This window comes from Enterobacter sp. PGRG2, assembly GCF_030291195.1.
In the GTDB taxonomy this organism is placed as follows: Bacteria; Pseudomonadota; Gammaproteobacteria; order Enterobacterales; family Enterobacteriaceae; genus Enterobacter_D.
Window position 1 is genome coordinate 2,929,947 of sequence record NZ_CP127837.1, and the last position, 42,608, is coordinate 2,972,554.

Consider the following 42,608-nt stretch of genomic DNA (forward strand, 5'->3'; position numbering starts at 1 on the left):
CAGCTCGATCCGGCTAAAATCGGTTACGTCAACGCGCACGGCACCTCGACGCCGGCCGGCGACAAAGCGGAAACTCAGGCCGTTAAATCGATCTTTGGCGAGTCAGCCCGTACCCTGATGGTCAGCTCGACTAAATCGATGACCGGACACCTGTTAGGTGCCGCAGGGGCAGTAGAGTCCATCTACTCCATCCTTGCGCTGCGCGATCAGGCGATCCCGCCAACCATCAACCTGGATAACCCGGATGAAGGTTGCGACCTGGATTACGTGCCACACACTGCGCGTCAGGTCTCTGGTCTTGAGTACACGCTGTGTAACTCCTTCGGCTTTGGTGGTACTAACGGCTCGTTGATCTTTAAACGCGTCTGATCCCCGTAGCCTGAAAAGGCCCGCTCTGCGGGCCTTTGTTATTTCCATTTCAGCTTTCTCCGCTTGTCCTTCTTCTTTCATCCTGCCAGACTGGCGTGCCATGCAAACAGGAGCCGCTATGTTCTTGATAAATGGACGTGAACAAGACTCGCTTGCCGCGAACGACCGCGCTATCCAGTTTGGCGACGGCTGCTTTACCACAGCCCGGATCCGCCAGGGTGAAGTCCAGCTATTACCGGCCCATATTCGTCGTCTGCGTGAAGCCTGTGAGCGGCTGATGCTGCCATTTACTGACTGGCAGGTACTGGAAGCCGAGATGCGCCATCTGGCGCACGGCCATCAACAGGGCGTACTGAAGGTTATGCTTACGCGCGGCGCGGGCGGACGCGGATATAGCGCTGCCGCCTGTCATGCGCCGACGCGCCTGCTGTCCGTGTCCCCCCTGCCTGCACACTATGATCGCTGGCGGGAGGAGGGCATCAGGCTCGCCTTAAGCCCGGTGCGTCTCGGGCGCAATCCTCATCTGGCGGGTATCAAACATCTCAACCGGCTGGAGCAGGTGTTGATCCGTACTCATCTTGAGCAGACGACCGCCGACGAAGCGCTGGTTCTTGACAGCGACGGGTTCATTACGGAATGCTGTGCCGCGAATCTGTTCTGGCGAAAAGGCAATGACGTCTTTACCCCGAATCTGGATCACGCAGGCGTGAACGGTATTATGCGCCAGCACTGTATTGCGCAGCTGGCGGCGTCACCCTTTCGTGTGGTGGAAGTCCATGCGGCAGAAGAAGCCCTGGCAGATGCCGACGAAGTGCTCATCTGTAATGCGTTAATGCCGGTTATTGCGGTTCGTGCATATGGCGAACGGACGTGGACGTCACGCACGCTGTATCAATTTTTAGCCCCACTTTGTGAGCATTCGATTTCGTCATGAAGAAACTGTTTCGGTTCGTGCTGATCCTCGCGGTGATCCTGGTTATCGCTGCGGGTGCGGGTCTGTGGAAAGTCCGCCAGATGGCGAACAGCCCGATCCTTGTAAAAGAAGAGACTATTTTCACTCTGAAAGCTGGCACGGGCCGCATCGCCCTTGGCGATCAGCTGCATGCTGAGAAGATCATTAATCGCCCGCGCGTCTTTCAGTGGTTGTTACGCGTGGAGCCGGATCTGTCGCACTTCAAGGCCGGGACCTATCGTCTGACGCCGAAAATGACCGTGCGCGACATGCTGTTGCTGCTGGAGAGCGGCAAAGAAGCGCAGTTCCCGCTGCGGCTGGTGGAAGGCATGCGCCTGAGCGATTATCTTCGCCAACTGCGTAACGCGCCCTATATCAAGCACACGCTGAAGGACGACAGTTATCAGACCGTCGCCGCCGCGCTGAAATTCGACAACCCGGAATGGGTGGAAGGCTGGTTCTGGCCGGACACCTGGATGTATACCGCCAATACCACGGATATCGCGCTGTTGAAGCGCGCGCATCAGAAAATGGTGACGGCAGTGGACAGCGCCTGGGAAGGGCGGATGGAAGGACTGCCTTACGCGGATAAAAATCAGCTGGTCACCATGGCGTCCATCATTGAAAAAGAGACGGCGGTCGCCAGCGAGCGGGACCGCGTCGCCTCGGTGTTTATCAACCGCCTGCGCATTGGCATGCGTCTGCAAACCGATCCGACGGTGATTTACGGCATGGGTGAAAAATATAACGGTAAGCTGTCGCGCAGCGATCTTGAGACGCCAACCGCGTACAATACCTACACCATCACCGGATTGCCGCCAGGCCCGATCGCCACGCCAGGCGAAGCCTCGCTGAAGGCCGCCGCGCATCCGGCTAAAACGCCGTATCTCTATTTTGTGGCTGACGGTAAGGGAGGGCATACCTTCAACACCAATCTCGCCAGCCATAACCGGTCAGTGCAGGACTATCTGAAAGTATTAAAGGAAAAAAATGGGCAGTAAATACATCGTTATTGAAGGTCTCGAAGGTGCAGGTAAAACCACGGCGCGCAACGTTGTGGTGGAAACCCTTGAACAGCTCGGCATCGGCGAGATGATCTTCACCCGCGAGCCGGGCGGCACCCAGCTGGCCGAAAAACTGCGCAGTCTGGTGCTGGACATTAAATCGGTCGGCGATGAGATCATTAACGATAAAGCCGAAGTGCTGATGTTTTACGCCGCCAGGGTGCAGCTGGTGGAAACGGTGATCAAACCGGCGCTGGAGCGCGGCTGCTGGGTGATCGGCGACCGTCACGATCTCTCCACCCAGGCCTATCAGGGCGGCGGACGGGGCATTGATAACGCGATGCTCGCCACGCTGCGTGACGCGGTGCTGGGGAGTTTCCGCCCGGATTTAACGCTGTATCTCGACGTCACGCCGGAAGTGGGCCTGAAACGCGCCCGCGCCCGCGGTGAACTGGATCGCATCGAGCAGGAGTCGCTGGATTTCTTTAACCGTACCCGTGCGCGCTACCTTGAGCTGGCGGCGCAGGACGCGAGCATCAAAACCATCGATGCGACTCAATCCCTTGAGGATGTGATCCGCGATATCCGCCACACCGTAACCAGCTGGGTGCGGGAGCAGGGCGCATGAAATGGTATCCATGGCTACGCCCGGACTTTGAGCAACTGATTGCCAGCTATCAGGCCGGACGCGGACACCATGCGTTACTGATCCACGCGCTGCCCGGCATGGGGGAGGATGCGCTGATCTACGCCATCACCCGCTATCTGATGTGTCAGCAACCGGTGGAGCACAAAAGCTGCGGCCAGTGTCGCGGCTGTCAGTTAATGCAGGCGGGCACCCATCCGGACTATTACGCCCTGACGCCGGAAAAAGGCAAAGCGTCGCTGGGTATTGATGCGGTGCGCGATGTCAGTGAAAAGCTCTATGAGCACGCCCGGCTGGGCGGCGCGAAAGTGGTGTGGATCAGTGACGCGGCGCTGCTCACCGATGCGGCCGCTAACGCCCTGCTGAAAACGCTCGAAGAGCCACCGGCGAACACCTGGTTTTTCCTCGCCTGCCGCGAACCTGCGCGACTGCTCGCCACCCTGCGCAGCCGCTGCCGTATTCATCATTTATCCCCGCCGTCAGAAAGCTACGCCAGCGCCTGGCTGGCGCGGGAAACCACCGCCAGCCCTGAGGCCAGCCTTGCGGCGCTGCGGTTATGCGGCGGTGCGCCGGGTGCGGCAGCGCAACTGTTACAGACTGACAGCGCCGCCCAGCGGCAGACGCTCTGTACCGCGGTAAATGCCGCGCTGGACAGCGCCGACTGGCTCTCTCTGCTGGGCGTGCTCAATCACGATCAGGTGGCGGAGCGCCTGCACTGGCTGGCCTCGCTGCTGATGGACGCGCTGAAAATGCAGCAGGGCGCGACCCTGCTGACCAACGTCGACGCACAGCCGTTAGTTCACCGTCTGGCGCAGCATCTGCCGACGGCGCGCCTGCAGGCGATCATCACGGCGGTATTTCAGTGTCGCGGGCAGTTGCTGGACGTCACCGGCATAAATCGCGAACTGCTGTTAACCGATCTACTCTTATGCTGGGAGCACTACCTGCAACCGGGCACCGTGCTTCCTGTATCCCACTTCTGAAAGAGATCTTATGTTTTTAGTTGACTCACATTGCCATCTTGATGGCCTGGATTATCAATCCCTGCATAAAGACGTTGATGATGTGCTGGCGAAAGCCGCCGCGCGCGACGTGAAATTTTGTCTGGCGGTCGCCACCACGCTGCCGGGTTACCGTGCCATGCGTGATCTGGTGGGCGAGCGCGATAACGTGGTCTTCTCCTGCGGCGTGCATCCGCTGAATCAGGACGAGGCTTATGAAGTGGAAACCCTGCGTCAGTGGGCGGCGGAAGAGGGCGTGGTGGCGATGGGCGAGACGGGTCTCGACTATTTCTACACCCCGGAAACCAAAGCGCAGCAGCAGGAATCTTTCCGTAACCACATCCGTATTGGCCGCGAGCTGAACAAGCCGGTGATCGTCCATACGCGCGATGCCCGCGAAGATACGCTGGCTATTCTGCGCGAAGAAAAGGTGACGGATTGCGGGGGTGTACTACACTGCTTCACTGAAGACAAAGAAACAGCCGGTAAATTGTTGGACATGGGCTTCTATATCTCATTTTCCGGGATTGTCACTTTCCGTAACGCGGAGCAGCTCAGAGATGCCGCGCGTTACATACCGCTCGACAGGCTGCTGGTGGAAACGGATTCGCCGTATCTGGCCCCGGCCCCCCATCGTGGTAAAGAAAACCAGCCTGCGATGACCCGCGATGTCGCGGAGTATATGGCGGTACTGAAAGGTGTTCCGGTTGAAGAACTGGCGCAACAAACGACACAAAACTTTGCCAGACTCTTCCATATCGACCCTGCCCGCCTGCAATTTTCCTGATCGCACAGTTTTTTTAAAGCTCGTAATTAATAGGCTTTGCGAGTAAAGTTCACCGCCTCAAACGGGGCGGTGACACTCTTTTTTGACACATTCAGACAAGACTTTTGTAAAATAGTGCAAGTTTTAAGAACGGTCCTGGCTGAAACGTGATAGCCGTCAAACAATATTGCGCTGATTTATTTTACTCTGCGTAATAAATAAAGGGCGCTTAGATGTCCCGTCCAGGGCGCGGTTCTCCCCCCGCGCCAATGCGTGAAAACGTAAAAAAAAGCACAAATACTCAGGAGCACTCTCAATTATGTTTAAGAATGCATTTGCTAACCTGCAGAAGGTCGGTAAATCACTGATGCTGCCAGTATCCGTACTGCCTATCGCAGGTATCCTGCTGGGCGTCGGTTCGGCAAACTTCAGCTGGCTGCCAGAAGTTGTTTCCCATGTCATGGCTGAAGCGGGCGGTTCCGTTTTTGCTAACATGCCGCTGATCTTCGCTATCGGTGTTGCGCTGGGCTTCACCAATAACGACGGCGTTTCTGCGCTGGCCTCTGTGGTCGCTTACGGCATCATGGTGAAAACCATGGCGGTGGTAGCGCCGCTGGTGCTGCATTTACCTGCTGAAGAAATCGCGGCTAAACACCTGGCGGATACCGGTGTTCTGGGCGGGATCATCTCCGGTGCGATAGCGGCCTACATGTTTAACCGCTTCTACCGTATCAAGCTCCCTGAATATCTGGGCTTCTTTGCGGGCAAGCGCTTCGTGCCGATCATCTCTGGTCTGGCTGCGATCGTGATGGGCATCGTGCTGTCCTTCATCTGGCCGCCAATCGGTACCGCTATTCAGACCTTCTCTCAGTGGGCTGCTTATCAGAACCCGGTCGTGGCGTTCGGTATCTATGGCTTCATTGAGCGCTGCCTGGTGCCGTTCGGTCTGCACCACATCTGGAACGTTCCTTTCCAGATGCAGATTGGTGAATACACCAACGCCGCAGGTCAGGTATTCCACGGTGACATTCCGCGCTACATGGCAGGCGACCCGACTGCGGGTAAACTGTCCGGCGGTTTCCTGTTCAAAATGTACGGTCTGCCGGCTGCGGCAATCGCGATCTGGCACTCAGCGAAACCTGAGAACCGCGCGAAAGTGGGCGGTATCATGATCTCCGCTGCGCTGACTTCGTTCCTGACCGGTATTACCGAGCCAATCGAATTCTCCTTCATGTTCGTGGCGCCGGTGCTGTACGCAATCCATGCGGTACTGGCTGGTCTGGCCTTCCCGATCTGTATCCTGCTGGGTATGCGTGACGGTACGTCCTTCTCCCATGGTCTGATTGACTTCGTGGTGCTGAGCGGCAACGGCAGCAACCTGTGGCTGTTCCCGGTTGTGGGTCTGTGCTACGCGGCGGTGTACTACACCGTGTTCCGTGTGCTGATTAAAGCGCTGGATCTGAAAACCCCGGGTCGTGAAGACGCAACCGAAGACGCAAAAGCGACCGGCACCAGCGAAATGGCTCCGGCTCTGGTATCGGCTTTCGGCGGTAAAGATAACATCACTAACCTGGATGCCTGCATTACACGTCTGCGTGTAAGCGTGGCTGACGTTGCTAAAGTGGATCAGGCTGGCCTGAAGAAACTGGGCGCGGCAGGTGTGGTGGTTGCAGGTTCCGGCGTTCAGGCAATTTTCGGTACGAAATCCGATAACCTGAAAACCGAGATGGATGAATACATCCGCAACCACTAAGAAATAGTCTGGGGAGACTGAGGGAGCCGAATGGCTCCCTTTTTTACGTCTGGTGAATGTGAAGCCGGGTGGCGCTTCGCTGACGCTGGCCTGGGGACTGGGATTGTGCCGGGTGGCGCTTCGCTTACGCCGGCCTACATACCGGGAACTGTGCCGGGTGGCGCTTCGCTTACACCGGCCTACATACCGGGACCGGCCTACATTTATGGGGTTTGGTTACTGTAGGCCCGGCAAGCTTGCGCCGCCGGGCAAGTCATTTACGCGGAGTATCAGAAGCTGTAGTTCGCGCTAACCGAGAAGTTACGCGGCTCGCCGAACACATAGGTGCGGCTGTTGACGTTGGTTTCGTAGGTCTTATCGAACAGGTTATCCAGATTCGCCTGCACCGAAAGCGCTTTGGTCACGTGATAACGGGCAAACAGATCCACCAGCGCGTAGCTGCCTTGTTCAGAGCGCAGCGTCCCGCTGGCAACAGGTACATCAGCCCAGGTGTGGTTCTGCCAGTTCACGCCACCGCCGACCGTCAGGTCCGGCAGCATCGGCAGGCGATAGCTGGTGAACATTTTCACCGACGTGCGCGGCAGATCAGAGTTTACCGCGACACCTTCGCTGTCTTCCGCCACATAACGCGTTGCGCCGAAGGACATCTGCCAGTTGTCCGTCAGTGCGCCGTTCACTTCAAATTCAACGCCGCGACTGACGGTACCATTCGCTTCACGATATGCGGTTTCCCCGTTGCTGCCGGGAACCACGCCGCCTGTGGACTGCGCCAGATGATCCTGCTCAATGCGGAATACCGCCAGCGAAGTCGTCAGGCGGCTGTTCATCCAGTCGGCTTTCACACCCGCTTCGTAGTTATTACCGGTGATCGGCGACAGGTATTTACCCTGACTATCACGTTGCGTCTGCGGCTGGAAAATCGAGGTATAGCTGGCATAGGTGGACCAGGTATCGTTGATGTCAAACACCACGCCCGCATACGGCGAAGTATTGTTCTTCTCCAGATCCTGGGTCAGGGTATGCAGCGTGTAATTGGTATAGCGCGCGCCCAGAATGAGGTGCAGCGGATCCGCCAGCGAAATGCGGGTCGCCATATACGCGGACTTCTGACGCACCGTATCTTCCTGCGCGAGGCTTAACGGCGACCAGTCGGTTTCCGGGAAGTTACCGGAATAATCGCTGTAGTTGCCTAACTGCGTATCGCCGATGTTTTCCCACGAGCTGTAATAGATATTGTGCTGTTTAGTGTAATTGGTGCCCACCATCAGCTCATGCTGACGACCAAAGAGTTCGTAATTGCCGTTAGCAAAAGTATCGATGGCATCCACTTTACGCTTGCCGGTGTTGTAGCCGGTGCCGCCAACAAAGGGATAGGACGCGCCATACGGGCTGACCATCAGGCCGGTGGTTTTATCAACCTGGCCGTCCAGATACAGCGCCTTGCTGTCGAGTTCAGTTTCGGTGTGCGTACCGTTTACCGTAAGCTGCCAGTTATCGCCCAGCTTTTGCTTCAGAGTGACAAAAGTACGCTGCGTTTCGGTATCGCTGTAGGCCCAGTCAGGCGCCGTACTGTCGCTGCGATCGGCCTTGATTTTGCTGCCGTCGGTATACCAGCGCGGCAGGCCGCCCCAGGTCTGATGGTCAGTGTTGTTTTCCTGATAATCGTAACCCACGGAGAACGCCGTGGCGTCAGTGAGATCGGCATCAAGCACGCCGTAGAAGAATTTTTTCTTCTGACCGTAATGATCCAGCCAGCTATCCTTATCCTGATAGCCCGCCACCATACGACCACGGATGTTACCGTTTTCGGTAAGCGGGGTGGAGAGATCCGCCACGTAACGTTGCTTGTTCCAGCTGCCGTACTCTGCGCTGACGTTGGTGGTGAATTCACGGCTGTCAGCGTGCTTACGCACCATATTAATCGCCGCAGAAGGGTTGCCGGAACCGGTCGTCAGACCATTCGCGCCGCGCACCACTTCAATACGCTCATACATAGCGGTATCCGACATCGCATCGCCCAGGTTCCAGCGGGATTCAAACAGCGTCGGAATGCCATCGACCATATAGTTGTCGATCAGAAAACCGCGGGAATAGAAGGTGCTGCGATCGGAATCCGCCACGCTCTCAGAAATACCGATGGTATTTTTCAGCACGTCACCCAGCGACTCCAGCTTCTGATCTTTCATCCGCTGTTCGCTGACCAGCGTCACCGACTGCGGAATATCACGCTGAACCAGCAGCATTTTGGTGCCGGAGGTGGTGGTTTTAACGCTGTAATCTTCACTTTCTGTGGCTGCCGTCGTGCCTGAGGACGAACCATCGACAACCAGCGTATCTTCCGGCGCTGCCGTGGTGGCCGCAAAGCCCGCCGCTGGCGTCAGTGCAAAAGCAATACAAACCGCCAGCAGTGACGGATGAGTGGCAGGCGGACGTTGTCCGTCCCTGGCGTGAACGGTGAAAGACATCATTAACCCTTCTGAGTGTTGGTCATAAAGCACCCCGTCAATACGTTGTCGGCGCGGTGCAGGATAGTTAATTATTCAGTTATGAAACGCGCATGGAAATGCAAATGCGAAATATACGCATTACAGTTCACCCTGTAAACAGATGTAATATTTATTAATGAAACCCGGTTTTACTCAGCACGATGAACAGGGGGATGACATAAGCTTTCGGCAGGGTAAGAAAATGAGGTTTATAGTTGAAACATCAGGAGATTGTCACTCATACTCTCTGGCAATATTATGCAGTCATAAAGAAGGAAGACGACATGGCAGAAGAAACTATTTTCAGTAAAATTATTCGTCGCGAAATTCCGTCGGATATTGTCTGGCAGGATGAGCTGGTCACCGCGTTCCGCGACATTTCCCCACAGGCTCCTGTACACATTTTGATTGTGCCGAATATTCTGATCCCGACCATCAACGACGCCACCGAAGCCCATGAGCAAGCGCTGGGCCGCATGATGACCGTCGCGGCGAAAATCGCAAAGCAGGAAGGCATTGCCGAGGACGGTTACCGCCTGATCATGAACTGCAATCGTCATGGCGGCCAGGAGGTCTATCATATTCACCTGCATCTGGTCGGGGGCCATGCCCTGGGTCCTATGCTGTCTCACAAAGGCCGCTAAGATGACCAAAGGGCGTACTGCCGTATTACTGGCGGCGATTTTACTTGCCGGATGCAGCGCAAAACCGGCGATCCCGGTCAGCGATGAGCAAACGCTGGTGATGGAGTCAACCGTCCTCGCGGCGGGGATCTCCGCCGAAAAACCGGAATTATCCCGCTCGGAAATTCAGTCTTCTGCGTCCTCAACTCTCTACAATGAAAGAAACGTGCCGGTAACGGTTAACTATCGTTTTTACTGGTATGACGCCAGAGGCCTTGAAATGCATCCGCTGGAAGCGCCGCGAACCGTCACTGTGCCTGCACACGCATCGGTGACGCTTTATGGCAGCGCCAACTATCTGGGCGCACATAAAGTGCGGCTCTATCTCTATTTATAAGGGGTGATTTGAATGAGAATGATGGGACGTTACGCCCTGCTTGCCACACTGGCATTGATCCTGACCGGCTGTCAGATTAATCAGGAACAACCCGCGCCGGTCGACCAGGCGACGCCGGTACCGGAACAACCGACCACGCCGCAGCAACCGCTGCCGACCGTGCCGTCAGTACCGACCATCCCGTCACAGCCAGGGCCGATTGAGCATCAGGACGAAACCGTGCAGCCGACGCCGCGCGTACGTCACTACGACTGGTCCGGCGCGATTTCGCCGATGGTCAGCAAAATGCTTCAGGCGAGCGGCGCGGCAGGCGGCAGCGTGCTGCTGGTGGACAGCGTCAATAACCGCACCAACGGCTCGCTGAATACCGGCGAAGGCACCGATGCGCTGCGCAATGCGCTGGCGAACAACGGCAAATTCACGCTGGTGTCCGCGCAGCAGCTGGGCGTCGCCAAACAGCAACTGGGGTTATCCCCGCAGGACAGCCTCGGCACCCGCAGCAAAGCCATCGGCATCGCCCGTAACGTTGGCGCGCAGTATGTACTCTATTCCAGCGCCAGCGGCAACGTTAACGCCCCAACCCTGCAAATGCAGCTGATGCTGGTACAGACTGGCGAGATCGTCTGGTCAGGTAAAGGCAGCGTTGCACAACAATAAACCTGAGCGTGACGCTATTCTGTCACGCTATTTTCCGCAGTTTACGCCCGCCGCAGATCAGACAACGTCCGGTCTGTCTGGCGGGAGTATCATTATTGAACGCGGGCAGCAGCGTCTGGTGCTCCGTTTCCGTCACGCGGCCACCCCCGCCGCGCCTTTTCTGCGTCAGTATCATGTCCTGAAACGTCTCCCTGTTTCGCTTGCGCCACAGCCGCTGCGTTACGGCGAAGGCTGGATGGCCGTCGATTTTCTGCGCGGTGAGGTAAAAACTGCGCTACCGGCTACCGATGCGCTGGCAGAGGTGTTGTATCATCTGCACCAGCAGCCCTGTTTTGGCTGGCGCATCACGCTGTTGCCGCTGCTTGAAGGCTACTGGCAACAGGCCGCGCCTGCACGACGCACGCCGTTCTGGTTGCGGCAGCTGAAAAGGCTGCGCAAACAGAGGGAGCCGCGCGTGCTGCGTCTGGCGCCGCTGCATATGGATGTCCACGCGGGCAATCTGGTGCACAGTGCGCAGGGGCTGCGTCTGATCGACTGGGAGTACGCGGGAGATGGCGATATTGCCCTTGAGCTGGCCTCGGTGTGGATGGATGACGCCGCGCGACAGGGGCTGGTGGAGGATTATGCCCGCCGTGCCAGCATCGATCCCATCATGTTACAGTGGCAGGTGCGGCGCTGGCGGCCCTGGGTGATGATGCTGATGGCAGGCTGGTACGAGTACCGCTGGCAACAGACGGGCGAACAACAATTTATAACGCTGGCCGATGAAATATGGCGCCAGTTGCAGACTAAAGGATAAGAGAGGTCAGTGTGGGTCCGGTAATGTTAGATGTTGAAGGCTATGAGCTGGATGCCGAAGAGCGCGAAATTCTGGCGCATCCGCTGGTGGGCGGTTTGATCCTGTTTACCCGCAATTATCACGATCCCGCCCAATTGCGCGAGCTGGTGCGCCAGATCCGCGAGGCGTCACATCACCGACTGGTGGTGGCGGTGGATCAGGAAGGCGGGCGCGTTCAGCGCTTCAAAGAGGGTTTCACCCGACTGCCCGCGGCACAGTCCTTCGCCGCGCTGCTGGGAACAACCGAGGGCGGCAGGCTGGCGGAAGAGGCTGGCTGGCTGATGGCAAGCGAGATGATCGCCATGGACATCGACATCAGCTTTGCGCCGGTGCTGGATGTGGGACATATCAGCGCGGCCATTGGCGAACGCTCTTACCATGCCGATCCGGCTACCGCGCTGGCAATGGCGACCCGTTTTATCGACGGTATGCACAGCGCCGGAATGAAAACCACCGGCAAGCATTTTCCGGGACATGGCGCGGTAAGCGCAGATTCCCACAAAGAGACGCCGCGCGATCCCCGTGATGAAGCGGAGATCCGCGCCAAAGACATGTCCGTTTTCCGCTCGCTGATTACGGATAACAAGCTTGACGCCATCATGCCGGCGCATGTGATTTACAGCGAGGCGGATCCGCGTCCGGCAAGCGGTTCACCCTACTGGCTGAAAACCGTGCTGCGCGGCGAGCTGGGCTTTAACGGCGTGATCTTCTCCGACGACCTGTCGATGGAAGGGGCGGCGATTATGGGCAGCTATGCGGAGCGCGGGCAGGCGTCGCTGGATGCCGGCTGCGATATAATCCTGGTTTGTAATAATCGTAAAGGCGCGGTCAGTGTTCTGGATAACCTGTCGCCGATCAAAGCAGAACGTGTTACAGAGTTGTATCATAAAGGTTCATTTACGCGTCAGGAATTGATGTCATCCGCGAAGTGGAAAACGGTCAGCGCCGCGCTGGAACAGCTGCACGAACGCTGGCAGGAACATAAAACGGCGCTTTAATCCATCGGTGCGTTGCAGTGTGGTGAGGGCACAATGATCATCTATTTACACGGTTTTGACTCGAACAGTCCGGGTAATCACGAGAAAGTGTTGCAGCTTCAGTTTATCGATCCGGATGTGCGGCTGCTGAGCTACAGCACCCGCCATCCGCGGCATGATATGCAGCACCTGCTGAAAGAAGTGGATAAAATGTTGCAGCTCAATGTCGATGAGCGTCCGCTGATCTGCGGCGTCGGGCTGGGCGGTTTCTGGGCCGAGCGTATCGGCTTTCTGTGCGATATCAGGCAGGTGATGTTTAACCCGAATCTGTGGCCGCAGGAGAATATGGAAGGCAAAATCGACCGTCCTGAAGAGTACGCCGATATTGCCACCAAATGCGTGACTAATTTTCGCGAAAAAAACCGCGACCGCTGTCTGGCGATCCTGTCCCGCCGGGACGAGGCGCTCGACAGCCAGCGTTCGGCGGCATTGCTGCAACCTTTTTACGAAATCGTCTGGGATGAAGAGCAGACGCATAAGTTTAAGAATATCTCCCCGCATTTGCAGCGCATCAAAGCCTTTAAAACCCTCGGTTAATCCGGCGTACATTCTTAAAAGTCAGCTTAATCGCTGACTTTTTTTTCCTTTACTGCGGATCGCGCTTATCTTTTAAGCAGCAAAACTTGATGTACATCAATTTTGGTATGACCAATGCACCGAACATGCTATTCTCGTTACCGGTAAGGCGTTTTCCTGCTGGTAACTTGTTGTTAAATAAAACTTATTTTTATAACTTTTACTTAACAATTGGTTAATAATTTTAAGGGGGTCACCTTGACTACACCATTGAAAAAGATCGTGATTGTGGGCGGGGGTGCAGGCGGCCTTGAGCTGGCCACTCAACTGGGCAAAAAGCTCGGACGCGGTAAAAAAGCGAAAATCACGCTCATCGACCGTAACCACAGCCACCTGTGGAAGCCGCTGCTGCACGAAGTGGCGACCGGCTCGCTGGATGAAGGCGTGGATGCGCTGAGTTACCTGGCGCACGCGCGTAACCATCACTTCCAGTTCCAGCTTGGCTCCGTGATGGACATCAATCGCGAAAGCAAAACCCTGACGCTGGCTGAACTGCGCGACGAGAAGGGCGATCTGCTGGTGCCGGAACGTAAAATCGCTTACGACACCCTGGTGATGGCGCTGGGCAGCACCTCCAATGATTTCAATACGCCGGGCGTGAAAGAGCACTGTATCTTCCTCGACAACCCGCACCAGGCCCGTCGTTTCCATCAGGAAATGCTTAACCTGTTCCTGAAATACTCCGCCAACCTCGGCGCCAGCGGCAAGGTCAACATCGCCATTGTCGGCGGTGGCGCGACCGGCGTTGAGCTGTCGGCAGAGCTGCATAATGCGGTGAAACAGCTGCACAGCTACGGTTACAAAGGGCTGAGCAACGAGGCGCTGAACGTGACGCTGGTGGAAGCGGGCGAGCGTATTCTGCCTGCGCTGCCGCCGCGTATTTCCAGCGCGGCGCACAACGAACTGACCAAAATGGGCGTACGCGTCCTGACGCAGACCATGGTCACCAGCGCCGACAGCGAAGGGCTGCACACCAAAGACGGCGAACATATCAAAGCCGATCTGATGGTGTGGGCGGCAGGGATCAAAGCGCCGGACTTTATGAAAGAGATCGGTGGGCTGGAAACCAACCGCATTAATCAGCTGGTGGTTGAGCAGACCTTGCAAACCACCCGCGACCCGGACATTTTCGCCATCGGCGACTGCGCCTCCTGCGCCCGTCCGGAAGGGGGCTTTGTGCCGCCGCGCGCTCAGGCCGCTCACCAGATGGCAACCTGCGCGCTGCACAACATTCTGGCGCAGATGAAGGGCAAGTCGCTGAAAGAGTATGTCTATAAAGATCATGGCTCGCTGGTGTCGCTGTCGAACTTCTCCACCGTCGGCAGTCTGATGGGTAACCTGATGCGCGGCTCGATGATGATTGAAGGCCGCATGGCGCGCTTTGTATACATCTCGCTGTACCGTATGCACCAGGTGGCGCTGCATGGCTATTTCAAAACCGGCCTGATGATGGTGGTCGGCAGTATTAACCGGGTGATCCGCCCGCGTCTGAAGCTGCACTGACAGACCATGCCCCGCTTCGCGGCGGGCGTTCAGCATATCCTTCTGCCCGACAGGGCTATGTGGTCAGACTTCTCTGAATCACCGCATTTCCCCGCACAATACCCCGCAAACTTCCTGAATTCTGATTGGCGTACGCTGCCTTTGATTGCAAAATTGTTACCAATAGCAAAAAAGGGAGATGATCCTGTGAATAAATCAATGTTAGCGGGTATAGGAATTGGTGTGGCCGCTGCTCTGGGTGTGGCAGCGGTTGCAGGCCTTGATGTCTTCAAAAGCGGCCCACAATATGCGCAGGTCGTCTCAGCCACACCAATCAAAGAAACGGTTAAAACGCCGCGTAAAGAGTGCCGTAACGTGACGGTAACGCATCGTCGCCCCGTGCAGGATGAAAATCGCCTGACAGGGTCGGTGCTGGGCGCTGTCGCAGGCGGCGTGATTGGTCACCAGTTTGGCGGCGGTCGCGGTAAAGATGTGGCCACTGTTGTCGGCGCGCTGGGCGGCGGCTATGCCGGTAATCAGATTCAGGGGTCACTACAGGATAATGACACCTACACCAGCACGCAGCAGCGTTGTAAAACCGTGTATGAAAAATCGGAAAAAATGCTCGGTTACGACGTCACCTACAAAATTGGTGACCAGCAGGGAAAAATTCGTATGGATAACGATCCCGGCACGCAAATTCCGCTGGATGGCAATGGCCAGCTGATCCTGAACAACAAAGCGTAAAAAAGAAGTTCTGCATTAATTGACTCCCCAATCGCTCAGGCTGGGGAGTCCTTTTTTATTTCTGCCTTATACCGCAGTATCGCGACTCTGCTTCACCAGCAGACCTGCCGTAATCAATACCGAGACGAAAGCGAAAAGCACTGAACTGCCGCACAACAACCACAGACTAAACAACAATGTAATTACTATTAGCACTTTGAGTAATGGTAATAGCAAAACCATTTCATTTTCCTTCTGCATGTGAACAGCCATAAATCGCGTCTTCATGACCTGCAAGCGTCTCCCGTTGTGATACTGCTAATCATTAGCAGAAAAATAATCACAATAAGAATAGCAAAGCGAAGCGGAAAACAGAAAGGCCTGACCTATTGCTGCAAAAGGTCAGGCCAATCAAAAGAAAGAAGGGGATTACAGTCAGGATTTCAGCAATTCAGGCCACAGTCGCAGGGTGGTGTGGGTGATTTGCAGCAGTTTTTCCATGCAGGCGCCTTCACGCGCGCTCACGGACATGCCCTGCAGAATACAGCTCAGAAATTGCGCCAGCGCGGCCACATCGCGGTTGGCCGGGATCTCGCCCCGCGCCTGGCGCTGCTGTAAAAACTGCAACAGCGTCTGCTCCTGAAGGGCGTGGCGGGATTTGATCGTTCGGGCGATTTCGTTTGAGGAGGCGGCGAGCGTCGCAGAGGTGTTAATCATAAAGCAGCCCGCCGGGGTATCCTTACTGGTAAAGCAGGTGGCGACAGAAGTGAAGTAATCCCGCAGCGCCTGCTCCAGGGGTTTTTCCTCGCACAACAGTTGCGCGTCATGCTGCGCCGTGAAGCGAGCGATATAGCGATCGAGCACGGCGCGGAACAGCCCCTCTTTGTTCGTGAACTCTGCATACAGCGTCGGCGCTTTGGCGCCTGTCGCCTCAACCAGATCCGCTAACGAGGTGGCCTCATACCCGTGCTGCCAGAACAGCGTCATGGCTTTATCAAGCGCGGCGTCCCGGTCGAAGGTTTTCGGTCGGCCACGGCTTTTTTTAGTACCGCAGGTCACGTCGTTGGTCATAGCGCCGCCTGAATAATGATGTTTGTTGAACGATCATTATAAAAATTACCGGCAGGCATTACAAACTTTGCGCAACCTCCTGATGTTCCGTGACATCTACCGGCATTCCGGAACGAACCTGCATCACTTCATCCATCAGCGCAGTATTTGTTTGCGCATCGGCTTTAAAGGATTCCATTGCGCTGCTCAGTACAATTGGCTGGGTTTTCGGATCGTCGTTAATGGATTTAGACAGCGGCTGATGCACCTCCACCAGGCGACGGCCATCCGGCTCGACAGAGGCCTTGATCGGCGTATTAATGATGTTCACTCTGGTGCCCGGCGTGACCTTTTTAAACAGCGTGGCGATATCGCCATCCCGCAGACGGATACAGCCGGAGCTGACGCGCATGCCGATGCCAAAATCTGCGTTAGTGCCGTGGATCAGATACACACCGCCGTAGGCCGCCAGACGAATGGCGTGATGCCCCATCGGGTTATCCGGGCCTGCCGGCACCACCGCAGGCAGATCGATACCCTGCGCTTTATAGCGTGCGCGAATATTCGCGGTCGGCGTCCAGGTCGGATTTGCGCGTTTGTCCGATACGGTAGTCACCATCGTGGGCGTTAAGGTATCGCCTCCCAGCTGGCCGATGCCGATAGGGTAGATCGTCACTTCGCTTTTACCCGGCGGGTAATAGTAAAGACGCAGCTCGGCAAGGTTAATAACAATACCCTCGCGCGGTACGTCCGGCAGCAGGGTTTGCAGCGGAATGGTCAGTACGCTGCCCGCGCGGGGGACGTAAGGATCGACGCCGGGGTTCGCCTGTAACAGCGCAAGGAATCCGACATTGTATTTTTTGGCAATCGCTTCCAGCGAGCCGCCATCGTTTTCCACGAGATGGAAGCGGTTTTCACCGACCACCCGGCTTCCCGCCGCGGGCAGCGGCCAGGTATTGGCCTGAGCGGGAAGGGCGAGCGCCAGAGTCGAGGCAACGGCAATAAAAGCCAGCCAACGGGCAAAACGCGAGGTTTTCATTAGTATCATCACCCACAGGTATATTCAGGTTATTGTTATTCAACATAAACCTTAATTATGGATGGTAGGCATGTCGGGAAATGCAGGGGAAGTGCAAAGAGTTTGTAAAGGCTGGCGCGCCGCCCGGGGACGGCGCGCCAGTGATCTCAGGCGACGGCGTTTTCCGCCAGTTTCTGCATAAACTGACGCACCCATTCGATACGGGTTTTCCGCTCACCGAGATCCTGGAAGAACTTCAGTCGTGTCGGCCCGTCGAGGCGGAAATGCTGCGGCTGCTTTTGCAGCAGACCAATCAGCCACACCGGATCCACATGATTCTTCTCGGCGAACTCAATAGTGCCGCCTTTGTCGTTACCTTCGATCTTGCGAATGCCCAGGTGCTGCGCCTGTTGACGCAGTAACGCCACCTCAAGCAGGGTACGCGCCGGATCCGGCAGCAGGCCGAAGCGATCGATCATCTCCACCTTAATTTCATCCAGCTCGTTCTCACTTTTCGCACTGGCCACCCGTTTGTAGAACGACAGGCGCGTATTCACGTCAGGAATGTAATCATCCGGGATCAGCGCCGGCATACGCAGTTCCACTTCCGTCTGCTGGCTGGTGAGATCTTCCAGAGAAGGCTCGCGCCCGGCTTTCAGCGCATCGACCGCGTTTTCCAGCATCTCCATGTACAGCGAGAAGCCGATGGTTTCCATCTGACCGCTCTGATCTTCCCCGAGCAGCTCCCCGGCGCCGCGGATCTCCAGATCGTGGGTCGCCAGCGCAAAGCCCGCCCCCAGATCTTCCAGCGAGGCAATGGCTTCGAGGCGTTTCTGCGCATCGGTGGTCATGGCTTTCGGATGCGGCGTCAGCAGCCACGCATAGGCCTGATGATGCGAACGCCCGACGCGCCCGCGCAGCTGGTGCAGCTGCGCCAGGCCAAAATGATCGGCCCGCTCGATGATGATAGTGTTGGCGGTGGGAATGTCGATCCCGGTTTCGATTATGGTGGTGCACACCAGCACGTTAAAACGCTGGTGATGGAAATCATTCATTACGCGCTCCAGCTCACGCTCGCGCATCTGTCCGTGACCGATAGTGATACGCGCTTCCGGTACCAGATTCGCCAGACGTTGCGCCGCCTTCTGAATGTTTTCCACATCGTTATAAAGATAATACACCTGGCCGCCACGCAGGATCTCACGCAGCATGGCTTCACGTACCACCAGATCGTCATACTCGCGCACGAAGGTTTTCACCGCCAGACGACGGGCGGGCGGGGTGGCGATAATCGACAGATCGCGCATGCCGCTCATCGCCATATTCAGCGTGCGCGGGATCGGCGTGGCGGTCAGCGTCAGAATATCCACGTCGGCGCGCATCGCTTTAATGCGTTCTTTATGGCGCACGCCAAAGCGGTGCTCTTCATCGACGATAAGCAGTCCCAGGTCACGCATCTTCACATCGCTTTGCAGCAGCTTGTGCGTGCCGACCAGAATATCAATTTTACCCTCGGCGACCTGCTCCAGGATCTGCGCCTGCTCTTTGGCGCTGCGGAAGCGGGAGAGCATCTCAATGCGCACCGGCCAGTTGGCGAAGCGGTCGCGGAAGTTATCATAGTGCTGTTGCGCCAGCAGGGTGGTCGGCACCAGCACGGCCACCTGCTTGTGGTTTTCCACCGCAAGGAAGGCGGCGCGCATCGCCACTTCGGTTTTGCCAAAGCCCACGTCGCCGCACACCAGACGATCCATCGCCAGCGGCTGAGACATATCGCTGAGCACCGCATTGATCGCCTGCGCCTGATCCGGCGTGGTTTCAAAGGGGAAACCTTCGCAGAACAGCTGATACTGTTCACGATCGTGTTTGAACGCGAAACCGCTTTTCGCCGCGCGCTGGGCGTAAATATCCAGCAGTTCCGCCGCCACATCGCGGACTTTCTCCGCCGCTTTCTGCCGCGCCCGTGACCAGGCATCGCTGCCAAGTTTATGCAGCGGGGCATTATCTTCAGCGCCACCGGCGTAGCGGCTAATCAGATGCAGGGACGAAACCGGCACATAGAGTTTGGCGTCACCGGCATAGGTGAGCATCAGGTATTCGCCCTTGATGCCGCCAGCTTCCAGGGTGGTCATTCCCGCATAGCGTCCGACGCCGTGCTCCAGATGGACAACCGGCTGGCCGGGATGCAGTTCGGCGAGGTTACGGATCAGCGTATCCGGGTTAATGGTGCGGCGATTATCCTGGCGGCGACGGGACACGCGTTCGCCCAGCAGATCGCCTTCACAGATCAAGGCCCGGTTGCGCAGGGTGTCGATAAAGCCGCGCTCCGCCGCGCCAATGATCAGATAACGCCCGTTACCGGTCGCTTCATCCAGACGCTGAATGCGCTTCGGCGCGATCTTGATGCGTGCCAGCAGTTCGCCTAACGCCTCGCGACGCCCCTCGCTTTCCACCGAGAACACTACCGGGCCGCTGAAGGATTCGATAAATTTACGCAACGCGTCGAGCGGCGATTTCTGCTGCGCCTGCACCGCCAGATCCGGCAGCGTCTGATAGCCCAGATTGGTGTTGGCGGCTTTGTCAGCCAGCTTGTCGGTTTTCAGCTGAATGCGCGGCCAGCCTTTCAGCGCGCCGAACAGTTCGTCAGCGCGCAGCCACAGGCGGGACGGCGGCAGCAGCGGTCGCATCGGATCGACGCCGCGGTTTTCATAGCGCGCCTGGGTGTCGTTCTGGAAACGCTCCGCGCTGCTTTCCAGATCGCCGGTATTCACAATCAGCGTATTCGCCGGGAAATAGCTGAACAGCGCCGGCAGCGGCTCGCTGAAGAACAGCGGCTGCCAGTATTCAATACCGGTCGGCAGGGTGCCTTTGCTCACCTGCTGATAGATGTGCTCCGCATCGCGCTTCACGTCAAAATTATCGCGCCACTGGCTGCGGAACAGCTCGATGGCGGCTTTATCCGTGGGGAATTCGTGGGCAGGCAGCAGATTGATGGCCTCCACTTCCTCCAGCGTGCGCTGCGTGTCGGCGTCAAAAAGACGCAGACTGTCGATTTCATCATCAAAGAAATCAATACGGTAGGGCTGTTCGCTGCCCATCGGATAGAGATCCAGCAGCGCGCCGCGGGTGGCATATTCACCGTGCGCCATCACCTGATCGACATGCCGGTAACCCGCGTTATCCAGCTGCGCGCGCAGCGCGTCCCGTGACAGCCGCTGGCCTTTGTTCATCACCAGCGCGTGACCGTGCAGGAAGCTGTGCGGGCAAACGCGCTGCATCAGGGTGTTGACCGGCATGATCAGCACACCGCGCTGCATGGCGGGCAGCTGGTACAGCGTCGACAGGCGCGAGGAGATGATTTCCTGATGCGGCGAGAAGCTGTCGTAGGGCAGCGTTTCCCAGTCGGCCAGATTCATCACCAGATGATCGGTAAACTGCCTGATTTCATCGTGCAGACGCAGCGCGTTTTGCATATCGGGCGCGATCAGTACCACCGGGCCGGTATGACGTTCAACGATTTCAGCCACTTCGGTGGCACAGGCGCTGCCAGTAAGTTCGCCCAGCTGACGCTGGTCGCCCGCGCTTGAGGGCAGGGAATAACGGAATTGTTCAGGCATAGCGGATGTCATGATCTCTTAAGGGTACGCCCCCGATATGGGGGCATGCCACTGAAACACAATGCAGTTTATTATCCTCGATCATGCCATTTTAGCAAAGGCAACCGTCACCGGGTGGCTACTGCCGGACGTAAATCCACCGGCGGCGAGAAGAACAGATCGCCAAACAGACGCGTCGAGAGTTTGCGCACCAGCAGTCCCGCCGCGGTGCAAATCAGCAGACTGATAAAGGGATACACCAGCAGCAGCGCCAGTTCCACCATCGGCGGCAACCGCGCCTGATTAAGCAGCGGGATGAGCGCCAGACTGAAGCCTTCAATCAGAATACGGTGAGTGGTGTAAATAGCGATGGTATTAGAACCCACTACATTAAGCAGATTGTTGTCGCCCGGCGGGAATCGCTGCTCCAGCTGCAAAAACAGCTTCATGATCAGCACAATGGAGAACAGCGACAGCAGCAGCGGCACGTTTTTAAACCACAGCAGCACCGCCGCCACCAGAGCGATCCCCAGCCACAGCGCATAGCGGCGCAGCGGCACGTTTTTAATGATGTCCATCACCGCCACGCCATACCACGCGCCCAGGCTGTAATAGATCATATTGCGCGCCACGCTGTTCAGACCCCACCAGGGCAGCGGCAGGAAATTAATGGCGACGGAGAGGATAACCAGTAAGCCCATTACCGGCGCTTTCCAGCGTTGCAGCGCCTTGCAGAGCACGAAATAGACCAGCAGCGCATACAAATACCACAGGCTGGTGCTGGCAGTAAGCATACCGTGCAGGAAGCCGGTAAAGGATCCGGCATAGGCGGCGTTGGCGGTGGCGCTGAGATCCCGTTCCGGCGCCAGCCATTCGTTTAACGCGCCAATCGCCAGCCACTGCACCACGCCCCACAGCGCCAGCACATAGAAAATACTCCACAGCCGTTTATCGATGCAGCCTTCCCACTGTACTTCTTCCACATACCGGCGGATCAGGTAGCCGGAAATAAAGAAAAACACCGGCATACGGAAGGGGGCGAGGTACAAATTAAAATAGATCCAGCACTTGGACAGGGTCTCCGACAGCGGATGTTGCAGCCCTTCCAGGTGCGGATAAAACGTAATTACCGAGTGGTAAATCACCACCAGACAGATACACAACCCTTTGATCTGGTTAATCCATAGTGCTTTTTGTTTCATGCTTACCACGTGCCTGTTATATCCAAGTTCAGGCGTTAATTGTGATGATGAGAGGAGACAGCGGTAATGCGTAAAGGTCTGGATTTGGACGGGCTGGCGCAATTTTCGGAACAATATTAAACGTAACTTTGCAGCCACTGCGCGCATTTAATGGAATAGTGGTTTGATTTTTCAGAACTTTTTAAGTGCATTCGCGACAATTCTTCACGTTTAAGCGATTTACCATCCCCGGTTTCGCTTATATACTCCCAAGTCTGCTCATAGCTACCAGACGGATTTCATGTATCAACCTGTCGCACTATTCATAGGCCTTCGCTACATGCGCGGGCGTGCAGTCGACCGCTTCGGTCGCTTTGTCTCCTGGCTTTCCACCATTGGCATTACGCTCGGCGTGATGGCGCTGGTAACGGTGCTATCGGTGATGAACGGCTTCGAACGTGAACTGCAAAACAATATTCTGGGGCTGATGCCGCAGGCCGTGCTGAGTGCCGATCATGGCTCACTGGATCCTGAAAAAGTGCCGGAAAGCGCCGCCCGTCTGCCGGGCGTCAACCGCACCGCGCCGCTGACCACCGGCGATGTGGTGCTGCAAAGCGCGCGCAGTGTATCGGTGGGCGTCATGCTTGGCATCGATCCGGCGCAGAAAGATCCGCTTACGCCCTTCCTTGTCAACGTACAGCAAAACGATTTGCAGCCGGGCAAGTACAACATCATTCTCGGCGAACAGCTGGCCGGGCAACTGGGCGTTAACCGTGGCGATCAGCTGCGCGTAATGGTCCCTTCCGCCAGTCAGTTCACGCCGATGGGGCGTCTGCCCAGCCAGCGCCTGTTTACGGTGATCGGCACCTTCGCCGCCAACAGCGAAGTGGATGGTTACCAGATGCTGGTGAACATTCAGGACGCCTCGCGCCTGATGCGCTATCCGGCGGGGAATATCACCGGCTGGCGTCTGTGGCTTAACGAGCCGCTGAAAGTCGACGAACTCAGCCAGCAAACGCTGCCCCAGGGCACCGCATGGCACGACTGGCGCGATCGCAAAGGCGAACTGTTCCAGGCGGTGCGCATGGAAAAAAACATGATGGGGCTGCTGCTGAGCCTGATCGTCGCTGTCGCGGCCTTTAACATCATTACCTCTCTCGGCCTGATGGTGATGGAGAAGCAGGGCGAGGTCGCCATTCTGCAAACCCAGGGCCTGACGCCGCGCCAGATCATGGCGGTGTTTATGGTGCAGGGCGCCAGCGCCGGGATCATCGGCGCGCTGCTCGGCGCGCTACTGGGCGCGCTGCTTGCCAGCCAGCTCAATAATCTCATGCCGATCATTGGCGCATTGCTGGATGGCGCTGCATTGCCGGTGGTGATCGAGCCGTTACAGGTGATCGTTATTGCGCTGGTGGCGATGGCCATCGCGCTGCTGTCCACGCTTTACCCTTCCTGGCGCGCCGCCGCCACCCAACCCGCTGAGGCTTTACGTTATGAATAAGATCCTGTTGCAATGTGACAACCTGTGCAAACGCTATCAGGAAGGGAACGTGCAAACGGATGTGCTGCACGATGTCAGCTTCAGCGTGGGTCAGGGTGAAATGATGGCGATTGTCGGCAGCTCCGGCTCCGGCAAAAGTACCTTACTGCATCTGCTGGGCGGCCTGGACACTCCCACCTCCGGCGATGTGATTTTTGACGATCAGCGGATGAGCAAACTGTCGTCCACTGCCAAAGCCGAGCTGCGTAACCGCGAACTGGGCTTTATCTATCAGTTTCACCACCTGCTGCCGGACTTTACCGCCCAGGAAAACGTGGCGATGCCGTTGCTGATTGGCAAACATAAACCGGCGGAAATCGAGCGACGCGCCCGGGAAATGCTGGCCGCCGTGGGGCTGGAACACCGTGCGAAACACCGGCCTTCCGAGCTGTCCGGCGGCGAGCGTCAGCGTGTGGCTATCGCCCGTGCGCTGGTGAATAAACCGCGACTGGTGCTGGCGGATGAGCCGACCGGTAACCTTGATGCGCGCAATGCCGACAGTATTTTTGCCCTGCTCGGTGAGCTGAATAAGATGCAGGGCACCGCCTTCCTGGTGGTGACGCACGATCTGCAACTGGCGCGCCGCATGAATCGCCAGCTCGAAATGCGTGATGGTCGCCTGACCGCCGATCTGACGCTAATGGGAGCGCAGTAATGGCCTCGCCTTTATCCCTTCTGATTGGGCTGCGGTTCAGCCGTGGCCGACGTCGCAGCGGCATGGTATCGCTTATTTCAGTGATCTCAACCGTCGGCATTGCGCTCGGCGTAGCGGTACTGATTGTCGGTCTCAGCGCGATGAACGGCTTCGAGCGTGAGCTTAACAACCGTATTCTGGCGGTGGTGCCGCACGGTGAAATCGAAGCGGTTAACCAGCCGTGGACTAACTGGAACGAGGCGCTGACGAAAGTCGAAAAAGTGCCGGGCATCGTGGCCGCCGCCCCTTATATTAACTTTACCGGGCTGGTGGAGAGCGGCGCTAACCTGCGCGCCATCCAGGTGAAAGGCGTCGATCCGCAGCAGGAAACGCGGCTCAGCGCGTTGCCACGCTTTGTGCAGAACAACGCCTGGTCTGGCTTTAAAGCCGGTGAACAGCAGATCATCATCGGTAAGGGCGTCGCCGACGCGCTGAAGGTGAAGCAGGGCGACTGGGTGTCGATCATGATCCCGAACGCCAGCGCCGATCACAAACTGCAACAGCCGAAGCGCGTGCGGCTGCACGTCAGTGGTATTTTGCAGTTGAGCGGTCAGCTCGATCACAGCTTTGCCATGATCCCGATGCAGGATGCGCAGCAGTATCTGGATATGGGTGACAGCGTCACGGGTATCGCGCTGAAAGTGAATGACGTCTTCAATGCGCAAAAGCTGGTGCGTGACGCCGGAGAAGTGACCAACAGCTACGTTTATATCAAAAGCTGGATCGGCACTTATGGCTATATGTACCGGGACATTCAGATGATCCGCGCCATTATGTATCTGGCGATGGTGCTGGTGATCGGCGTCGCCTGTTTCAATATCGTCTCCACGCTGGTGATGGCAGTAAAAGACAAGAGCCGGGACATCGCGGTGCTGCGTACGCTGGGGGCGAAAGACGGCCTGATCCGCGCCATTTTTGTCTGGTATGGTCTGCTGGCCGGACTGTTCGGCAGCCTGTGTGGGGTGGTGATTGGCGTGCTGGTGTCGTTGAATCTCACGCCGATCATGAACGGCATCGAACGTCTGATCGGCCATCAGTTCCTCTCCGGCGACATCTATTTTATTGATTTTCTGCCGTCAGAACTGCATGCGCTGGATGTGGTGTACGTGCTGGTTACGGCGCTGGTGCTGAGCCTGCTCGCCAGCTGGTATCCGGCCCGTCGCGCCAGCAATATCGATCCGGCGAGGGTGCTGAGCGGCCAATAACCAACAAGGAGTGGCGATGTATTACGGATTTGATATTGGTGGTACAAAAATTGCGATGGGCGTTTTCGACGCTGACCGGCGGTTATGCCATGAAACCCGTGTCGCCACGCCCCGTGAAGGTTATGACGCTTTTCTTAAAGCGGTGACGTCGCTGGTGCTGGAAGCCGATGAACGCTATGGCGTCAAAGGCTCCGTCGGCATCGGCATCCCCGGCATGCCGGAAACCGCAGACGGCACGCTGTACGCCGCCAACGTTCCGGCCGCCAGCGGTAAACCGCTGCGCGCGGATCTCTCGGCGCTGCTGGCGCGCGATGTCCGTCTGGATAACGACGCCAACTGCTTTGCGCTGTCGGAAGCCTGGGACGATGAATTTAAGCAATACCCGCTGGTGATGGGGCTGATCCTCGGCACCGGCGTTGGCGGCGGTCTGGTGCTGAACGGCAAATCCATTACCGGACGCAGCTATATCGCCGGTGAGTTTGGGCATATCCGTCTCCCGGTCGATGCCTTTGATGTGGTCGGCTTCGACTTCCCGCTGACCCGCTGCGGCTGCGGCAAACTCGGCTGTATTGAGAACTATCTTTCCGGTCGCGGCTTTGCATGGTTGTACCAACACTTCTACGATCAATCCTTATCCTCCCCGGAAATTATCGCGCTCTATGAGCAGGGGGATGCCAGGGCGCGCGCCCATGTGGCGCGCTACGCGGATCTGCTCGCGGTGTGCCTTGGCAATATACTGACGATTGTGGATCCCGATTTGCTGGTGATAGGCGGAGGGTTATCGAATTTTTCTGCGCTGACCACCCTTATCGCCGACCGCTTACCGCCGCATCTGCTGCCCGTTGCCCGACTGCCGCGTATTGAACGCGCGCGTCATGGCGATGCCGGCGGGATGCGCGGAGCGGCCTTCCTTCACCTCACCGACTAGCCTAAAGAGGTTGCTATGCAGTCGCGCCGGTTACATCGTCTAAGCCGTTTTCGCCGTAACAAACGTCGTCTGCATGAGCGTTTACGCCAGCGAATTTTTTTCAGAGACAGAGTGGTGCCCGAAGTGATGGAAAAACCGAGAGTGGTGGTACTGACGGGAGCGGGGATCTCCGCCGAGTCAGGTATTCGCACCTTCCGCGCGGCCGATGGCCTGTGGGAAGAACATCATGTCGAAGACGTGGCCACGCCGGAAGGATTCGCCCGCGATCCGGCGCTGGTGCAGTCGTTTTATAACGCCCGCCGTCGCCAGCTGCAGCTGCCCGAGATCGCGCCCAACGCCGCGCACCTCGCCCTGGCAGAGCTTGAAGCCGCGTTGGGCGATCGTTTTCTGCTGGTGACGCAGAATATCGATAACCTGCATGAGCGCGCCGGCAATAAAAACGTGCTGCACATGCACGGCGAACTGCTGAAAGTGCGCTGCACTACCAGCGGCCAGGTGCTGGAGTGGACCGGTGATATCACGCCGGAAGACAAATGCCACTGCTGCCAGTTTCCGTCCACCTTACGCCCGCACGTGGTGTGGTTTGGCGAAATGCCGCTGGGGATGGATGAGATTTACAGCGCGCTGGCGATGGCCGACGTGTTTATCGCCATCGGCACCTCCGGGCATGTTTACCCTGCCGCGGGCTTTGTGCATGAGGCGCGTTTGCAAGGGGCGCATACGGTGGAGCTTAATCTGGAGCCAAGCCAGGTCGGCAGCGAATTTGAGGAGAAGCATTACGGGCTGGCAAGCGTGGTGGTGCCGGAATATGTGGACAAGCTATTGAAAGGTTTGTGAGATGGTGCAGCCTCTCCCTGCGGGAGAGGCTGGAGAAGGTTACCGCCCGGCTTTCAGCTTCTGGTAATACTCTTCATAAATGGCGCTGGCTGCGCCGACATCGTTCTGCCATTCGCCTTTGCTGATGGTGTCCGCATCCGGATACAGCGATTTGTCGTTCGCCACGTCCGGGGCCAGCAGCTTACGCGCGGCAAGGTTTGGGGTCGGGTAGCCGATGGTTTCCGCCACCTGCTTCGCCACGTCCGGACGCAGCAGGAAGTTGATTAACTTCAGCGCGCCCTCGACGTTTTTGGCGTTGGCCGGGATCGCCAGGCTGTCCATCCAGAAAATCCCGCCTTCTTTCGGCCAGACGATCTGCAATGGTGTGCCGGACTGACGGGCAACATAAGCTGAGCCATTCCAGACCATACCCAGATTCACTTCGCCTTCCATGTACGGGTTCGCCGGATTATCCGAGTTAAACGCCGCCACGTTTGGCATCAGTTTTTTCAGCTCCTGATATGCCGCTTCGATCTCTTTGGGATCGGTGGTGTTGCCGGACAGCCCCAGTTTACGCAGCGCCACCTGGAACACCTCGCGGGCATCGTCGGTCAGCAGCAGGCTACTTTTGTATTCCGGTTTCCACAGATCGCCCCAGCCGGTGATGGTGGCTGGATCGATAGCCTCACTGTTCACGCCAATGGCGGTCGCGCCCCAGATATAGGGAATGGAATAGTCGTTCTGCGGATCGAAGGGCTTGTTCAGCATGTCCGGATCGAGATTATGGAAGTTGGTGAGCTTCGTTTTATCAATCTTCTGGATCATGCCCTCTTTGCGCATTTTATCGACGAAATAGGTGGAGGGCACCACCAGATCGTACGCGCCGTCTTTGTAGGTTTTGAGCTTGGCATACATGGTTTCATTCGACTCATAGGTCGAATAGATCACCTTGATCCCCGTCTCTTTGGTGAACTGTTCCAGCAGGCCTGGCGGCACGTACTCGGTCCAGTTGTAGAAGTAAAGCGTATTGTTGTCCGCGTGAGCAGCGCTCATTCCCATTGCCAGAGCGCCCGCAGCGAGCAGGTGGCGTGACCATTTGATCATTTTAACGTCCCCTGAGATTTGGTTTTATCACGTGCAATAAGCTGGCTGGCGATCACCAGAACCAGCGAGAGTACTAACAGAATAGTCGCCAGCGCGTTCACTTCCGGTGACACGCCGACTTTCACCATTGAATAGATCTTCAGTGGCAGAATTTCATAGCCAGGCCCGGTGACGAAAGACGAGACGACCACGTCATCCATCGACAGGGTAAAGCTCAGCACCCAACCAGCCGCCACCGCAGGCATTGCCAGCGGCAGAATGATTTTGCGCAGAATGGTCACTTCGCTGGCGCCGAGATCCTTCGCCGCCTCCAGCATTCGCACATCAAACCCTTTCAGCCGCGAATAGACGGTGACCACCACAAACGGCAGGCAGAAGGTGATGTGCGAAAACAGCAGCGACCAGAAGCCCAGCTGAATGCCGATGAGCATAAAGAGCACCAGCAGCGAAATCGCCATCACGATGTCCGGCGACATCATCACCACAAACAGCATGCCGCTGACGAAAGGTTTGCCGCGAAAACGGTAACGGTAGAGCGCCACCGCCGTCAGGGAGCCAATCAGCGTGGCAAAGGTAGCCGACAGCACCGCCATGGTCAGCGAGTGGCGGGCGGCCTGTAACAGGCTGTCATTGTTCATCAACAGGCTGTACCAGTCGGTGGTGAAGCCCTGCCAGTTAATGCCAAAACGGGCCTGATTAAAGGAATTGACGATCAGAATAATGATCGGAATATAAAGATAAGCGTAAATGGCGGTCATAAAACCGCCGCGCAGCAGGCGACCGATCATTCCAGCTCCACCTTTTTATTCAGAAAACGCATCGCCCGCCAGTAAACCAGCAGCATCAGGCCCATCACCACCGTCAGCGTAATGCTGGTGGCGGAGCCGAACGGCCAGTCGCGAATGTTCAGGAACTGGCTTTTAATGACGTTGCCAATCAGCAGGTTTTTCGCGCCGCCCATCAGATCTGAGACGTAAAACAGCCCCATCGCCGGCAGCATCACCAGCAGACAGCCTGCGATAATACCCGGCATGGTCAGCGGAATAATAATGCGGATAAAGGTTTGCAGCTTACTGGCGCCCAGATCGCGGGCGGCCTCCAGCAGCGGTTTGTCGAGTTTTTCAATGCTCGACCACAGCGGCATCACCATAAAGGGCAGCAGGATATACACCAGCCCGATGATCACCGCGCCCGGCGTGAACATGATACGCAGCGGCGTATCAATGACGCCCAGCCACAGCAGAAACGCATTCAGATAGCCTTTGGTGCTGAGAAACAGTTTCAGGCCATAAATGCGGATCAGGGAGTTGGTCCAGAAAGGCACGATCAGCAAAAACAGCAGCAGCGGGCGCACCTTCTGCGGCAGCTTGGCCAGAAACCAGGCGAAGGGATAGCCGAGCGCGAGGCAGGCGAGGGTGGCGATCAACGCCATATTCAGCGAGTGCAACAGCACATCGAAATAGAGCGGATCGAGCAGACGCGAATAGTTGTCCAGCGTAAACACCAGACTGACAAAGGAGGCGTCATCGCGGGTTAAAAAACTGGTGACGATGATCATCAGGTTGGGCAGAAAAACAAACAGCACCAGCCAGCCGACGACGGTCGCGATCACCACATTCTGGAATTTACTGGTGTTCTTCATCAGGCAGTACGACCTCCCAGCTTTCCACCCAGTTGATGGCCATCTTTTGATCCAGCGAGTGGTCAAAATCCGGATCGTCTTCGTTAAAGAATTCGCTGACCATCACCATTTTGCCGTTTTCCAGCTCCACCACCGACTCCAGCGTCATGCCTTTGTAATTGCGCTCGCGCACAAAGCCAATCAGACCGTCCACCTCGCGGCTGTCGTTGATCTCCTCCACGCGCAGATCTTCCGGGCGCAGCATGACATTCAGGCGCTGGCCTTTTACTACCGGGAAATGGACGTGGATAATGCATTCGCGGCCTTCGACGCTGGCGCGCACGCGCTGTTCGTCCAGACGTTCGATCACCGTGGCGTTGAACAGGTTAATCTCGCCGATGAAGCTGGCGACAAACAGGTTTTTTGGTTCTTCGTAAATTTCACGCGGCGTGCCGTCCTGCTCGATCTTACCCTCGCGCATCACCACGATGCGGTCGGACATGGTCAGCGCTTCTTCCTGATCGTGGGTTACGAACACAAAAGTGATGCCCAGTTTACGTTGCAGGGCTTTCAGTTCGTTCTGCATCTGTTTGCGCAGTTTATAATCCAGCGCGGAGAGGGATTCATCAAGCAGCAACAGGCGCGGTTTATTGACCACCGCACGGGCGATGGCGACGCGCTGCTGTTGTCCGCCGGATAGCTGATGCGGTTTACGTTCGGCGAAGCTGTCCAGTTGCACCATGCGCAGGGCTTCGGTCACGCGGGGAGTAATTTGATCGGCTGGCGTTTTTTGCATTCGCAGGCCAAAGGCGACGTTTTCAAAAACCGTCATATGCGGGAAAAGCGCGTAGCTTTGAAAAACCGTATTGACGTGGCGGTGTTCAGCCGGAACCTGGGTGATGTCCTGATCTTCGAGATGGATATGACCGGCATCGACATTTTCCAGTCCGGCAATCAGGCGCAGCACTGTGGTTTTACCGCAGCCAGAAGGGCCAAGCAGTGTCAGAAATTCGCCATTATTGATGGTGAGATTAAGATCGGAAATGACATTTTTACCATCAAAGCTTTTCCGAATCCCCGCCAGGTGCACCAGCGGCGAAAGCGAACGCGTTTGTGTATTCAATTTTTTACTCTGTCCCGTGTAGACGCAATGGATGGCTTACCATTGCGGGGTTTGTGATTAACCACCTTAGGGTTTGACACATTAATGAGGCCTGGCATTCTACGGCAAACCACTGAAATCGCCAATCCTTGTAAGATATTCCCTTTCAGAGGTGGAATTTCTCAACCATGCTTAGGTCTGGGGTCGCGAAAGCTAAAAAATTCTCGTTTGCACGGGTAAAAGTGACCTGACGCAATATTTCTGTTTTCACGCTTATCAATAATGTTGTCTCAAATAGTGAGGGTGGCCCGCATGGATAAATTACTAGAGCGTTTTTTGCACTATGTTTCGCTGGATACACAATCAAAACCGGGCGTCAGACAGGTTCCCAGTACCGAAGGGCAATGGAAGCTGTTGCAGCTGCTGAAAGACCAGCTGGAAGAAATGGGGCTTGTTAACGTCACCCTGAGCGAAAAAGGCACGGTGATGGCAACCCTGCCGGCTAACGTGCCTGGCGATATTCCTGCCATTGGTTTTATTTCCCATGTCGATACCTCGCCCGATTTCACCGGTAAAAACGTCAATCCGCAGATTGTCGAGAACTATCGCGGCGGGGATATTGCGCTTCGCGTGGGCGATGAAGTGTTATCCCCGGTGATGTTCCCGGTGCTGCATCAGCTGCTGGGCCAGACGCTGATCACCACCGACGGCAAAACCCTGCTTGGGGCCGATGACAAAGCGGGCGTGGCGGAGATCATGACCGCGCTGTCGGTGCTGATTAATAAAAACATTCCTCACGGTGATATTCGCGTGGCCTTCACGCCGGATGAAGAGGTGGGTAAAGGCGCGAAGCACTTCGACGTCGAAGCCTTTGACGCCCGCTGGGCCTATACCATTGACGGCGGCGGCGTGGGCGAGCTGGAGTTTGAAAACTTTAACGCGGCATCGGTAACCATCAAAATCGTCGGCAACAACGTCCATCCCGGTACGGCGAAAGGGGTAATGGTCAATGCCCTCTCTCTGGCGAGCCGCATTCATGCAGAAGTGCCGCCCGCGGAAAGCCCGGAGCAGACGGAAGGGTATGAGGGTTTCTATCACCTGACCAGCATCAAAGGGACGGTGGATCGCGCCGAGATGCACTACATCATTCGCGATTTTGACCGCCAGGCTTTTGAGGCGCGCAAACGTAAGATGATGGAGATCGCCAAAAAGGTCGGCAAAGGGCTGCACCCGGATTGTTACATTGAACTGGTGATCGAAGACAGCTATTACAATATGCGCGAGAAAGTCGCCGAGTTTCCGCACATCATTGACATCGCGCAGCAGGCAATGCGCGATTGCGATATCGAACCTGTGATGAAACCCATCCGCGGCGGCACCGACGGTGCACAGTTGTCCTTTATGGGATTGCCCTGCCCGAACATCTTCACCGGCGGCTATAACTACCACGGCAAACATGAATTCGTGACGCTGGAAGGCATGGAGAAAGCGGTGAAAGTGATCGTGCGTATTGCGGAGTTAACGGCGAAAAGCCATTAATGCCGGATTGGGACGACCATACCGTTGTAGGCCCGGTAAGCGCAGCGCCACCGGGCATCACAATTCCCCCAGGTAAAGGATTACCGCATGTCAAATTATCGTCGGCACTACATCCCCGGTGGCAGCTGGTTTTTTACCGTTAACCTGAAAAACCGACAAAGCGATCTACTGATTCGTCACATTGCTCTGCTGCGCCGCGCAACGTCCTTTGTTAAACATCACAAACCCTTTCATATTGACGCCTGGGTGATCCTGCCCGAGCACATGCACTGCATCTGGACGCTGCCGGAAAACGACAGCGATTTTTCCGGCCGCTGGCGGGATCTTAAGAAAATGTTTACCCGTTCGCTGAACAGCCGCGATATCTGGCAACCACGATTCTGGGAGCATACATTGCGGGACGAGGAGGATTTCCGGCGGCATCGGGATTACATCAATATCAACCCGGTAAAGCATGGCTGGGTGGCGCGGGTGAGCGACTGGCCGTATTCAACTTTTCATCGTGATGTGCGGGACGGCATTTATCCGCTGGACTGGGCGGGTGAGGTGGCGGATTTGTCCGCGGGAGAACGGCGGGAAGAGTAGTATCGCCGGGCGGCGCTGCGCTTGCCCGGCCTACGTTCGACCATACCGTTGTAGGCCCGGTAAGCGCAGCGCCACCGGGCATCATATTCACATCTTAATCTTCAAAGAACCAGTAGCCGCTGTTCACCAGCGCGGCGAGCATCGCGAGGAAAGAGGGATCTTCCAGCGCGTCGCCCAGCGTGTCGGCGGTGATCACCATCTGGCTGGCAAGCGCTGCCAGCGCCGGACGGTGCGGCGACTCGATCTTCTCGCCGTTAGCAAAGACATCATCCCCAATGCGCAACACCCGTAACCCGCCCAGACGCACCAGTTTGTCGCCCTGTTGCAGCGCATCGTAGATCTCATCCGGCTGATACGGCGGTTCCGGCGGCGCGACGTCCAGCTCGTGACGCGACTGGGAAATAAACTCGCCAAACCACTGCTGGAAATGCTCCGGCTGATTGATCAGATCGAGCATGGTAGCGCGTACACGATCCAGCTCCTGCGGCAGAATGTCCGCCGGGTGTTCGCGGGACGGCACGTCAGGATCGGTGTAACGAAGCCCGCCCAGTTCCCGTTGCAGCACATAATCGGCAAAGCCGCTGATCAGCTCGCGGCCACTCGGCGCGCGGAAGCCCACCGAATAGTTCATCGAATTTTCCAGCGAATAGCCTTCGTGCGGGAATCCCGGCGGGATATAGAGAATATCGCCCGGCTCCATCTCTTCATCGATGATGGCATCGAACGGATCGACCTGTAACAGATCCGGATGCGGGCAGTGCTGTTTCATCGGCACTTTCTCGCCCACCCGCCAGCGGCGGCGGCCGGTACCCTGAATGATAAACACGTCATACTGATCGAAATGCGGGCCCACGCCGCCGCCGGGCACGGAGAAGGAGATCATCAAATCGTCAATACGCCAGTCAGGCAGCTTACGGAAGGGGCGCATCAGCGCCGCGGTTGGCTGGTGCCAGTGATCCACCGCCTGTACCAGCAGCGACCAGTTGGTTTCGCCGAGGTGATCGTAGCTCTCAAACGGACCATGGCTGACCTGCCATTTCCCCTCCTGATGGCTCACCAGGCGGCTGTCCACTTCGCTTTCCATAGCCAGTCCCGCCAGTTCGTCCGGCGAAAGTGGATCGACAAAATTTGCAAAACCCCGCTTCAGCACCACAGGGCGTTTTTGCCAGTAGCGTGCGATAAAGTCGGGCCAGTCTAACGTTAAATGGTAGTCCATATAATTTTCCAGGGCTTACGTACCTGAAACGGATTATAACGGAAGGATGACAGGCTGCGTGTAGCGGCGGCGCTTATTTTCTGAGGATGCTCTAATTATCAGCGGATATGAGCTGCTGGCGGGCAAAAACCACTTCCATGCGCGCGCCGCCGAGCAGACTTTCTCCCGCCAGGATCTTACCGTCATACTGTTCGACGATTTCGCGGGCTACCGACAGGCCCACGCCCTGGCCGGGACGCAGCGTATCTGCCCGCTGGCCGCGGTCAAATACCAGGTCACGCTTGCTGGCGGGAATGCCGGGACCGTCGTCTTCCACTATGATATGCAGCCGATCATCGTGCTGATGCGCCGAAACCTCCACGAACTCCAGACAATATTTACAGGCGTTATCCAGCACGTTGCCCATGACTTCCATAAAATCCGTCTGCTCGCCGACAAAGCTGATCTCCGGCGAAATATCGAGGCTGATATCCACGCCTTTACGCTGGTAAACCTTATTCAGCGCCGAGGTGAGATTATCCAGCAGCGGGGCGACCGGGTGTAATTCACGGCTCAGCAGCATATTGCCGCTGCGCATACTGGCGCGATGCAGGTAATAGCCGATCTGCTGCGAAATGCGGCTGATCTGCTCCAGCATCACCGGTTCCGCTTCGCTGACCGTCAGCTTTTCGCTGCGCAACGAGCGCAGGGTGCTTTGCAGCACTGCCAGCGGCGTTTTCAGGCTGTGGGTGAGGTCGGTCAGGGTGGTGCGGTATTTGTCATAGCGATCCCGCTCGCTTTTCAGCAGACGGTTGAGATTGCTCACCAGGCTGGTCAGCTCGCGGGTGGTTTCCGGGTTCAGCCGTTCCCGGTGGTGCTCTTCCAGCTCGCGTACCTCGCCCGCCAGCGCTTCGATGGGGCGCAGGCTCCACCAGGCTGCGATCCACAGCAGCGGGATCACCAGCAACAGGTTGGCGGACAGCACATAAATAAACCAGCTCCACACCATATAAGAGCGCTTAAGCTCAATGGGAATGGTGTCGATTACCACAATGGTTAACTGCGGCATACGGGGCGTGGCGGGATAGACATTAATCGCCACCGAGTGCGTCATTTCGCTGTCGCTGTCATCCTCACGGATCGCCTGTAGACGTTGTTGTGCGTCGTGGTCGCTGCTCAGCAGCAGACGCGAAGCATCCACATCCGCTTCGATTTCATGAAAGCCGTTAGCCTGTAACCATTCCGGACGAATACGTTTGATAAGCCAGGGCACCTCGCGCTGCGCCCACAGCAGTTTGCCGTGGCGGTCGTAGATCAGCGCCATGGAAGGGCTTTGCAGATTGAGATTTTCAGGGATCTCAATGCTGAACTGATTATTTTCCCAGCGGGAGAGGGTATAGAACAGATTGCTTTCGCCACGCAGCAGGCGGAAGGTGGTTTTATCAAAGCTGACGCTGTAACCCACCAGCGCCACCATGCCATAGGCCAGCGACAGTACCATCACCACGGCGGCGGTAGCCAGCAGAAAACGTACCCGCAGCGAGAGCGGTAAAAGGCGACGCAGCAGTTTTCTCATTCGCGCAGTTCGAACAGGTAGCCCTGACCGCGAACGGTAGTGATCACATCCACCGGGTACTGCGCCTGAATTTTCTTGCGCAGACGGCCCATCAGCACGTCGATGGTGTGGCTTTCACGAAGTTCCGCATCCGGATAAAGCTGCAACATCAGCGAATCTTTGCTGACCACTTTGCCGCTGTTGCGGATCAGCGTTTCCATAATGGTGTATTCAAAGGCGGTAAGTTTGATCACTTCGCCATTCACCGACAGCTCACGGCGGGAGAGATCCACCTGGAAAGGCGGCATGGAGATCACCTGCGACGCCAGCCCGCTGTTACGGCGCATCAGCGCCTGCATCCGCGCCGCCACTTCTTCAATATGAAACGGCTTGGTGACATAGTCATCCGCGCCGGCGCTCAGCACTTCGACTTTATCCTGCCAGCCTTCACGGGCGGTCAGCACCAGTACCGGCAGCGACACCTCATTGCTGCGCCAGCGGCGGATCAGCGACAGTCCGTCTTCATCCGGCAGGCCGAGGTCCACCAGCGCAATATCGGGAATATGCTCGTTTAAATAGTAATCCGCTTCTTTTGCATCTTCGGCATCGTCAACCTGGTGGCCCAGTTCCTGAAGCTGAACTTTGAGATGGTGACGCAGAAGGGCATTGTCTTCCACAACGAGTACGCGCATTGTCTGGCCTCGCTTTTGTCTTTGATAAGATGAGTTTAACGCGGATTATGGTACGCAAGGCATAAACATTTACTAAACAGCCCCCTTTCCGGGCGGGAAGGGGGCGAAGGGCAGGGAAATTACTTCAGCTCATCAACCATGGTGACGGCGCGACCAATGTAATTGGCAGGCGTCATGGCTTTCAGACGGGTTTTCTCGTCTTCCGGCAGTTCGAGGCTGTCGATAAACTGCTTCATGCCTTCAGCGTCCACGCGTTTGCCGCGGGTCAGCTCTTTGAGTTTTTCATACGGCTTCTCGATACCGTAACGACGCATCACCGTCTGGATCGGCTCTGCCAGCACTTCCCAGTTATGATCCAGCTCGTCCAGCAGACGTTCGCGGTTCACTTCCAGTTTGCTCACGCCTTTCAGCGTCGACTGATAGGCGATCAACGCATAGCCGATACCCACGCCGAGGTTACGCAGTACGGTGGAGTCGGTCAGATCGCGCTGCCAGCGGGACACCGGCAGTTTGCTCGCCAGATGCTGCAACAGCGCGTTAGACAGGCCCAGGTTGCCTTCGGAGTTTTCGAAGTCAATCGGGTTCACTTTATGCGGCATGGTGGAGGAACCGATTTCACCGGCGATGGTTTTCTGTTTGAAGTGGTTCAGCGCCACGTAGCCCCACACATCACGGTCGAAATCGATCAGGATGGTGTTAAAGCGGGCGATACAGTCAAACAGCTCGGCAATGTAGTCGTGCGGCTCGATCTGCGTGGTGTACGGGTTCCACTGAATGCCCAGCGAGGTCACGAACTCTTCGCTGAACTGGTGCCAGTCAACTTCCGGATAGGCGGCAATGTGGGCATTGTAGTTACCCACCGCGCCGTTGATTTTGCCAAGGATCTCCACCTGCGTGAGCTGGCGGTACTGACGCTCCATACGGTAGGCGACGTTCGCCATCTCTTTACCCATGGTTGACGGCGTGGCCGGCTGGCCGTGGGTGCGTGACAGCAACGGGATATCACGATACTGCACCGCCAGGTCTTTCACCGCGTCGATCAGTTTACGCCAGTATGGCAGCACCACTTCTTCACGGGCGGTTTGCAGCATCAGGGCGTGAGACAGGTTATTAATGTCTTCCGAGGTACAGGCGAAGTGAATGAACTCAGACACGGCATGCAGTTCAGGGATATCCGCCACTTTCTCTTTCAGAAAATATTCCACCGCTTTTACGTCGTGATTGGTGGTGCGTTCGATGGTTTTAATGCGCGCGGCATCGGCTTCATTAAATTCAGCGACGATTTTATCAAGGTAACCGTTTGCGTCGGCAGCAAAAGCTGGAACTTCCTTGACAGCTGCATGCGCGGCCAGCTTTTGCAGCCAGCGAACTTCTACCTGTACACGAAACTTCAGCAAACCGTATTCGCTGAAAATCCCGCGCAGCGCGCTGACTTTATCGCCGTAGCGTCCATCGACAGGGGATACAGCGGTCAGTGAGGATAATTCCATAGGTCACAACTCCGGGAGTTAACAATGAGCAAGAATTTGTTTAGCCTGCGTGGACAGGCGATTACGGGAAAACATTAATTGCAGACGGCCGCCGCCAACCTGGTGCCACAGCACCGCGGCACGGATCCCGGCCAGCAGGGCAGCGCGCACTTTCGCCTGCACCTGCGAACTTTGCAGCACCGCCGGGGAACCGGTAACCTGAATGCGCGGGCCGAGGGGACTGATCACGTCCACATAGATAGCGGCCATGCTGCTTAGCAGGGTGTCGGACTGCAAATCGAAATGATCGAGCTGGCGCTGTAAGCCGTCAATGCGGCTTCCCAGCGTGTCCATCGTGCCTTTACTGGCGGCCAGTTTACGCTCCAGCACCATCAGGCTCAGGGTATAGCGCGTCAGTTCCGCATTCAGTCCCTGACGGCTGCCGGCATTCAGCACGCCGAGCAGGGTTTCAAGGCCGAGGCGCAGGTTGGCTTCACTGCCGCCAAACACGCCGAGCGTGGAGTCCGGGCTTAAATCAATCACGCTGTTAAGCGACACATGCAGCGCGTCGGCATCGCAATGCCCGTGATGTGCAAGCTCCTGCACCAGGCGGGCTGACTGGCAAATTCCCGCCAGCGCTATCGTGATGTCATAATAATTTTTTGCCACCTTGTCTCCTTACTTTCGCTTTAATCAGGCGTTAAACGGGCAGCGGCAGACGCTGCTCAATGATGCCGCCGCCAAGGCACACGTCGCCCAGGTAAAATACCGCGGACTGGCCAGGGGTAACGGCAGCAACAGGTTCGTCAAAGCGAACGTCAATCCTGTCTTCATCCAGCGCCGTCACCGTGCAGGGAATATCCGTCTGGCGATAGCGCGTTTTAACGGTGCAGTGCAGCGTGCCGGTTAACGGCTGACGATCCACCCAGTGCAGCTGTTGGGCAATCAGACCCACCGACATCAGACGCGGATGATCGTGGCCCTGAGCGACAATCAGCACGTTGTTTTCAACGTCCTTGTCGACCACGTACCACGGATCTTCGCTGCCTTCTTTGGTGCCGCCAATGCCCAGACCTTTACGCTGACCCAGCGTGTGATACATCAGGCCCTGGTGCTCGCCGATGGTGTCACCGTCGACGGTCACGATCTTGCCCGGCTGGGCAGGCAGATAACGGCCAAGGAATTCGCGGAATTTGCGCTCACCGATAAAGCAGATACCGGTGGAGTCTTTTTTCTTCGCGGTGATCAGCCCCAGCTCTTCAGCGATCTGACGCACCTGCGGTTTTTCCAGCTCGCCCACCGGGAACAGGCTTTGCGCGATCTGTTCGTGGCCGAGGGTGTAGAGGAAATAGCTCTGATCTTTGTTGCCATCCAGACCTCGCAGCAGACGGCTTTTGCCATCGACATCCGCGCGACGCACGTAGTGGCCGGTGGCGATATAATCCGCGCCCAGGTCTTCAGCGGCAAATTCGAGGAAGGCTTTAAATTTGATCTCTTTGTTGCACAGAATATCCGGGTTCGGGGTGCGCCCGGCTTTATATTCCGCCAGGAAATGCTCAAACACGTTATCCCAGTATTCTGCGGCAAAGTTAACGGTATGCAGCTCGATGCCGAGTTTGTCGCACACCGCCTGCGCATCGGCAAGATCGGCGGCGGCAGTGCAGTATTCCTCGCCGTCATCTTCTTCCCAGTTCTTCATGAACAGGCCTTCCACTTTATAGCCCTGTTGTTGTAACAGGTAAGCAGAGACGGAAGAGTCGACACCGCCGGACATGCCGACGATCACTTTTTTTGGGCTATCAGACATAGAATACTCACGACATTGAACTTCAAGGCGGCGTATTCTATCACGCGTTAGCGACTCAGGCATCCCCTGTAAACGGCCAGTTAAATTCACCGATAAGCGCAAGCGGGTAGCGCTGCCCGCTCTGCCAGCTACGAATACTTTCCGCAACCAGCGGGGAGCGCAGGTTGTCGGCGGTGAGGATCTCCTCGGCGCTGACCCACAGGCAGCGGTCAATATCGCTGTCATGGGGTTCAGTAGCGCACAGAGTGTCAAGTTCAATGGCGAACAGAAAACGCAGGAAGGGCGTGCGGTCAGGGGCGATCCACTGATGCATGCGGATAAAGTGCTGCGGGTCGGCAATGATGCCGGTTTCTTCATAGAGTTCGCGTTTTGCCGCCTGCACAAGGGTTTCATCGGCTTCCAGATGCCCGGCAGGCTGGTTCCAGGTGGCCTTGCCCCTGACTTTTTCTTCCACCACTAAAAATTTGCCCTGCGCATGGACAACGCAGGCGACGGTAACATGTGGTTTAAACATAGTGTTGTCCTTATTTGGTGGCGTCGCGCCACTCGCCATTAGCAAGAGAATCCAGCGTGTATGCACCCATCGCATAACGGATCAGCCGCAGCGTAGGGTGTCCCACATGGGCAGTCATACGACGCACCTGACGGTTACGGCCTTCATAGAGGGTGATTTTCAGCCAACTGGTGGGAATGGCTTTACGCTCGCGGATCGGCGGATTGCGCGGCCACAGCCATTCAGGCTCAGCCACTACCTCCACGCCTGCGGGCAGGGTAGGGCCATCGTTAAGCGTCACGCCGTTACGCAGCGCGGCCAGCGCCTCGTCATTCGGTTCGCCTTCAATCTGCACATAATAGATTTTGCCAGTGCGTTTACCAGGCTGCGTTAGCTGCGCCTGAAGCGCGCCATCATTGGTCAGCACCAGTAACCCTTCGCTGTCACGATCGAGACGACCGGCGGCATAGACGCCCGCCACCGGAATAAAATCCTTCAGCGTACGGCGTCCGGCTTCGTCGGTGAACTGTGGCAACACATCGTAGGGTTTATTGAACAGGATGACCCGTTTCGGCCCGCTTTCCGTGGGGCGCTTAGCAGTATGTTGTGAGCTGAATCGCTTAACCCGGTGATTTCTATTAGAAGTTTTTAGCATGGTATTTTCAGAAGTTATCAATTGCCGCATTATAACCGAAGAACGAGTGCCTTTCATGAAACCCAACAATCAGTTAGTATTGACAGGCTCATTACAATTCATTAACAAAAAATCAGTCATAACCAGAAGCGCTCGAAGGAGAGGTGAATGGAAAGCAAAGTAGTTGTTCCGACGGAAGGTCAGAAGATCACCCTGCAAAACGGCAAACTCAACGTTCCCAATAATCCGATTATTCCGTTCATCGAAGGCGATGGGATCGGTGTGGACGTGACCCCGCCTATGCTGAAGGTGGTTAATGCCGCTGTGGAAAAAGCCTACAAAGGTGAGCGTAAGATTTCCTGGATGGAAATTTACACCGGTGAAAAATCCACCCAGATTTATGGCCAGGACGTCTGGCTGCCAAAAGAGACCCTTGATCTGATCCGCGAATACCGCGTGGCGATCAAAGGCCCGCTGACCACCCCGGTAGGCGGCGGCATTCGCTCCCTGAACGTGGCCCTGCGCCAGGAGCTGGATCTGTACGTGTGCCTGCGTCCGGTACGTTATTATGAAGGCGTGCCAAGCCCGGTTAAACGTCCTGACCTGACCGACATGGTGATCTTCCGCGAAAACGCTGAAGACATCTATGCCGGTATCGAATGGAAAGCAGACAGCGCCGAAGCTGAAAAAGTCATCAAATTCCTGCGCGACGAAATGGGCGTGAAGAAAATCCGCTTCCCGGAACATTGTGGTATCGGTGTGAAACCGTGTTCTGAAGAAGGGACCAAACGTCTGGTGCGTGCAGCGATCCAGTATGCGATCACCAACGATCGCGACTCTGTGACCCTGGTTCACAAAGGCAACATCATGAAGTTCACCGAAGGCGCTTTCAAAGACTGGGGCTACCAGCTGGCGAAAGAAGAATTCGGCGGCGAGCTGATCGACGGCGGCCCGTGGCAGAAAATCAAGAACCCGAACACCGGCAAAGAAATCATCATTAAAGATGTGATTGCCGATGCGTTCCTGCAACAGATCCTGCTGCGTCCGGCTGAATACGACGTGATCGCCTGTATGAACCTGAACGGCGACTATATCTCTGATGCGCTGGCAGCCCAGGTGGGCGGTATCGGTATCGCACCGGGCGCGAACATCGGCGACGAATGCGCCCTGTTCGAAGCGACCCACGGTACTGCGCCGAAATACGCAGGCCAGGATAAAGTGAACCCAGGTTCCGTGATCCTGTCCGCTGAAATGATGCTGCGCCACCTGGAATGGTTCGAAGCCGCAGACCTGATCGTCAAAGGTATGGAAGGCGCGATTGCTGCCAAAACCGTAACTTATGACTTCGAACGTCTGATGGAAGGCGCTAAGCTGCTGAAATGTTCAGAGTTTGGTGACGCGATCATCAGCCACATGTAATTCGCCAGGCGGGTTATATGCACAACGGGAGCCGAAAGGCTCCCGTTTTTTTTTG

General features: G+C 56.6%; 40 protein-coding genes (1 of these 40 only partly in view). 23 read left to right on the forward strand and 17 right to left on the reverse strand.

Annotated elements, in window-relative coordinates; all coding sequences use genetic code 11:
- The 7 genes from fabF to ptsG all read left to right on the forward strand — a co-directional run.
- Positions 1-369, forward strand: the 3' portion of a protein-coding gene (fabF, locus tag QRD42_RS12985) for a beta-ketoacyl-ACP synthase II (protein ID WP_321987291.1). Its footprint begins 873 nt before the window's first position; only the last 369 of its 1,242 coding nucleotides appear in the window; the start codon falls outside the window, past its left edge; the stop codon is at positions 367-369.
- Positions 370-487: 118 nt separating this feature from the next.
- Positions 488-1,303 (forward strand): aminodeoxychorismate lyase, encoded by an 816-nt coding sequence (gene pabC, locus QRD42_RS12990; protein WP_321987292.1) that lies wholly within the window; start codon positions 488-490, stop codon positions 1,301-1,303.
- Positions 1,300-2,322, forward strand: a complete 1,023-nt coding sequence (gene yceG / locus QRD42_RS12995; RefSeq protein WP_321987293.1) for a cell division protein YceG — start codon at positions 1,300-1,302, stop codon at positions 2,320-2,322. Before pabC ends, yceG begins: the two co-directional genes overlap by 4 nt.
- Positions 2,312-2,953, forward strand: a complete 642-nt coding sequence (tmk, locus tag QRD42_RS13000; RefSeq protein ID WP_321987294.1) for a dTMP kinase — start codon at positions 2,312-2,314, stop codon at positions 2,951-2,953. Before yceG ends, tmk begins: the two co-directional genes overlap by 11 nt.
- Complete coding sequence (holB, locus tag QRD42_RS13005) at positions 2,950-3,954, forward strand: DNA polymerase III subunit delta' (protein WP_321987295.1); 1,005 nt, start codon at positions 2,950-2,952, stop codon at positions 3,952-3,954. The genes tmk and holB overlap by 4 nt, the downstream gene beginning before the upstream one ends.
- A 10-nt stretch (positions 3,955-3,964) precedes the next feature.
- The gene (locus tag QRD42_RS13010) at positions 3,965-4,759 is read left to right on the forward strand and encodes a metal-dependent hydrolase (RefSeq protein ID WP_321987296.1); all 795 of its coding nucleotides are present in this window, start codon (positions 3,965-3,967) and stop codon (positions 4,757-4,759) included.
- Positions 4,760-5,057: 298 nt separating this feature from the next.
- A complete protein-coding gene (gene ptsG, locus QRD42_RS13015; RefSeq protein ID WP_072568169.1) occupies positions 5,058-6,491 on the forward strand; it encodes a PTS glucose transporter subunit IIBC in 1,434 nt (477 codons plus the stop codon).
- A gap of 269 nt (positions 6,492-6,760) precedes the next feature.
- On the opposite strand, the gene fhuE is transcribed toward ptsG, so the two are convergent.
- Positions 6,761-8,956: a ferric-rhodotorulic acid/ferric-coprogen receptor FhuE gene (gene fhuE / locus QRD42_RS13020; protein ID WP_318364567.1), complete on the reverse strand. Its 2,196-nt coding sequence runs from the start codon at positions 8,954-8,956 to the stop codon at positions 6,761-6,763.
- A 305-nt stretch (positions 8,957-9,261) separates the two neighbouring features.
- Here fhuE and hinT point away from each other — a divergent pair, with 305 nt between their 5' ends.
- The 8 genes from hinT (at position 9,262) to QRD42_RS13060 (ending at position 15,334) form a co-directional block, all read left to right on the forward strand.
- Complete coding sequence (hinT, locus tag QRD42_RS13025) at positions 9,262-9,621, forward strand: purine nucleoside phosphoramidase (RefSeq protein ID WP_072568170.1); 360 nt, start codon at positions 9,262-9,264, stop codon at positions 9,619-9,621.
- 1 nt (position 9,622) lies between these two features.
- A complete protein-coding gene (locus QRD42_RS13030; RefSeq protein ID WP_072568171.1) occupies positions 9,623-9,997 on the forward strand; it encodes a YcfL family protein in 375 nt (124 codons plus the stop codon).
- Between the two features lie 12 nt (positions 9,998-10,009).
- Positions 10,010-10,654, forward strand: a complete 645-nt coding sequence (gene lpoB, locus QRD42_RS13035) for a penicillin-binding protein activator LpoB (protein WP_072568172.1) — start codon at positions 10,010-10,012, stop codon at positions 10,652-10,654.
- Positions 10,641-11,453: a thiamine kinase gene (thiK, locus tag QRD42_RS13040; RefSeq protein ID WP_321987297.1), complete on the forward strand. Its 813-nt coding sequence runs from the start codon at positions 10,641-10,643 to the stop codon at positions 11,451-11,453. The genes lpoB and thiK overlap by 14 nt, the downstream gene beginning before the upstream one ends.
- 11 nt (positions 11,454-11,464) lie before the next feature.
- Positions 11,465-12,490 carry a beta-N-acetylhexosaminidase gene (gene nagZ, locus QRD42_RS13045; protein WP_321987298.1) on the forward strand — a complete coding sequence of 342 codons (1,026 nt, stop codon included), beginning with the start codon at positions 11,465-11,467 and terminating at the stop codon, positions 12,488-12,490.
- 33 nt (positions 12,491-12,523) lie between these two features.
- The gene (gene ycfP / locus QRD42_RS13050) at positions 12,524-13,066 is read left to right on the forward strand and encodes an alpha/beta hydrolase YcfP (protein WP_072568175.1); all 543 of its coding nucleotides are present in this window, start codon (positions 12,524-12,526) and stop codon (positions 13,064-13,066) included.
- A 237-nt stretch (positions 13,067-13,303) separates the two neighbouring features.
- Positions 13,304-14,608, forward strand: coding sequence for an NAD(P)/FAD-dependent oxidoreductase (locus tag QRD42_RS13055; RefSeq protein ID WP_072568176.1), 1,305 nt, complete (start codon positions 13,304-13,306; stop codon positions 14,606-14,608).
- Between the two features lie 186 nt (positions 14,609-14,794).
- On the forward strand, positions 14,795-15,334 hold the full coding sequence (locus QRD42_RS13060; RefSeq protein WP_072568177.1) for a glycine zipper 2TM domain-containing protein: 540 nt from the start codon (positions 14,795-14,797) through the stop codon (positions 15,332-15,334).
- A 414-nt stretch (positions 15,335-15,748) separates the two neighbouring features.
- On the opposite strand, the gene QRD42_RS13065 is transcribed toward QRD42_RS13060, so the two are convergent.
- The 4 genes from QRD42_RS13065 to QRD42_RS13080 form a co-directional block, all read right to left on the reverse strand.
- Complete coding sequence (locus QRD42_RS13065; RefSeq protein ID WP_321987299.1) at positions 15,749-16,384, reverse strand: TetR/AcrR family transcriptional regulator; 636 nt, start codon at positions 16,382-16,384, stop codon at positions 15,749-15,751.
- Positions 16,385-16,442: 58 nt separating this feature from the next.
- The gene (ldtC, locus tag QRD42_RS13070) at positions 16,443-17,411 is read right to left on the reverse strand and encodes a L,D-transpeptidase LdtC (RefSeq protein ID WP_072568180.1); all 969 of its coding nucleotides are present in this window, start codon (positions 17,409-17,411) and stop codon (positions 16,443-16,445) included.
- 137 nt (positions 17,412-17,548) lie between these two features.
- Positions 17,549-20,995, reverse strand: a complete 3,447-nt coding sequence (gene mfd / locus QRD42_RS13075; RefSeq protein WP_321987300.1) for a transcription-repair coupling factor — start codon at positions 20,993-20,995, stop codon at positions 17,549-17,551.
- Between the two features lie 107 nt (positions 20,996-21,102).
- Positions 21,103-22,176, reverse strand: a complete 1,074-nt coding sequence (locus QRD42_RS13080) for an acyltransferase family protein (RefSeq protein WP_321987301.1) — start codon at positions 22,174-22,176, stop codon at positions 21,103-21,105.
- Between the two features lie 280 nt (positions 22,177-22,456).
- On the opposite strand from QRD42_RS13080, the gene lolC reads away from it, so the two are divergent.
- The 5 genes from lolC to cobB are packed head-to-tail and all read left to right on the forward strand — an operon-like array spanning position 22,457 to position 27,359.
- Complete coding sequence (gene lolC / locus QRD42_RS13085; RefSeq protein WP_072568183.1) at positions 22,457-23,656, forward strand: lipoprotein-releasing ABC transporter permease subunit LolC; 1,200 nt, start codon at positions 22,457-22,459, stop codon at positions 23,654-23,656.
- A complete protein-coding gene (lolD, locus tag QRD42_RS13090) occupies positions 23,649-24,350 on the forward strand; it encodes a lipoprotein-releasing ABC transporter ATP-binding protein LolD (protein WP_321987302.1) in 702 nt (233 codons plus the stop codon). The genes lolC and lolD overlap by 8 nt, the downstream gene beginning before the upstream one ends.
- Positions 24,350-25,594: a lipoprotein-releasing ABC transporter permease subunit LolE gene (lolE, locus tag QRD42_RS13095; protein WP_321987303.1), complete on the forward strand. Its 1,245-nt coding sequence runs from the start codon at positions 24,350-24,352 to the stop codon at positions 25,592-25,594. The genes lolD and lolE overlap by 1 nt, the downstream gene beginning before the upstream one ends.
- A 16-nt stretch (positions 25,595-25,610) precedes the next feature.
- Positions 25,611-26,522, forward strand: a complete 912-nt coding sequence (gene nagK / locus QRD42_RS13100) for an N-acetylglucosamine kinase (RefSeq protein ID WP_318364889.1) — start codon at positions 25,611-25,613, stop codon at positions 26,520-26,522.
- A 15-nt stretch (positions 26,523-26,537) separates the two neighbouring features.
- Entirely contained in the window at positions 26,538-27,359 is an 822-nt protein-coding gene (gene cobB / locus QRD42_RS13105) for a Sir2 family NAD+-dependent deacetylase (RefSeq protein WP_072568187.1), read from the forward strand.
- A 39-nt stretch (positions 27,360-27,398) separates the two neighbouring features.
- Here the strand turns inward: cobB and potD are convergent, their stop codons facing one another.
- The 4 genes from potD to potA are packed head-to-tail and all read right to left on the reverse strand — an operon-like array spanning position 27,399 to position 31,219.
- Positions 27,399-28,442: a spermidine/putrescine ABC transporter substrate-binding protein PotD gene (gene potD / locus QRD42_RS13110; RefSeq protein WP_072568188.1), complete on the reverse strand. Its 1,044-nt coding sequence runs from the start codon at positions 28,440-28,442 to the stop codon at positions 27,399-27,401.
- Entirely contained in the window at positions 28,439-29,230 is a 792-nt protein-coding gene (potC, locus tag QRD42_RS13115) for a spermidine/putrescine ABC transporter permease PotC (RefSeq protein WP_072568189.1), read from the reverse strand. Before potC ends, potD begins: the two co-directional genes overlap by 4 nt.
- Positions 29,227-30,084 carry a spermidine/putrescine ABC transporter permease PotB gene (potB, locus tag QRD42_RS13120; RefSeq protein ID WP_318377127.1) on the reverse strand — a complete coding sequence of 286 codons (858 nt, stop codon included), beginning with the start codon at positions 30,082-30,084 and terminating at the stop codon, positions 29,227-29,229. The genes potC and potB overlap by 4 nt, the downstream gene beginning before the upstream one ends.
- Entirely contained in the window at positions 30,068-31,219 is a 1,152-nt protein-coding gene (gene potA / locus QRD42_RS13125) for a spermidine/putrescine ABC transporter ATP-binding protein PotA (RefSeq protein ID WP_321988761.1), read from the reverse strand. The genes potB and potA overlap by 17 nt, the downstream gene beginning before the upstream one ends.
- A 258-nt stretch (positions 31,220-31,477) precedes the next feature.
- On the opposite strand from potA, the gene pepT reads away from it, so the two are divergent.
- Positions 31,478-32,704 carry a peptidase T gene (pepT, locus tag QRD42_RS13130; protein WP_321987304.1) on the forward strand — a complete coding sequence of 409 codons (1,227 nt, stop codon included), beginning with the start codon at positions 31,478-31,480 and terminating at the stop codon, positions 32,702-32,704.
- A gap of 87 nt (positions 32,705-32,791) precedes the next feature.
- The gene (locus QRD42_RS13135) at positions 32,792-33,289 is read left to right on the forward strand and encodes an REP-associated tyrosine transposase (protein ID WP_321987305.1); all 498 of its coding nucleotides are present in this window, start codon (positions 32,792-32,794) and stop codon (positions 33,287-33,289) included.
- Between the two features lie 94 nt (positions 33,290-33,383).
- On the opposite strand, the gene QRD42_RS13140 is transcribed toward QRD42_RS13135, so the two are convergent.
- From QRD42_RS13140 to rluE, 8 genes are all read right to left on the reverse strand, one after another.
- The gene (locus tag QRD42_RS13140) at positions 33,384-34,505 is read right to left on the reverse strand and encodes a cupin domain-containing protein (protein ID WP_318374526.1); all 1,122 of its coding nucleotides are present in this window, start codon (positions 34,503-34,505) and stop codon (positions 33,384-33,386) included.
- 91 nt (positions 34,506-34,596) lie between these two features.
- On the reverse strand, positions 34,597-36,060 hold the full coding sequence (phoQ, locus tag QRD42_RS13145) for a two-component system sensor histidine kinase PhoQ (protein WP_318374525.1): 1,464 nt from the start codon (positions 36,058-36,060) through the stop codon (positions 34,597-34,599).
- Entirely contained in the window at positions 36,057-36,731 is a 675-nt protein-coding gene (gene phoP / locus QRD42_RS13150; protein ID WP_321987307.1) for a two-component system response regulator PhoP, read from the reverse strand. The genes phoQ and phoP overlap by 4 nt, the downstream gene beginning before the upstream one ends.
- 119 nt (positions 36,732-36,850) lie before the next feature.
- Positions 36,851-38,221, reverse strand: a complete 1,371-nt coding sequence (purB, locus tag QRD42_RS13155) for an adenylosuccinate lyase (protein WP_072568197.1) — start codon at positions 38,219-38,221, stop codon at positions 36,851-36,853.
- 18 nt (positions 38,222-38,239) lie between these two features.
- Entirely contained in the window at positions 38,240-38,869 is a 630-nt protein-coding gene (hflD, locus tag QRD42_RS13160; protein WP_321987308.1) for a high frequency lysogenization protein HflD, read from the reverse strand.
- A gap of 31 nt (positions 38,870-38,900) precedes the next feature.
- A complete protein-coding gene (mnmA, locus tag QRD42_RS13165) occupies positions 38,901-40,070 on the reverse strand; it encodes a tRNA 2-thiouridine(34) synthase MnmA (RefSeq protein ID WP_072568199.1) in 1,170 nt (389 codons plus the stop codon).
- Positions 40,063-40,521 carry an NUDIX hydrolase gene (locus QRD42_RS13170; protein WP_321987309.1) on the reverse strand — a complete coding sequence of 153 codons (459 nt, stop codon included), beginning with the start codon at positions 40,519-40,521 and terminating at the stop codon, positions 40,063-40,065. Before QRD42_RS13170 ends, mnmA begins: the two co-directional genes overlap by 8 nt.
- Positions 40,522-40,531: 10 nt before the next feature.
- Positions 40,532-41,185 (reverse strand): 23S rRNA pseudouridine(2457) synthase RluE, encoded by a 654-nt coding sequence (gene rluE / locus QRD42_RS13175; protein ID WP_321988762.1) that lies wholly within the window; start codon positions 41,183-41,185, stop codon positions 40,532-40,534.
- A 117-nt stretch (positions 41,186-41,302) separates the two neighbouring features.
- On the opposite strand from rluE, the gene icd reads away from it, so the two are divergent.
- Positions 41,303-42,553 carry an NADP-dependent isocitrate dehydrogenase gene (icd, locus tag QRD42_RS13180; protein WP_321987310.1) on the forward strand — a complete coding sequence of 417 codons (1,251 nt, stop codon included), beginning with the start codon at positions 41,303-41,305 and terminating at the stop codon, positions 42,551-42,553.
- The last annotated feature ends 55 nt before the right edge of the window (positions 42,554-42,608 follow it).

Coding starts and splice junctions, on each gene's coding strand:
- rluE (WP_321988762.1), bottom strand. CDS start 41,185: ATGCGGCAATTGATAACTTCTGAAAATACCATGCTAAAAACTTCTAAT.
- yceG (WP_321987293.1), top strand. CDS start 1,300: ATGAAGAAACTGTTTCGGTTCGTGCTGATCCTCGCGGTGATCCTGGTT.
- lolC (WP_072568183.1), top strand. CDS start 22,457: ATGTATCAACCTGTCGCACTATTCATAGGCCTTCGCTACATGCGCGGG.
- phoP (WP_321987307.1), bottom strand. CDS start 36,731: ATGCGCGTACTCGTTGTGGAAGACAATGCCCTTCTGCGTCACCATCTC.
- potB (WP_318377127.1), bottom strand. CDS start 30,084: ATGAAGAACACCAGTAAATTCCAGAATGTGGTGATCGCGACCGTCGTC.
- potC (WP_072568189.1), bottom strand. CDS start 29,230: ATGATCGGTCGCCTGCTGCGCGGCGGTTTTATGACCGCCATTTACGCT.
- mnmA (WP_072568199.1), bottom strand. CDS start 40,070: ATGCCTGAGTCGCTAACGCGTGATAGAATACGCCGCCTTGAAGTTCAA.
- QRD42_RS13065 (WP_321987299.1), bottom strand. CDS start 16,384: ATGACCAACGACGTGACCTGCGGTACTAAAAAAAGCCGTGGCCGACCG.
- nagK (WP_318364889.1), top strand. CDS start 25,611: ATGTATTACGGATTTGATATTGGTGGTACAAAAATTGCGATGGGCGTT.
- QRD42_RS13140 (WP_318374526.1), bottom strand. CDS start 34,505: ATGGACTACCATTTAACGTTAGACTGGCCCGACTTTATCGCACGCTAC.
- lpoB (WP_072568172.1), top strand. CDS start 10,010: ATGAGAATGATGGGACGTTACGCCCTGCTTGCCACACTGGCATTGATC.
- mfd (WP_321987300.1), bottom strand. CDS start 20,995: ATGCCTGAACAATTCCGTTATTCCCTGCCCTCAAGCGCGGGCGACCAG.
- hinT (WP_072568170.1), top strand. CDS start 9,262: ATGGCAGAAGAAACTATTTTCAGTAAAATTATTCGTCGCGAAATTCCG.
- lolD (WP_321987302.1), top strand. CDS start 23,649: ATGAATAAGATCCTGTTGCAATGTGACAACCTGTGCAAACGCTATCAG.
- purB (WP_072568197.1), bottom strand. CDS start 38,221: ATGGAATTATCCTCACTGACCGCTGTATCCCCTGTCGATGGACGCTAC.
- cobB (WP_072568187.1), top strand. CDS start 26,538: ATGCAGTCGCGCCGGTTACATCGTCTAAGCCGTTTTCGCCGTAACAAA.
- pabC (WP_321987292.1), top strand. CDS start 488: ATGTTCTTGATAAATGGACGTGAACAAGACTCGCTTGCCGCGAACGAC.
- QRD42_RS13170 (WP_321987309.1), bottom strand. CDS start 40,521: ATGTTTAAACCACATGTTACCGTCGCCTGCGTTGTCCATGCGCAGGGC.
- ycfP (WP_072568175.1), top strand. CDS start 12,524: ATGATCATCTATTTACACGGTTTTGACTCGAACAGTCCGGGTAATCAC.
- holB (WP_321987295.1), top strand. CDS start 2,950: ATGAAATGGTATCCATGGCTACGCCCGGACTTTGAGCAACTGATTGCC.
- QRD42_RS13080 (WP_321987301.1), bottom strand. CDS start 22,176: ATGAAACAAAAAGCACTATGGATTAACCAGATCAAAGGGTTGTGTATC.
- QRD42_RS13010 (WP_321987296.1), top strand. CDS start 3,965: ATGTTTTTAGTTGACTCACATTGCCATCTTGATGGCCTGGATTATCAA.
- pepT (WP_321987304.1), top strand. CDS start 31,478: ATGGATAAATTACTAGAGCGTTTTTTGCACTATGTTTCGCTGGATACA.
- fhuE (WP_318364567.1), bottom strand. CDS start 8,956: ATGTCTTTCACCGTTCACGCCAGGGACGGACAACGTCCGCCTGCCACT.
- icd (WP_321987310.1), top strand. CDS start 41,303: ATGGAAAGCAAAGTAGTTGTTCCGACGGAAGGTCAGAAGATCACCCTG.
- phoQ (WP_318374525.1), bottom strand. CDS start 36,060: ATGAGAAAACTGCTGCGTCGCCTTTTACCGCTCTCGCTGCGGGTACGT.
- tmk (WP_321987294.1), top strand. CDS start 2,312: ATGGGCAGTAAATACATCGTTATTGAAGGTCTCGAAGGTGCAGGTAAA.
- QRD42_RS13030 (WP_072568171.1), top strand. CDS start 9,623: ATGACCAAAGGGCGTACTGCCGTATTACTGGCGGCGATTTTACTTGCC.
- potD (WP_072568188.1), bottom strand. CDS start 28,442: ATGATCAAATGGTCACGCCACCTGCTCGCTGCGGGCGCTCTGGCAATG.
- QRD42_RS13135 (WP_321987305.1), top strand. CDS start 32,792: ATGTCAAATTATCGTCGGCACTACATCCCCGGTGGCAGCTGGTTTTTT.
- lolE (WP_321987303.1), top strand. CDS start 24,350: ATGGCCTCGCCTTTATCCCTTCTGATTGGGCTGCGGTTCAGCCGTGGC.
- ldtC (WP_072568180.1), bottom strand. CDS start 17,411: ATGATACTAATGAAAACCTCGCGTTTTGCCCGTTGGCTGGCTTTTATT.
- ptsG (WP_072568169.1), top strand. CDS start 5,058: ATGTTTAAGAATGCATTTGCTAACCTGCAGAAGGTCGGTAAATCACTG.